A 55,768-nucleotide genomic window follows, 5' to 3' on the forward strand; every position below is an offset into this window, starting at 1 on the left:
CCTCCGAGCCGGAGTTGGCGTAATAAACCCGGCTCAGCCCCGGCATCTTGGAGATCAGCCGCTCGGCGAACTCCGCCCCGGCGACGGTGCCCGAGGCCCCGGCGAAGTAGCACATCTTCACCAGCTGGTCGCGCACGGCGTCGGCGATGCGCTCCCGTCCGTAGCCGACATTCACCGTCCAGACCCCGCCGGAGACGGCGTCGAGGTACTCGCGCCCGCGGATATCCCAGACCCGCATACCCTTGCCTTCGACGATGATCCTGGGATCGATCGTCTCGAAGGGCTTGTGCTGGATGAGGTGATGCCACACATGGGCCTTGTCCGCGGCGATCACCCCCTCGGGATCGTTGCTGCGCAGATCGTCCATGGCCCGCTCCTTTCTCGGCTGATGCTGCCCGAGAGATGGCAGATCGCCCGGCCCTGCGCATCCGTTTTGTTCGCTGTCCCGGGACGCGCCACGCGCACCGCCCGGAAAGGAGGCACGCATGGCCGAAGAGATCACCCTGCCGGATCCGGCAACCCGCCCTGAAGCGCCGAAGCTGGAGAACGTGACTCCCCAGCAGAAGATGCCGGGCCAGCACCTGAAGATGATCCACGATCACCAGCGCCGCAACATGGAGGTGCTGCGCCAGATCGTGCTCGCCGCCCGCGACGGCGGGCTGCCCGAGGGCGGCGCCGAGGTGGCGCTCGACAAGGTCGGCTGGGTGAAGAACCTGCGCCGCTTCGGCGCCCTCTGCGGCCAGCATTGCCAGATCGTGCACATGCACCATTCCATCGAGGATGCGCACATGTTCCCGGCGCTCTCCCAGAAGGCCGTCGCCTTCCGCGCCGTCGTCCAGCGCCTCGGGGAAGAGCATGACGCCGTCCACCACCTCCTCATGCAGCTGATCGACGAGCTCAACGCGCTCAACGCCAACCCCAGCCAGCAGAAGTTCGAGGCGGCGGTGGCCACCAATACCCGCCTCGAGGCCTTCCTGCTCTCCCACCTCGGCTACGAGGAGGACAGCATCGGCGACGCCCTCGGCGTCTTCAACATCGGCGTCTGACCCCCCTTGAGGGGGCGCCGCCAGAGCCCGCCGCGCCAGCCTCGCGCCCCCTCTCCCCTGGGCCGCCTGTTTCATCTGGCCCAAAATACCTCGGGGGTGTGGGGGCAGCGCCCCCACCGCACCTATAGCCACGCGCCGCAGGCGCTCCGCACTCCTCGCCCCGCATCCCCGCGCCTTCCCCTCCCTCGTCCCGGCGTCTAGGCTGCCCCGCATGCCGCTGATCCGCCTTCTCCTCTGCCTCTGTCTCCTCGCCGCTCCTCTCGCCGCGCAGGAAGTGGCGCCGACCGGCCCCATCGCCGCCGAGGCGGACGGCGCTTCGGACGCCGCCATCGCCGCCCGCATCCGCGACATCATCGGCGCGCTCGGCAATTACGCGGATGTCTCCGTCGATGTCTCCGGCGGCATCGTCACCTTCCGCGGCACCACCGACTCGCTGGCCGAGGCGGAGATGCTGAGCGACCTCGCCGCCCGGGTTGAGGGGGTGGTGGCGATCCGAAACGAGGCGGCGGAGACGGCGGATCTCGGGCGCAAGCTCGATCCCGCCTTCGAGCGGTTCCAGGCGCGGATGTGGCAGGTCTATACCGCGCTGCCGCTCATCCTGATCGCCGTCCTCGTCTTCGCGGTGATCGTCGGCCTCGGCACCCTGCTCAGCCGCCGCCGCCAGCCTTGGGAGCGTCTGGCGCCGAATGCCTTCATAGCCGATCTCTACCGGCAGGCGGTGCTGGTGGTCTTCATCATCGTCGCCATCGTGCTGGCGCTCGACGTGGCCGACGCCTCGGCGCTGCTCGGCACGATCCTCGGCGCCGCCGGCATCGTCGGCCTTGCCGTCGGCTTCGCGGTGCGGGATACGGTGGAGAACTACATCGCCTCCGTCATGCTCTCCATCCGCCAGCCCTTCCGGCCGAACGACATCATCGAGATCGGCGGCGACGAGGGGAAGGTGATCCGCCTGACCTCCCGCGCCACGATCATCCTCAGCTTCGACGGCAACCACATCCGCATCCCCAACGCGACCGTCTTCAAGAGCCGCATCGTCAACTACACGCAGAACGCCGAGCGGCGCTTCGTCTTCACCCTGACGGTGGACCCGTCGGTGGACCTGATGGACGTGACCGACCTCGCCGTGCAGACGGTGCAGGCGCTGCCCTTCGTGCTGCCCACGCCCGGCGCGCAGGCCTGGCTGGGGGAGGTGACGCCCTCCGGCATCCAGGTCACCACCGCCGGCTGGATCGACCAGCGCGAGACGTCGATCCTCAAGGCGCGGGGGGAGGCGATGCGGCAGGTGATGCTCGCCTTCACCGAAGGCGGCATCGCCATGCCGAACGATACCTACACGCTGCAGATCGCCGGCACCCCACCCTCCGTGCCCGAGCCGGAGGAGCAGGAGGAGAAGGAGGGCGCCGCGCCCGCCACCCCCGCCCGCCCGTCGGCCCCGGTGGAGGAGCCGGTGGCCCCGGTGACCCCCGATCAGGAGGGAGAACTCGACCGCATCGTCGATGCGGAGAGGGGGCGCCGGCAGGAGCAGGATCTCCTCAACCCCCATGCCCGGCAGGAGTGAAGCGCGGGCATTTTTCGCCGGTTTCGGCTCTTGCACCCTTTTCGAGCTTTGCGTAGAACCGCCATCGCTGATGGGGAGTGGCGCAATGGTAGCGCGCCGGTTTTTGGTACCGTAGGTTGCAGGTTCGAGTCCTGCCTCCCCAGCCAGCACTCCCCCATCCCTGATGCCTCGCCCCGCGGTCTCTGCCGGGGCCCTGCCGCCCGCCGCGATGCCGGGATCGGCTTGAAACCCGCACGGCTTCGCGTAAATCCCTCGGGCAGGAGGTGACGTGGGGCGCATACTGATCATCACGTACGGCTCGCGCGGCGACGTGGAGCCTTATGTCGCACTCGGCCTCGGGCTGAAGGCGTCCGGCCACCAGGTGGCGCTCGCGACGGCCGGGCGCTTCGCGGGCTGGGTGCGCTCCTTCGGGCTGGACTTCCACACGATCGACGATGCCTCGCTCGACCAGATCGACACGCCCGCGGGCAAGACGATGATCGAGGGCAACCGCGGCCTCATGGCGCGCGGCTGGGCCGCCTTCCGCCTCTCGCGCGGGGCGGGGGCGATGAACTCCGCGATGATGGACGATGCGCTGACGGCGGCCGAGGCGGTGCGCCCCGATGCCATCATCTACCACCCCAAGGGCATGGCCGGCGCCCATATCGCCGAGGCCTGGGGCATCCCGGCCTTCATGGTGACGCTGCAGCCGCTGATCATCCCCACCGCCGATTTCGCCGCCAGCCTCAACGTCGCGCCGCTGCCGGCGCTGAACCTGCTCAGCTACCGGCTCGTCGGCCTCTCCTACGCCATGTTCCGCCGCACCGTCGCGCGCTTCCGCGTCCGCCTCGGCCTGCCGCCGCTCGGCAGCACGGCGGAGATCCTGCGCCCCCGCGGCGCCGGCCTCATCCCCGTCATCCACCCGATCAGCCCCTCCGTGCTGCCGCGCCCGGCCGACTGGCCGCCGGAGGCGCTGCTGACCGGCTACTGGCGCCTGCCGGACGATGAGGCCTTCACCCCGTCGCCGGAGCTGGAGGCGTTTCTCAACGCCGGCCCGCCGCCCGTCTTCGTCGGCTTCGGCTCCATGCCCAGCTCCGATCCGGCGGCGCTCGCGCGGCTGGTGGCGCAGGCACTGGCCCAGGCCGGCCGCCGCGGCGTGGTGGCGCGCGGCTGGGCGGGGCTGGAGGTGGCGGCGTCGGACGATCTCATCGCCGTGCCACCATTGCCCTACCGCTGGCTCTTCCCGCGCATGGCGGCCATCGTGCACCATGGCGGCGCGGGCACAACGGCGGAGGCGCTGCATTCCGGCGCACCGCAGGCCATCGTGCCCTTCTTCGGCGACCAGCCCTTCTGGGGCGCGCGGACGGCGGCGCTGGGCGTCGGCGCCGCGCCGATCCCCCGCCGCCGCCTGACGGCCGAGACCCTCGCCGCCGCCATCGCCTCCGCCGACCAGCCGCAGATGCACCGCCGCGCCTCGGCGCTCGCCTCCCGGCTCGACCTCGAGGATGGCGTGGCCGAGGCGGTGCGCTACATCAACGGCCGCCTCGGCCGGCCGAATGCCGAGCGCTCCCGCAGCCTTCAGGCCGCCGGTCGCTGATCTGTCGATGATGGGGGAGGAGCGGCGACGGAGAGCCCCGCTCCCCGCCGCCCTTGCGAGGCCGCCCGGCAGGGCGGACAAGCGGGTCCGTCAGGCGTGGATCGGCCCGTCGCCGCAGGCCAGCGCCGCCTCGCGCACGGCTTCGGAGAAGGTCGGGTGCGCGTGGCAGGTGCGCGCCACGTCTTCCGCCGCCGCGCCAAACTCCATCGCCACGCAGATCTCGTGGATCAGGTCGCCCGCCGCCGGCCCGATCAGGTGGCAGCCGAGCACGCGGTCCGTCTCCTTGTCGGCGAGGATCTTCACGAAGCCCTCGGCGGCAAAGACCGCCTTGGCCCGCGCATTGCCCATGAAGGGGAACTTGCCGACCTTGTAGGCGCGGCCCTCCTCCTTCAGCTGCTCCTCGGTCTTGCCGACGGAGGCCACCTCGGGATGCGTGTAGACGACGCTCGGGATCACCTCGTAATTCACGTGCCCCGCCTGGCCCGCCAGACGCTCGGCGAGGGCCATGCCCTCGTCCTCGGCCTTGTGCGCCAGCATCAGCCCCTCGCGCACGTCGCCGATGGCGTAGACGCCGTCGACGTTGGTCTTGTAGTGCTCATCCGTCCAGACCTGGCCGCGCTCGGTCATCTTCACGCCCAGCTCTTCCAGCCCCAGCCCGCTCACGTACGGCCGCCGGCCGGTGGCCACGAGCACCACGTCGGCCTCGACCGTCGACTCGCTGTCGTCCTTGCGGCTCTTGTAGGTCACCGTCACGCCGGCATCGCCTGTCTCGGCGCTCTGCACGGCAGCGCCGATGTGGAAGCTCAGCCCCTGCTTGGCGAGCATCTTCTGGAAGTTGCGCGCAATCTCCCCGTCGAGCCCCGGGGTGATGTGGTCGAGGAACTCGATCACCGTCACCTCGCTGCCGAGCCGGGCATAGACGCTGCCCAGCTCCAGCCCGATGATCCCGGCGCCGATGACGGTCAGCCGCTTCGGGATCTCCTTCAGCTCCAGCGCGCCGGTGGAGGTGACGATGGTCTCCTCGTCGACCTCGACACCCTTCAGGCTCGCCGGCTCCGAGCCGGTGGCGATGACGATGTGCTTGGCCTCGTGAACCTCGTCGCCGACCTTGACCTTGCCGGCCTCGGGGATCGAGCCGTAGCCTTTCAGCCAGTCGATCTTGTTCTTCTTGAAGAGGAATTCCACGCCGCCGGTGTTCTGGCCGATGGTCTTCTCCTTGTAGGCCATCATCTTGGTGAAATCGACTTTGGTCTCGTTCTCCAGCCCCATCTCGGCGAAGTTCGCCTCCGCCTCGTGCAGCATGTGGCTGGCGTGGAGGAGCGCCTTCGACGGGATGCAGCCGACGTTCAGGCAGGTGCCGCCCAGCGTCTCCCGCCCTTCGACCACGGCGGTCTTGAGGCCGAGTTGCGCGCAGCGGATGGCCATGACATAGCCGCCCGGGCCGGCCCCGATGATGATGACGTCATAGGCGGACATATGAGTTCCTCCGGTTGGGTGAGGGGGCGCTCACAGGAGCGCCACGAGAACGAGGGCGAGCGTCGCGAAGAGGCCGATGGCCCAGACGACGCTCCGCCACGGATTGAGGTCGAGGGCGTAGATGGGGATGTAGGCTGCCCTTGCGGCGAGGAAAATCCAGCCGAGGATCGCCGTCAGCCCCATGCCGCTGTCGGAGAGGACTATGAGGACGATGGCCGCCGTGAAGAGCGCCAGCGCCTGGTAGCTATTGGTCAGCGCCCGGTTGAGCCGGTTGGTCATGGCCCCGGGCTTCGGCGCCTTTTCATCGTCCCGGCTGCCAGTGGCGCCGGCCCGGCCCACGTCCTTCCAGCCGACCCAGACAAGGGCCAGCCAGTTGATCGCCACGATGAAGCAGGCGAGGGCGAGGTTGATGAGGTCGGGGGTCATGGCTGGCTTATGGTTGAGCTGCACCTCCACCGTCCTTCGAATCCGCTAATTCCCATAATAATCTTCTTCTTCCTCGGGGTCGGAGGCACCAACGATCCGACCATCGATCACGGCTTCAAATAGCGCATCTATGTTTGGAAGCTGACCTTCCTCTCGTTGAAAGCTCCGAAGAACTTGTCCACTCGGGGTTGGGTCTTCTTCCGTGAAACTCTTAAACTTTTGCAGGAATTCGAGTTTCAGGGATGCGATCTCGATATCCCGTTGCTTGCGGTCAAGTTCGCGATCTTTTCTCTCAACCCAGAGCTTGATGATAAACTGTATTAGCTCCCGGAGCTCCCTAACAACTGCGGCAATACCTGCAAGGTCAGTGAAGCCTGGGGAGGAGTACTTAATCCGGATTACTTGCAGCGACGGCAGGCGCGGCATGTAGCCGAATGAATCGGCATATGCAAAGACACGGCCTCGATTTAGAACACGGACAAAGGGGTCCGAGTAATAGACCATGAGATAGTTGGCATAGAGGTCATCCAGCGTTCTGAATAACGCGGCAAAATCGGCCGCGCTCCAGTCACTGTCGATTTCCAATCGTAGTGCCACGTCCTCACAGATCCATCAGCAGCCGGCGCGGGTCTTCCAGCGCTTCTTTCACGCGCACGAGGAAGGTCACGGCGCCTTTGCCGTCGACGATGCGGTGATCGTAGCTGAGCGCGAGGTACATCATCGGGCGGGCGACGATCTGGCCGTTCACGACCATCGGCCGCTCCTGGATCTTGTGCATGCCGAGGATGCCCGATTGCGGCGGGTTGAGGATCGGCGAGGACATCAGCGAGCCGTAGACACCACCGTTGGAGATGGTGAACGAGCCGCCCTGCATGTCGGCCATGGAGAGCTTGCCGTCGCGCGCCTTCACGCCAAGGTCGCCGATCTCCTTCTCGATGTCGGCGAAGCCGCGCTGGTCGGCGTTGCGCACCACCGGCACGACGAGGCCGGTCGGCGTGCCGACGGCGACGCCCATGTGCACGTAGTTCTTGTAGACGACATCGGTGCCGTCGATCTCGGCGTTGACGTCCGGCACCTCTTTGAGGGCATGGCAGCAGGCCTTCACGAAGAAGGACATGAAGCCGAGCTTCACGCCGTGCTTCTTGAGGAACAGGTCCTTGTACTCGTTGCGGATGTCCATCACCGCGCCCATGTCCACCTCGTTGTAGGTGGTCAGCATGGCGGCGGTGTTCTGCGCCTCCTTCAGGCGGCGGGCGATGGTCTGCCGCAGGCGCGTCATCTTCACGCGCTCCTCGCGGGAGGCGTCGTCGGCGGAGACGGGGGCGCGCGGCGCCGGCTTCGGCGCATCGGCGGCGGCGGGCTTGCCCAGGGCGTTCAGCACGTCCTCCTTCATGATCCGCCCGTCCTTGCCGGATCCGGAGACGTCGTCCTTGGACAGGCCCTTCTCCTCCATCAGCTTCTTGGCGGAGGGGGCATCCTCGGTGTCGGTGCGCTCGCCCTTGCCCTCGTCAGAGGAAGCACCCGTGCGCTCCTCCTCGGTGGGCTGCTTCTCTTTCGGGGCCTCAGCCTTCGGCTCGTCGTCCTTCTTGGCGGCGGGCTTGGCGTCGCCCTCGGCGATCTTGGCGAGGAGGGCGTCGACGCCCACCGTCTCGCCCTCGTCCGCCACGATCTCTTCCAGCGTGCCGGCGGCGGGCGAGGGGACCTCGACGGTCACCTTGTCCGTCTCCAGCTCGCAGAGCATCTCGTCGGCGGCGACGGTGTCGCCCGCCTTCTTGAACCAGGTGGCGACGGTGGCTTCGGTGACGCTTTCTCCCAGGGTGGGGACGCGGACATCGGTGCTCATGGTGTTATCCTTCCAATCCGAGCGCGTCGTTCACGAGCGCCTGTTGTTGTGCCTTGTGCTGAGAGGCGAGGCCCGTCGCCGGCGAGGCGGCGGCGGCGCGGCCGACATAGCGCGGGCGGCCATGCTCGGCGCCGATGCGGCTCAGCACCCATTCGATATTGGGTTCGATGAAGCTCCAGGCGCCCTGGTTCTTGGGCTCCTCCTGGCACCAGATCATCTCCGCGCCCTTGAAGCGCTCCAGCTCCTTCACGGCCGAGATGGCGGGGAAGGGGTAGAACTGCTCGAAGCGCAGCAGGTAGACGTCGTCGATCCCGGCCTCGTCGCGCGCCTCGAGCAGGTCGTAATAGACCTTGCCGGAGCACATGACGACGCGGCGGATCTTCTCGTCCGCCACCAGCTTCGTCTCCGAATGGCCTTTCTCCGCATCGTCCCAGAGGACGCGGTGGAAGGAGGAGCCGGTGGTGAAGTCGGCCGCATCCGAGATCGCCATCTTGTGGCGAAGGAGCGACTTGGGCGTCATCAGGATCAGCGGCTTGCGGAACGTGCGGTGCAGCTGCCGGCGCAGGATGTGGAAGTAGTTGGCCGGCGTGGTGCAGTTGGCCACGATCCAGTTGTCGCCGCCGCACATGGTGAGGAAGCGCTCGAGCCGGGCGGAGGAGTGCTCCGGCCCCTGGCCCTCGTAGCCGTGGGGAAGCAGGCAGACGAGGCCCGACATCCGCAGCCACTTCGACTCGCCCGAGGAGACGAACTGGTCGAACATGATCTGCGCGCCGTTGGCGAAGTCGCCGAACTGCGCTTCCCAGAGCGTCAGCGCGTTGGGCTCGGCGAGGGAATAGCCGTACTCGAAGCCGAGCACCGCGTATTCCGACAGCATGGAGTCGATGGCCTCGTAGCGGCCCTGCCCCTCGCGGATGTTGTTGAGCGGGAAGTACCGCTCTTCCGTCTTCTGGTCGATGAAGGCGGAGTGGCGCTGGCTGAACGTGCCGCGGATGGAATCCTGCCCCGACAGGCGCACCGGGTACCCCTCCAGCAGGAGGGAACCGAAGGCCATCGCCTCGGCCGTCGCCCAGTCGAAGTTCTCGCCGCTCTCGAACATCTTGCCCTTGGCGTCGAGCAGGCGAGAGACGGTGCGGTGCAGCTGCCAGTCTTCGGGCGCCCGCGTCAGGGCGCGGCCGAGATCGGCCATCGTCTCTTCCGAGATGGCGGTGGTGCCGCGCTGGTACTGCTCCTCGTTCTCGCGATCGAGGTGCGACCAGCGGCCGTCCAGCCAGTCGGCCTTGTTGGGCTTGTAGGTCTTGCCGGCCTCGAACTCGTCCGAGAGCTTGGACTGGAAGGAGGCCTTCATGTCCTCGATCTCGCCCTCGGGGATCAGCCCGTCTTTCACCAGCCGGTCGGTGTAGAGCGTCAGCGTCGTCTTGTGCGTCTTGATGCGCTGGTACATCGCCGGGTTGGTGAACATGGGCTCATCGCCCTCGTTGTGACCGAACCTGCGGTAGCAGAAGATGTCGATGACGACGTCCTTGTGGAACTTCTGCCGGAACTCGGTGGCCACCTTGGCGGCATGCACCACGGCCTCCGGGTCATCGCCATTGACGTGGAAGATCGGCGCCTCGACCATCAGCGCGATGTCGGTCGGGTAGGGGCTCGACCGGCTGAAATGCGGCGCCGTGGTGAAGCCGATCTGGTTGTTCACGACGATATGGATCGTCCCACCCGTGCGGTGGCCCTTGAGGCCGGAGAGGCCGAAGCACTCCGCCACCACGCCCTGGCCGGCGAAGGCCGCGTCGCCGTGCAGCAGCACGGTGAGCACCTGCGTGCGGTCGGCGTCGTTCAGCTGGTCCTGCTTGGCACGCGCCTTGCCGAGCACCACGGGGTTCACCGCCTCGAGGTGGCTGGGGTTCGCCGTGAGCGACAGGTGCACCTTGTTGCCGTCGAACTCCCGGTCGGCGCTGGCGCCGAGGTGGTACTTCACGTCGCCGGAGCCGTCGACGTCCTCCGGCTTGAAGGAGCCGCCCTGGAACTCGTTGAAGATGGCCCGGTAGGGCTTCTGCATGACGTTGGCGAGCACCGAGAGGCGGCCGCGGTGCGGCATGCCGAAGACGATCTCCTTCACGCCGAGGTTGCCGCCCCGCTTGATGATCTGCTCCATCGCGGGGATCAGGCTCTCGCCGCCGTCGAGGCCGAAGCGCTTGGTGCCCGTGTACTTCACGTGCAGGAACTTCTCGAAGCCCTCGGCCTCCACCAGCTTGTTGAGGATCGCCTTGCGCCCCTCCTGGGTGAAGGCGATCTCCTTGCCGAGGCCCTCGATCCGCTCCTTCAGCCAGCCGGCTTCCTCGGGGTTCGAGATGTGCATGTATTGCAGCGCGAAGGTGCCGCAGTAGGTGCGGCGGACGAGGGCGAGGATCTCGTTCATCGTCGCGACTTCGAGGCCGAGGACGTTGTCGATGAAGATCGGCCTGTCCATGTCGGCATCGGTGAAGCCGTAGCTCTTGGGATCGAGCTCGTGATGCGTGTTGTCGCCGCGCATCCCCAGCGGGTCGAGATCGGCGACGAGGTGGCCGCGGATCCGGTAGGCGCGGATGAGCATGAGCGCGCGGAGGCTGTCGAGCACCGCGGCCCGCACCTGCGCCTCGTCGAGCGTGATGCCCTTCTCCGTCGCCTTCTCCTTGATCTTCTTGCCCGCCGCCTCGGCCTCCGCCGGCCACTGGCCGTCGAGCGCCGCCGTCAGCTCGCCCCCGGCGCTGACCGGCCAGTCGGCGCGCAGCCAGCTCGGGCCCGCCGCGGCGGCCCGCGCTTCCGGCCCCGTGTCGCCGAGGCTCTTGAAGAAGGCCCGCCAGCTTTCGTCCACCGCGTTGGGGTTTTCCGCGTAGCGGGCGTGGAGATGCTCCACGTAATCGGCGTTCGCCCCCTGCAGGAAGGAGGAGGCATGGAAGACGTCGTTGGGGCTCTGGTCGGTCATCTGAAGGACCTTTCGGGTTCGCAGGGGGCGGGCTGGGCGGCCCGGTCAGGGGTAGGATATAGCTCTTTATGCGACGTCTCCGGAGGGGCGGCGGTCACGTCCGGGCGAGGCGCCAGCGCCCCGGCCGCGGTGATATGCCGCCCCGCCGCCATCAGCCGAGCTCGATGGCCTTCAGCACGGCTTCGCCGAGCTGGGCGGGGCTGTCGGCGACGACGATGCCCGCGGATTTCATCGCTTCGATCTTGCTTTCGGCATCGCCCTTGCCGCCGGAGACGATGGCGCCGGCATGGCCCATGCGCCGGCCCGGAGGGGCGGTGCGCCCGGCGATGAAGCCGGCGGTGGGCTTCCAGCGGCCCTTCTTCTTCTGCTCGGCGAGGAACTCGGCGGCCTCTTCCTCGGCGGAGCCGCCGATCTCGCCGATCATGATGATCGACTGCGTCTCCGGATCGTTGAGGAACATGTCGAGCACGTCGATATGCTCCGTCCCCTTGATCGGGTCACCGCCGATGCCGACGGCGGTGGACTGGCCGAGGCCGCTGTCGGAGGTCTGCTTGACCGCCTCGTAGGTCAGCGTGCCGGAGCGGGAGACGACGCCGACGGAGCCGCGCTTGTGGATGTGGCCGGGCATGATGCCGATCTTGCAGGCGTCGGGGGTGATCACGCCCGGGCAGTTCGGCCCGATGAGCCGGGTCTTGCTGCCTTCCAGCGCCCGCTTGACGGCCATCATGTCGAGCACCGGGATGCCTTCCGTGATGCAGACGACCAGCGGGATCTCGGCATCCACCGCCTCGAGGATCGAGTCGGCGGCAAACGGCGGCGGCACGTAGATGACGGAGGCATTGGCGCCCGTCTTGGCGACCGCCTCGTGGACGGAGTTGAAGACCGGCAGGCCCAGATGATCCTGCCCGCCTTTGCCGGGCGTCACGCCGCCGACCATCTTCGTGCCATAGGCGATGGCCTGCTCCGAGTGGAACGTGCCCTGGCTGCCGGTGAAGCCCTGGCAGATCACCTTGGTGTTTTCGTCAATCAGTACGGCCATGGGGGAGGATCTCCGTTGGGCGATGTGTCTGTTGCGCGCCGTGTGGCGCGGGGCGGGCCGGGCGGGGAGGTGCCCGGAACAAGAGGTGGTGGTCAGGACGCATGGGCAGGCCTGCGCAGGGATTTCAGCCGGCGGATGATCCGCCGGGGCAGGGACGGGCGGCGCCGCGGCTCCGGGGCCGGCTCCGGCTCCGGCTCCGGTGCTGGCTGCTCTTCCGGCGGCGCGGCAACCATGGGCGGCTCCATCGGGGCGGGCTCCGGCGCCGCTTCGGGCTGGGGCTCGGGTTCTGCCGGCTCCGGCGGCGGCTCGGGCTTGCGCAGCAGCGTCTTGGAGCTCGGCTTGAGCGGCCCGTCGCTGAAGGCCTCGGCCAGCGCGACGGCGAGCTCCGTCATCTCCTCGACCGTGGCGGGCGTGCCCTCCCTCGGGGGAACGCGTCGGCGGGGGAAGAGCATCTCCCGCTCGGGGAAGAACTCCTGGCAGAGCATGGCGTTGCCATGGGCGTTCACCTGGCGGACGCGCTTCCAGTCCTCCTGGTTGAGCTGAAGCCGCCGCTTGCCGGCCGACCATGCACCGAGGAAGTCGACGAGCTCGAACGTGCGCTGGCTGATCCGCTCCTCGCCCCTGGCGGCGCGCGCGGCATTGTGGGCGCGCAGGAACTCCGCCGCGGCGGGGCAGAAGCTCTCGTTCATCCGCTTGGGCACGATGTAGGGCGCCGGGTCCACCCCGATCTGGGCGGCGAAATCGGTGACGAGATCGCCGCCGACCATCGCGTCGGGTTCCAGCAGGCGCACGTTCAGGCGCTCCTTGCCGACGGCCTCCATCCAGTCCCGCACGATGCGCCAGTAATTGCGCACCGGCTGCTCCTCGATGGATTCGGACAGTGTCGCCGTCATGCCGAAGCGCAGCCGCTGGGAGTAGCGGGAGACCACAAAATCCTCCTGCCGGCGGATGTAGATGATGTAGCTCACCTCGTCGAAGTGCCGCTTGAGGAAGGCATCCATCGCCCCGGCCAGCTCCGGGCTGGAGCGCATGCCGCCGATGTGCTCGCTGGAAATGACGACCGTCTCGGGCCGCTCCTCAGCCAGCCATGTGCCCAACGCGGTGCTGAAGCGCTCCACGAAGGCGGCCTGGGCCTCGACGTCCGGCACGTCGTAGACGCGCTGGATGACATCGTCGGGGATCGGCTTGCCGATGCCGGAGAAGGCGGCGAGGGCGTATTCGATCTGGCTGTAGCGGAGGGGCAGATCCTCCATCGGCACACGGCCGTAGGTGATGCCGGCGCCTTTCAGCGCCTCGGCATTCTCCATCATCCACGCCTGGATGGAGGTCGTGCCGGTCTTCGGCATCCCGATATGGACGATGGCCCTCATTGTCCGCCCCCGATGACCAGCGCGCGCAGGTAACTGCGGCCGTTCGTCTCCTCGTCGATCAGCTCGGCATAGACCTCACCGCCCGCCGCCGTGGCGGCCAAGAGCGCGAGGGCGGAGCGCGGGTGCTCCGCCGTGCCCATGACGAGCGAACAGCCGGGACGGCCGCGCACGTCGACCAGTTTCACGGTCAGATCGAGGCTCTGGTGATACCAGATGCCATCCGCCGGCTGGTAGACGAAGGGCCCGTCGGAGAGCAGTACCTCGGCGACGCGGAAGTCAGGCTGCGTCTCGACGCAGATGGTGTTGAAGAGACCCACCGTCTCCACCGCTCCGGCCGGCGCCAGCGCCGCCCGCGCATCCTCTCCCGCCGCGAGGGCGGGGGAGGCGGCGAGCGCGGCCATAAGCGCGACCGCAAGGCTCGTCTGCCCGCCGGGGAGGCGTCTGCCCTCCCGGCGCCCCTGCGGCCCGGTCTGCCCTTCGCGTCGCATTGCAGGTCCTTTAGCCCTTCACGGCCTTGACAATCTTCTCCGCACCGTCCTTCAGGTCGTCGGCGGCGATGACGTTGAGGCCGGAGTTGGCGATGATCTCCTTGCCCTTCTCGACGTTGGTGCCCTCGAGGCGGACGACGAGCGGCACTTCGAGGCCCACTTCCTTCACCGCGGCGATCACGCCTTCGGCGATGACGTCGCAGCGCATGATGCCGCCGAAGATGTTGACGAGGATGCCCTTCACGTTCTTGTCGGAGGTGATGATCTTGAAGGCTTCCGTCACCTTCTCCTTCGTGGCGCCGCCGCCGACATCGAGGAAGTTCGCGGGCTCGGCGCCGTAGAGCTTGATGATGTCCATCGTCGCCATGGCGAGGCCGGCGCCGTTGACCATGCAGCCTATCTCACCGTCGAGCGCGATGTAGTTCAGGTCGAACTTCGACGCAGCCAGCTCCTTGGGGTCCTCCTCCGTCTCGTCGCGGAGGGCGAGGATGTCGGCGTGGCGGTAGAGCGCGTTGCCGTCGAAGCCCATCTTGGCGTCGAGGCACTTCAGCTCGCCCTTGTCCGTGACGATCAGCGGGTTGATCTCCAGCATCTCCATGTCCTTCTCGCGGAAGAGACGGTAGAGCTGGCCCATCAGCTGCACGCATTGCTTGACCTGCGGGCCGGTGAGCCCGAGCGCATAGGCGATGCGGCGGCCGTGGAAGGGCTGGTAGCCCGTGGCCGGGTCGACGGAGAAGGAGAGGATCTTCTCGGGCGTCGATTCCGCGACCTCCTCGATGTCCATCCCGCCCTCGGTGGAGGCGACGAAGGAGATGCGGGAGGTGCCGCGATCGACGAGCAGGGCGAGGTAGAGCTCGCTCTCGATGCCCGAGCCGTCCTCGATGTAGATGCGGTTCACCTGCTTGCCGGCCGGGCCGGTCTGCTTGGTGACGAGAGTGCGGCCCAGCATGCGCTTGGCCTCCTCGGCGGCTTCCTCGACCGACTTGGCGAGGCGGACGCCGCCCTTCTCGCCGGCATCGGCCTCCTTGAAGGAGCCCTTGCCGCGGCCGCCGGCGTGGATCTGCGCCTTGACGACCCAGAGCGGCCCGTCGAGCTCGCCCGCGGCCGTCTTCGCCTCTTCGGCGCGCGTGACGGCGCGCCCTTCCGAGACGGGGGCGCCATAGGAGCGCAGGAGCGCCTTGGCCTGGTATTCGTGAATGTTCATGGGGCTGGTCCCTCCTGCGCGCGAATGCCGGCACCCGCCGGCGACCCCGGCAGGCGGTTGGTGCCCCTCAAAGCACAACGGCCCTGCCAAAAGAACCGCAAAGTGCGGCTGTTTGCGCAAAACCCGACATATGTGATCACACGTTTCCGGCGTGTGATCACAAGTTCACGAAAGGTGAAGCGTGGCAGGCGGTTCGGCCGCGACTCGCCGGCCTGTCGCGGGGCCGGGGCGCTTGTGGCGGGGCAGGGCGGCGGCTAGGCTGCCCTAGTCGCTGCGAGCAGGAGGGAGCATGGCAGGCGCCTATCGCTTTGTCATCCTCGACCCGCGCAAGGAGAAGCGGGCCTGGCTCGCGGCCCTGCTCGAACCGCTCGGCTCCTGCCGCTGGCTCGCCCCCGCGCCGATGTCCCCCCGCGCCTGGCCCGAGACGGAGGCGCGGGTGGAGGCGGCGCTGGCCGCCGCGATCCGCCAGCCGAAGGGCGCCGGTCGCGCCGCGAAGCGGCAGCTCCTGCGCTGGCAGTACAACGGCGCCCGCGCCCTCTTCGCCCGCGATCCGGAGGCCGTCGCCGTCTGCTGGAACGGCACCAACGGCACCCGCCGCGCCTTCTGCGACGGCGCCCGCGATGCCGGCGCCCGCGTGCTGCAGGCGGAGCTGGCGCCGCTGCCGGGGCGCCTCACGCTCGATCACCGCGGCATCAACGCCGGCAACTCGCTGCCCCGCGACATCGCCTTCTACCGCCGCTGGCTCTCCGACAGCGGCCGCGAGCCGGAGGCGTGGCGCGCCGTCGGCGCCGCCATCCGCCAGCGCGCCCCGGCGGCGCCCCCCGCCGCCGGCGAGGCGGCTCGGCCGATGACGGAGCCCTTCCTCTTCGTGCCCCTGCAGGTGCCCGGCGACAGCCAGCTGCGCATCTACGGCGGCGCCTTTCGCACCGTCGAGGCCTTCGTCTCGACGCTTGCCCGCGCCGCCACGTCCCTGCCGCCCGGCTGGCACCTGCGGCTGAAGGAGCATCCCTCCGGCCCCGCCGGCGTGGCGGAGATTCTCCGCCGCTTCCACAAGGCGCCTGTGGTGCTGGACAATGCGACCGACACCTTCGCGCAGGTCGCGGCGAGCCGGGGCGTGGTGACGGTCAACAGCTCCGTCGGGCTGGAGGCGATGTGGTTCGACAAGCCCGTCGCTGCCTGCGGGGAGACCTTCTGGGCGCTGGAGGGCGTCGCCACCCCCGCCCCCGACGAGGCCGCCCTGCGCGGCCTCTTCTCCGCCCCCGAGCGGCTGACGTTCGAGCCGGCGGCCCGCGCCGCCTTCCTCGGCTACATCGACGCCGTCTACTACCCGCGCCGCCCCACGGCGGAGACGCCGCCGGGGCCGGAGGACCTCGCGAAGGTCAGGGCGCAGATCGACGCTGCGCGCTCAGTCTGAGGCCGCAGCCGCCCGGGCTGCGATGGCCAGCATCAGCTCCGTCGCGCGGCCCATGTCCTGGATCGAGATCCATTCGAGCGGGCCGTGGATGTTCTGCATCCCCGTGAAGAGGTTGGGGCAGGGCACGCCCATCTCCGTCAGGCGCGAGCCGTCGGTGCCGCCGCGGATGGCGGAGAACTCCGGCTCGATCCCGATGTCGCGCGCTGCGTCGGCGGCGAGGTCGACCGGGGTCATGTCCTCCTCCAGCCAGTAGCGCATGTTGCGGTACTGCGGCGTGATCTCGCAGGTGACGACTGCCCTCGGCTCCCCCGCCTGGATCGCGGCGCAGGCCTTGCGGAGGATCTCGCCCTTCTGCTCCAGCCCGTCGCGCTCGAAGTCGCGCAGGATGAAGCGGATGCGCACCTCGGCGGCATCGCCCTCGATGTCGCCGGCCATGATGAAGCCCTGCTTGCCGTCGGTCCCCTCCGGCGTCATCTGCTGGGGTAGCGTCATCAGGAGCTTCGCGCCGAGCGTCAGCGCGTTGACCAGCTTGTCCTTCGACAGCCCGGGGTGGATGGAGACGCCGCGCAGCCGCACCGTGGCGGCATCGGCCGAGAAGGTCTCGTACTGGATCACCGGCGGCTGCTGGCCGTCGAAGGTATAGGCGAAATCGGCGCCTAGGTCCTTCGGCAGCTTCTCGTGCGCGCCGCGGCCGATCTCCTCATCCGGGGTGAAGGCGAGGCGCAGGCGCGGGCGGGGCGCGCCCGTCTCGATCAGGTGTCGCGCGGCGGCCATGACGATGGCGACGCCCGCCTTGTCGTCGGCCCCCAGCAGCGTCAGCCCCGAGGCGGTGACGATATCCTCCCCCACCTTCTCGGCGAGGTAGGGCGAGCTTTCCGGGCTGAGCACGAGGTCGGCGTCGTCGGGATAGGTGATCTCGCCGCCGTTGTAGCCTCGGATCACGCGGGGCTTCACGCCCTCGGCGCGGAACTGCGGCGCGGTGTCGACATGGGCGAGAAAGCCGATGGTCGGCCCCGGCGCCGTGCCGGGAATGGTGGCGAGGACGGTGCCGTAGTCCGTCAGCTCGATGTCCTCGGCGCCGATCTCCTTCAGCTCCTCGACGAGCAGGCGCGCCATGTCGAGCTGGATCTCGGTGGAGGGTTCGGAGGCACTGTCGACGTCGGACTGGCTGTCGATGGCGCAGTAGCGGACGAGCCGCTCCTCGAGTTCGGCGTTGAAGGACGGCATCGGGCGCTCCTCTGGCTGATGGTGGCCGAGAGGAAGCCGGATCACCGGGGGTGTCAACCGCATGAAAAAGCGCCCCGGCCGTGGGGCTCGGGGCGCTTCGGGGTGGTCCGACAGAGGGCGATCAGGCCAGCGTCGAATCGATCTCCTTGCAGGCATCGACGAGGCCCTTCACCGCGTCGACCGACTTGTCGAAGCCGGCCTGCTCCTCGCGGGAGAGCTTGATCTCGATGACCTTCTCGATGCCGCCGGCGCCGATCACGGTCGGCACGCCGACATACATGCCCTTCAGGCCGAAGGCGCCGTCGACGTAAGCCGCACAGGGCAGGACGCGCTTCTGGTCCTTCAGGTAGGCCTCGGCCATCTCGATGGCGGAGGTGGCGGGCGCGTAGAAGGCGGAGCCGGTCTTGAGCAGGCCCACGATCTCGGCGCCGCCGTCACGGGTGCGCTGGACGATGGCGTCGAGCTTCTCCTGCGTCGTCCAGCCCATCTCCACGAGGTCGGGCAGGGGGATGCCGCCGACGGTGGAGTAGCGGACGGAGGGGACCATCGTGTCGCCGTGGCCGCCGAGGACGAAGGCGGTGACGTCCTTCATGGAGACGCCGAACTCGAGGGACAGGAAGTGGCGGAAGCGGGCGGAGTCGAGCACGCCGGCCATGCCGCAGACCTTCTCGTGCGGCAGGCCCGAGAACTCGCGCAGAGCCCAGACCATCGCATCGAGCGGGTTGGTGATGCAGATGACGAAGGCGTCCGGCGCGTTGGCCTTGATGCCCTCGCCCACGGCCTTCATGACCTTGAGGTTGATGCCGAGCAGGTCGTCACGGCTCATGCCGGGCTTGCGGGGCACGCCGGCGGTGACGATGCACACGTCGGCGCCGGCGATGTCGGCATAGTCATTGGTGCCCTTGAGCGCCGCATCGAACCCCTCGGCGGGGCCGCTTTCGGCGAGGTCGAGCGCCTTGCCCTGCGGAATCCCCTCCGCGATGTCGAAGAGCACGACGTCGCCGAGCTCCTTGATCGCCGCCAGATGGGCGAGCGTACCGCCGATCTGTCCGGCGCCGATGAGGGCGATCTTCGGTCTGGCCATTGGGACTGTCCCTTGTTGTTAGGCGTCCCGCGTTGCGTAGCGCCGTGCTCCCCCCCGCGCAAGAGAGGCGCGGGGTGGTAGCGTTAGCGGAAGAGGGGAGGACGGGTGGATCGAGGGTGGAAACCCACCATTCGTGGACGTCGCTACGAGCCTGGCGTCGTGGCGCCCGGCTCGTAGCTGTGCCCCTGCCCGGACCGCGCCAAAGGCGCAGGGCGAGCGCCTGCCCGTCCCGGCGGGCTGGCGCTCTGGCTGGGCTTGGTGCCTCGCTCAGGGCGGGGAGGTAGTGGCACCATAAATCGCGCCGCTCAGCCATCGGAGCGCCACCCCACGTGCCGGCGCTCGCCCTGCGCCTGCAACCGGTGCGCGGTCGGGAGAGGGAAGGTGGGTTGGAAACCCACCCTACGGGGACATCGCTACGAACCTGGCGTCGTGGCGCCCGGCCCGTAGCTGTGCCCCCGCCCGGACCGCGCCAAAGGCGCAGGGCGAGCGCCGGCCCGTCCCGGCGGGCTGGCGCTCTGGCTGAGCTTGGCGCCTCGCTCAGGGCAGGGAGGGGTTTGGCTGGCATAAAGCGCACCAGCGGGGCCGTTGAGGCGCCACCCCACGGGCCGGCGCTCGCCCTGCGCCTGCAACCGTTGCGCGCTGGGGAGAGGGGGAGGTGGGTTGGAAACCCACCCTACGAGGGCCCGTCCAGAGCCGGTCCTCTGCTCCGCGCGCGCCACAGCAGCCGTCCCCGCCCTCACGCCGGCGCATCGGTTCCCGGCAGCGCCTCGGCCAGTGCTTCGTAGGCGACGCCGGCGGCGACGAGGCAGGTCGGGCCGCCCGGGCGCGTCATGGTGATCGTCCACGTCCCCGTCTCCTCGGAGGCGAAGACCTCCACCACCGCGTTGTCGTGGGCGAGCGCGATGGACTGGCGGCTCTCGCCGTAGCGCTCGGCGAGGCGCAGGACGACATCCTCGTGCGGGGCGCAGGTCGCGGCGAGCGCCGGTGCGGCGAGGGGCAGGGCGGCCAGCCCGAGGGCGGCGCAAAGGCGTAGGCTCATGGGGCATCCTTTCGTTCGGGCGCCGGCTGGCGCAGGTCGGGCCGGCCGCTTCGCCCCCCGCTTAGCTCGCGGGCCCTGCCATGTGCGGCCTTGTCGCAAAAAGACTGCCGCAGTCTTCCCAAATCGAGGTTAACGGCGCGCTCCCCGCTCCGGCCGCCCGCGCAACATTGCCCCCGCCGCCCGTCTGCGGCACCTCTGGGCGCAGAGGAGGACACGTCATGGACAGCCGCCCCTGGCGCTCGGCGCTCTACATTCCGGCCAGCCGCCCCCGCGCGATGGAGAAGGCGCGGGGCCTGCCCTGCGACGCCATCCTCTTCGACCTCGAGGACGCCGTCGCCCCCGCTGAGAAACCCTCCGCCCGCACCGCGCTGGCGCAGGCGCTCACCGCCGGAGGCTACGGCCCGCGCGCCCGGATCGTGCGCATCAACGCGCTCTCCACCGAGTGGGGGGCGGAAGACCTCTCCACCATCGCGCCCCTGTCTCCGGACGGCCTTCTCCTGCCCAAGGTGTCGGCGCCGGAGGAGCTCTCGGTGGTGGCGGAGCGGGCGCCCGGGATCCCGCTCTGGGCGATGATCGAATCGCCTGCCGGGGTGCTCAACGCGCCCGCCATCGCCGCCCACCCGGCGCTCGCCGGGCTGGTGCTCGGCACCAACGACCTCGCCGAGGCGCTGGGCGCCACCTCCCGCGCCGGCCTCGCCCATGCCCTGCAGGCGACGCTGCTCGCCGGGCGGGCGGCCGGGCGGGTGGTGCTCGACGGCGTCTGCAACGCCTTTCGCGACGAGACGCAGCTGCGCGCCGAATGCGCCGAGGGCCGGGCCTGGGGCTTCGACGGCAAGACGCTCATCCACCCCGCGCAAATCGCCGCCGCCAACGAGATCTTCGGCCCCTCGCCGGAGGAGCTGGCTCACGCCCGCGCGGTCATCGACGCCCATGCGGAGGCCGAGGCGGCCGGGCAGGGGGTGGCGGTGCTGGAGGGGCGGATCGTCGAATCCTTGCATGTCCGGGCCGCGCGCGTTCTTCTTGCGCGGGCGAACGCGATCGAGGAGCGGGGAACATGGGCTGGTTGATCCTTGGCGTTCTGTTGTGGAGCGGGGCGCACCTGATGCGCCGCCTCGCGCCGGGCCTGCGGGCGCGGCTGGGCGAGGGGCCGGGCAAGGGCGTCATCGCCCTCGCCTCGCTGATCGGCATCGTGCTGATGGTGATCGGCTACGGCGATGCCGCCTACGTGCCCGTCTACCAGCCGCCCGCCTTCCTGCGGCACCTCAACTGGCTGCTGATGCTGCTGGCGGTGATCCTCATCAACCTGCAGTTCTCGCGGGGGGTGTTGCGCACCAAGCTGCGCCACCCGATGCTGAACGCGGTGAAGACATGGGCCATCGCCCACCTGCTGGTGCGCGGCGACCTCGCCTCGATCATCCTCTTCGGCGGCCTCTTCGCCTGGGCGCTGGCCAACATGATCCTCATCAACCGCCAGCAGCCGGAGTGGACGCGCCCGCCCCGGGGGCCCTGGTGGGGCGACGCCATCTACGTGGTCATCTCCGTCGTGGTTTACGTCGTCGTCGTCTACATCCACGGCTGGCTCGGCCCGTCGCCCTTCGGAGGCATGTGAATGATCGCCTACAGGTTCCTCACGGAGGACGACACGTCCGCCTTTTGCCACAAGGTGACGGAGGCGCTCGCCAAGGGCTGGCAGCTGCACGGCCCGCCGACCTACGCCTTCGACCACGCCAACGGCACCATGCGCTGCGGGCAGGCGGTGACGAAGGAGGTCGAGGGCGAGTACGAGCCCGGCATGAAGCTGGGCAAGCTCTGATCCGCTGCGGTGCGCCGCCGGCCACCCGCGCCGATGTCCATATGGAAATCGCTTCCGGAAACCATATGGTTTCCGGCCCCGGCCGGCCGGGGGCGCGCGGCGACTCGGGGCGCCCGGCCGCCCTGCATCCCTGCGAGCGGTAACGAGAATTAACCCGTGATCACACGCCCGCGCCATGTGATCACAAGTGCCGCTTTTCCCGCCGATTTTGCTGCAGGTGCGTGACAAACCCGCCGGGATCGGTATGAACACCATCGTATGCCGGAGCGATAGGAGGAGCCGCATGGCCGACGTCAACCGGGGCAACCGTCCGCTCAGCCCGTTCATGTTCGGCCAGTACTACCGGCCGCAATGGACGTCGATGACCTCGATCGCCAACCGGATCACCGGCCTGTCGCTCATCGTCGCCGCTTTCCTCGTCGTCTGGTACCTCGCCGGCCTGTCCGTGGGCGGCCGCAGCTTCGAGGTCGCCAACGGCGTGATCACAAGCTGGTTCGGCGACATCGTCATGACTCTCTCCGTCTATGCCCTGTGGTACCACACGCTCGCCGGCGTGCGGCACCTGATCTGGGATACCGGCCGGATGCTCCGCGTCGACCAGGCGGAGACGGCCGGCAAGGTCATCGTCGCCGCCGCCGCCGTGCTCACCGTCATCACCGTCATCGTCTGCTGAGGTTCCCATGGCCTACATGACCGACCGCAAGCGTGCCAACGGCCTCGGCTCCGCCCATTCGGGGGCGCATCACCACTGGCAGATCATCGTCTCCTCCGTGGTGCTGCTGGTGCTGGTGCCGCTCTTCGTCTTCACCTTCGGGCGCGTCTACGGCGAGCCCTTCGAGGTGGCGCTGATCTACATGTCCCGCCCCTTCCCGGCGGTGGTGGCGGGGCTGACGATCCTCGTCGGCTTCTACCACTTCGCCATCGGCGCCCGCTCGGCGGTGGAGGATTACCTCGGCGGCTGGACGCGCAAGCTGGTGCTGATCGGCGTCAACTTCCTCTGCCTCGCGCTGGCGGGCTACGGGCTCTTCGCCATCGCCCGGCTCGCCCTCCTGCCGCTGCCGCCGATGTGACGCCGGCTCTCTGTGACGGCCGCCGACCCGAATTGATACCGAGGACCACCCCATGAGCTCCTACGAATATGAGACCCACGCCTATGACGTCGTCGTCGTCGGGGCCGGCGGCGCCGGGCTGAGGGCGACGCTGGGCATGGCGGAGCAGGGGCTCCGCACCGCCTGCATCACCAAGGTCTTCCCGACCCGCTCGCACACCGTCGCGGCGCAGGGCGGCATCGCCGCCTCGCTCGGCAACATGGGGCCGGATCACTGGCAATGGCACATGTACGACACGGTGAAGGGCTCCGACTGGCTCGGCGACACCGACGCCATGGAGTACCTCGCCCGCGAGGCTCCCAAGGCGGTCTATGAGCTGGAGCATTACGGCGTCCCCTTCAGCCGCACCGAGGAGGGCAAGATCTACCAGCGCCCCTTCGGGGGCCACACGACGGAGTTCGGCGAGGGCCCGCCGGTGCAGCGCACCTGCGCCGCGGCCGACCGCACGGGCCACGCCATCCTGCACACGCTCTACGGGCAGAGCCTGAAGCAGAAGGCCGAGTTCTACATCGAGTACTTCGCCATCGACCTCTTGATGAGCGAGGACGGGCAGTGCCAGGGCGTACTCGCGTGGAAGCTCGATGACGGCACGCTGCATGTCTTCAACGCCAAGATGGTGGTGCTGGCGACGGGCGGCTACGGCCGCGCCTATTTCTCCGCCACCTCCGCGCATACCTGCACGGGCGACGGCGGCGGCATGGTGGCCCGCGCCGGGCTGCCGCTGCAGGACATGGAGTTCGTGCAGTTCCACCCCACCGGCATCTACGGCGCCGGCTGCCTCATCACCGAGGGCGCCCGCGGCGAGGGCGGCTACCTGACGAACTCCGAAGGCGAGCGCTTCATGGAGCGCTATGCGCCCACCTACAAGGATCTCGCCTCGCGCGACGTCGTCAGCCGCTGCATGACGATGGAGATCCGTGAGGGCCGCGGTGTGGGCGCCGAGGGCGACCATATCCACCTCAACCTCAACCACCTCGACCCGGCGACGCTGGCCGAGCGCCTGCCCGGCATCTCGGAAAGCGCCAAGATCTTCGCCGGCGTCGATGTCACGAAGGAGCCGATCCCGGTGCTGCCGACGGTGCATTACAACATGGGCGGCATCCCGACGAATTACTGGGGCGAGGTGCTGAACCCGACCGAGGAGAACCCCGATGCCATCGCCCCCGGCCTGATGGCGGTGGGCGAGGCGGGCTGCGCCTCCGTCCACGGGGCCAACCGGCTCGGCTCCAACTCGCTGATCGACCTCGTCGTCTTCGGCCGCGCCGCCGCGATCCGCGCCGGTGGCATCGTCGACCCGACGACGCCGGCCCCCGTGGCGCCGAAGGCCTCTATCGACAAGGCGCTGGAGCGCTTCGACGGCCTCCGCCACGCCAAGGGCGGCACGCCCACCGCCGAGCTGCGGCTGGAGATGCAGAAGACCATGCAGCAGGACGCCGCCGTCTTCCGCACCGACAAGACGCTCGCCGAGGGCGTGGAGAAGATGAAGGCCGTCGCCGGCAAGATGGGCGACATCAGGGTCACCGACCGCTCCATGGTCTGGAACTCCGACCTGATGGAGACGCTGGAACTGGCGAACCTGATGCCCAACGCGCTGGCCACCATCGTCGCCGCCGAGGCCCGCAAGGAAAGCCGCGGCGCCCATGCGCACGAGGACTGGCCGGATCGCAACGACGAGGAATGGCGCAAGCACTCCCTCGCCGTGGTCGAGGGGAACGACGTGAAGCTCGCCTACCGGCCCGTCCACCTCGAGCCCCTCAGCGAAGAGGCCGAAGGCGGCATCGAGCTGAAGCGGATCGCCCCGAAGGCGCGGGTGTACTGATCGTGATGCGGGTGCGTGCGACAAGAGCGGCTAGACATGTGGGGACAGGCGCCATCCCGGCGCCCCGCCGCACCAGGAGTGTCCTCCCCGTGAGCCGCCTTGCCCTCGCCGCCCTCTGCGCCCTGCCGATCCTCGCCGCCTGCGGCCCCAGCCTGCCGCCCGACCCCGAAGAGGTCGCGCAGTATTGCGAGGCGCGCGCCCGCGCCGCGACGGGGCCGACGGGCGAGGCGCGCCTCGGCGTCAATTCCAACTCCGGCCCCTCCGTGGGCCTCTCCATCGGGCTCTCGAGCGACTACATCGCCGGGCGCGACCCCTTGGAGGTCTATAACGAATGCGTCTGGCAGCGCACCGGGGCCGCCCCGATCCGCCCGCCGCGCCTGTGAGAAAGAGGCAGCCATGGTTCAACTGACGCTCCCCAAGAACTCCCGCATGGTGACCGGCAAGACCTGGCCGAAGCCGGAGGGCGCGAGCAATGTCCGCAAGGTTCAGATCTACCGCTGGACGCCCGATGACGGGAAGAACCCGCGGCTCGACACCTATTTCGTCGACATGGACACCTGCGGTCCGATGGTTCTCGACCTGCTCATCAAGATCAAGAACGAGATCGACCCGACGCTGACCTTCCGCCGCTCCTGCCGGGAAGGGATCTGCGGCTCCTGCGCGATGAACATCGACGGGATCAACACGCTGGCCTGCACCTGGGGCCATGAGCAGATCAAGGGCACGATCCGCATCTATCCCCTGCCGCACATGCCGGTGGTGAAGGATCTCATCCCCGACCTCACGCACTTCTACGCCCAGCATGCCTCCATCATGCCGTGGCTGGAGACGAAGTCGAACGAGCCGGCGAAGGAGTGGAAGCAGTCCATCGAGGACCGCCGCAAGCTCGACGGGCTCTACGAGTGCATCATGTGCGCCTCCTGCTCCACCGCCTGCCCGAGCTACTGGTGGAACGGCGACCGCTACCTCGGCCCGGCCGCGCTGCTGCACGCCTACCGCTGGATCATCGACAGCCGCGACGAGGCGACGCCGGAGCGGCTGGACCAGCTGGAGGACCCCTTCAAGCTCTACCGCTGCCACACGATCATGAACTGCGCCAAGACCTGCCCCAAGGGCCTGAACCCCGCGAAAGCGATCCAGGAGATCAAGGGCATGATGCTCGACCGCGTGGTCTGACACGTCGGACGAGCGGGATGACCAGGGGCCGGTCCAAATGGGCCGGCCCTTTTTCGTGCGTGGCCGCTCTTGTGGCGGGCGGCGGGACAGGTGGCGGGGGCCGGGGGACGCCCCCCGGACCCCCGGCGGCGTTCGGCGCGCTGACCTGGCGGGCCGGAGGGAGGTGGAGAGGCGCGCGACGCGGAGAGGGCGGTGCGGGGAGGGGGCCGGGGAGGGGGGCTGTCTGCCCCCCGCTGCCGGAGGCAGCCCCCCGAGGATTTTTGGGGACCAAAGACAGGGGCGGGTCTGGAGGCCGGGCGCGGGTGGCCCGAGGGCGGGCTTGTCATTCCGCGGGGAAGGTCCCTTACTTCGCGCCAGCGGCGGGGCGAGGGAGCGATGGCATGGCGGAGACTTCGGGTGAGGCGGGGGCGATCCACGCGCGCGGGTTGAGGAAGACCTATGCCGGCCGCAAGGGGCAGGAGGTCGTGGCCGTGACGGGCGTGGACCTCGACGTCGCCCCGGGCGAGATCGTCGGCTTCCTCGGGCCCAACGGCGCCGGCAAGACGACGACGCTGAAGATGCTGGCCACCCTGCTCAAGCCCTCCGGCGGCACCGCCAATGTCTCCGGCTGCGATCTCGCGGCGGACCCGCTCGGCGTGCGCAAGCGCATCGGCTACGTCAGCCAGGCCGGCTCGACGCTGCCCGATGCGCCGCTGATGCTGGAGATCGAGAGCCAGGGGCGGCTCTATGGCCTCTCCACAAAGGAAGCGCGCCGGCGCGGGCTGGAGCTGATGGAGGCGCTGGATCTCGGCGGGCTGGAGAGGCGCAAGAGCCAGAACCTCTCCGGCGGGCAGCGGCGGCGGCTCGATATCGTCATGGGCCTGATCCACCGGCCGGAGCTTGTCTTCCTCGACGAGCCGACCACCGGGCTCGACCCGCAGGCGCGGGCGAACCTCTGGGAGCATATCCGCCGGCTGCGCGACGAGCTCGGCACGACGATCTTCCTCACCACGCATTACATGGACGAGGCCGACAGCCTCTCCGACCGGCTCTTGATCATCGACAAGGGCGAGATCGTCGGCGAGGGCACCGCCACCAAGCTGAAGGCGGAGCTGAAGGGCGACAGCCTGACGCTCACCTTCTCCGGCGGCGAGGCGGCCGAGACGGGGGAGGAAGTGGCCGCCGGGCTGGAGGGCGCGGCCAACGTGGTTCGGCAGGGGAACGTTCTGTTCCTCAACCTGCCCGACGGCGCTCGCGCCCTGCCGGGGCTGATCAAGCGCCTCTCCGATGCCGGGGCGGAGCCGATCGGCGCCGAGCTCTCCCGCCCGACGCTCGACGATGTCTTCCTGGCCCTGACCGGCCGTTCGCTGAGGGAATAGCCCGATGTTCTGGCGCGATACCTGGACGATCTTCCGCCGGCAGATGATCCTGTCGCTGCGCAACCCCGCCTGGGTGCTGATCGGGCTACTCCAGCCGATCATGTACCTGACGCTCTTCGGCCCGCTGCTGGAGCAGGTGGCCTCCGTCCCCGGCTTCCCGCCCGGCGATTCGTGGAAGATCTTCGTCCCCGGCCTGCTGGTGCAGCTCGGCATCTTCGGCGGCTTCTTCGTGGGCTTCGCCGTCATCGCCGAATGGCGGGCGGGCGTGGTGGACCGGATGCTGGTGAGCCCGGCGCCGCGCGGGGCGCTGATCCTCGGCCGGGTGCTGCGCGACGTCGTCTCGCTCACCGTCCAGGGCGCGGTGCTGATGGCGGCGGCGACGCTCTTCGGCCTCGCCGTGCCGCTCTACGTGATGGGGCTCGGCCTGCTGCTCGTCGCCCTCCTCGGCGGGGCCTTCTCGGCCTTCTCCTACGCCGCCGGGCTGGCGCTGAAGTCGGAGGACAGCTTCGCCCCCCTCATCAACATGTTCGCCCTTCCGGTGCTGCTGCTCTCGGGCATCCTGCTGCCCATGAGCCTCGCGCCGCGCTGGCTGCAGGTCCTCTCCGACATCAACCCGTTCAAGCACGTGGTGGACGGACTCAGGGCGGTCTTCCTCGGCGACATCCTGTCGATGACGGCGGCCTTCGGCTTCGGCCTCGCGTTGGCGCTGATGGTGCTGGGGCTCTGGGTCGGGGCGCGTGTCTTCTCCGGCCAGGTGAAGTAGGCCGGATCTCCTGACTGGCGGCGCCGCGCGGCACCTGCGCATCTCCTGCACGGGCGCCGCAGGCCGGCGCCGCGGCGTCCGTGGCATCCCGGGCGCGGCAAAGTGAGGAGACACACATGCTCAGATCCGCCGGGTGGCGCTTTTTCATCGTGGGGCTGCTGGCCCTCTTCATGTTCATCCCGCTCTTCCTCGTCGGCGCGGTGATCGACGACCGGGCGAGCTATTCCCGCCAGGCCATCGACGAGGTCGGCGCCGAATGGGGCGGCGAGCAGGTGCTGGCCGGCCCTCAGCTCGTCATCCCGGTCGAGGGCGTGACGACCCGCCCGGTCGACCCGGCCGCGAGCCCCTCGACCTCCGGCGTGCCGACGGCGGAGCGACTGGTGACGCAGAGGGAGCGGGTCCAGTCGATCCATGTCTTCCCGGATCGCTTCGAGATGCAGATCGACACCCGCTCGGAGGAACGGCAGCGGGGCATCTTCACCGTGCCCGTCTATTCCGCCTCGGCCGTCGGTTCGGCGAGCTTCGACCTCTCGGGCGTCGAGGCCCTGCTCGGCGAGATGGAGACGATCCTCTGGGACGAGGCGGAACTGCGCGTCGGCTTCTCCTCCAACCGGGCGCTCCGGGGGGAGACGGCGATCACCGCCGGCGGCGAGCCGCTGGTGCTCGAGCCATGGACGGGCAACGGCATCGTCGCGCGAGTGGGGGACCCTCGCCAGCTCGGCGAGATCGGGATGGAGATGGGCTTCAACGGCGCGGGCGCGCTCTTCGTGGCGCCGGTCGGGCTCACCAGCCACCTGCGCATCACGTCGGACTGGCCGCACCCGAGCTTCCAGGGCGCCTTCCTGCCCGATGCGCAGGAGGTGAGCGAGGAGGGCTTCACGGCGGAATGGACCATCCCGCATCTCGCCCGCCCGCTTCCCCATGCCAGCCGCGAGGACTGGCTCGGCACGGCGCGGGCCGAGGCGATGGGGCTGCGCTTCTTCCAGCCGAACGACTTCTACCAGAAGGCCTATCGCGCGGCGCGCTACGGCATCCTCTTCATCGCGCTGACCTTCCTCACGGTGCTGCTGGTCGAGGGGCGCTCCGGCAAACCGACGCATCCAGTGCAGTACATCCTGATCGGGCTGGCGCAGTCGATCTTCGTGCTGCTGATGGTCGCCTATGCCGAGCAGATCGGCTACGGGCCGGCCTACCTGCTCTCCTCCGTCGCCACGATCGGGCTGCTCACCTTCTTCGGCTTTGCGGGGCTGAAGCTGGGGCGGCGGACATGGGTGCTCACCGCGATGCTCGTGGTGCTCTACGCGCTGCTCTACCTGATCCTCGCCTCGGCGGATTACGCGCTGATCGCCGGCTCGACCCTCGCCTTCGCGGCGCTGGCGGGCACGATGGCGGCCACGCGGAACGAGGAGTGGTACGGGCCGGAGGGCACGGCGCGGCGCGGCTGGTTCCGGGTGGGGGCGCCCCCGCCGGCCTCCCTGCCGGCCGAAGCGCCCCCGGCTCCGCCCCCCGCGCCCCACACATAAAACGCCGAAGGCGGAAGACTGACGCGCGGGGGCTTTCGGGCCCCCGTTTGCGGCGGAGGGCTCAGCCCTCCGCGATCTGCCGGAAGGTCGTGGCGTTGGGGCAGAAGCCCATGCGCTCGGGCCCGGCCTCCTCCGCCAGCGCGCCGCGGCACTGGCCATGGGCGAAGCAGCCGGCGCAGGCGCGGGCGATCTCCGCCTGCTGTTCGGGGCGCAGGCTGTCGGCGCCGAAGACATGGGCCATCCGCTCCATCCGCACGATCTGCTCGTGGGGCATCCGGGCGAGGCCGGAAAGCTCGGCGCGGCTGACGCCCCACGCCGCGAGGTCCCCCTCGGGCAGGCTGGCGATTTCGCGGGCGCGGCGGGTCGCGGCGCCCTCCGGGATCAGGCGAGACAGGATGGACATGACGCTCCTCCGGTTGGGTCTGGTCGGGAGCATAGGCCGCCGGGGGCGGGCGGCGCCTTGATATGGGTCAAGGAGGGCGGAGGAGCGGTGCGTGCCGAGCACGCACCCTACGGGGGAGCTTTGCCCCGCCCGGTACGCGCCAAAGGCGCAGGGCGAGCGCCGGCCCGTCCCGGCGGGCTGGCGCTCCGGTGACGGCAGCGCTCAGCTCGGAGCGGGGAGGGGCTTGGCCGGCATAAAGCGCAAAGCGGCAATGTCAGAGCGCCACCCCACGGTCCGGCGCTCGCCCTGCGCCTGCGGGCGTGGTGCGGGGAGGCAAGCGGAGGAGCGGGGGTGAGGCCCGCCCCGAGCTCGCTAGATCAGGCGAAAGCGGCGGTGAGGGCGATCTCGACCATGTCGCCGAAGCTCTGCTCGCGATCCTTCGCCGGCAGCGCCTCGTGCGTCACGAGGTGATCGGAGACCGTCAGCACCGCCAGCGCCCGGGCGCCGTGGCGCAGGGCGAGGGTGTAGAGCTCCGCCGCCTCCATCTCCACCGCCAGCACGCCGTGGCGCTGAAGCTGCTCCGTCAGGTCGGCCCGCTCGTCGTAGAAGGTGTCGGAGGAATAGATGCCGCCGACATGCGGCGTCAGCCCCTTCTCCTCGGCCGCGGCGACCGCCGCCGCCAACAGCCGGTAGTCGGCCGACGGGGCGAAGCCCATCTCGCGGAAGATGGTGGAGGAGGGGGTGGAGGCAGCGCTCGCCGTCTGGGCGATGACGACGTCGCGCAGCTTCACCGCCTCCTGCATCGCGCCGCAGGAGCCGATGCGAATGAGTGTCTTCGCCCCGTACTCCCGCAGCAGCTCGTTGGCGTAGATCGAGAGCGACGGCATCCCCATGCCGGAACCCTGGATCGTCACCGGATGGCCGCGCCATGTGCCGGTGTAGCCGAGCATGCCCCGCACCTCGTTGATGAGGCGCGGCGCGTCGAGAAACGTCTGAGCCGCCCAGCGGGCCCGATACGGGTCTCCGGGCATCAGGACCGTTTCGGCAATGTCGCCGGGCGCCGCGCCGATATGCGTGCTCATCATGTATCCCCTTGTTGAGCCGCGCTTACCGGCGCGCCGTGATCAGCCCCGGTGCTTCATATCTCGTATTGCGCGATGTCGACGCCGTTTTCCTGCGCCTCCCGGATCCACGCGGGGCGGCGGCCCTTGCCCGTCCACGTCAGCGAGGGATCGGCGGGATTGCGGTATTTCGCCGGGGATTTGGAGCCGTTCTTCTTCGGTTTCGCGCCCGGGGCCGACGTCAGGTCGGAAAGCGAATAGCCATGCTCGGCCGCCGCCTGTTCCGCGGCCTTCAGCGCGGCTTTACGTTCGCGTTCAGCGAGGGTCGAAAGAGCCTTGTCGACATCCTTCTGCATCTTCTGCAGCTCGGTGCGGGATAGGCTGTTGAGATCGGTCGGCATGAGTGGTCTCCTTTCAAATGATTTCCAGCCTTTAGGCAATCCGCTGGCCGGAGGCAATAGAATGTAATTCCCAATTCGTCATGACGAGGCGCTGAGCGGCGGAACGCCGGGTCAAATATCCGTTTTCAGCCAAGCCGGTCGGTATCCGGAGGGCACCGCGTCAGGAGCGGGCCTCCATCAGCTTTGGCGTTATTTGTCGCAGGGGCCGGGATGTTTAGTAAACTCCCGTTTTTTCATGCACTTGTTTTTATTCGACATTCGGCGAGCGCCCGGAATGCCTCGCGGGTGAATTAATTTACTAACAATCCGTAAATAAAGCACTATCCCTTAAGTTGTGCCTCTGCTTGATGACCGAAGGTCAGATAATAACCCGTTGCCTCATTCTGCCGCGTCTGCGCCGTCGGCTATTCGTCGCGGGCCGCGGCGGGCAAATGTTCAGCCTGTGGCCAATTGTCGCGCCTCTGCCGCGTCACGTCCGCGTCGGTCCTTTACCCGGGGCGAGAATGATGCCAGCGTCCGCCAATGTTTCAGACGGTGGACGTTCCGATCTGGCTTCTTGCGCTGATCGTCGTCTTCGCGGCGGTCACCTTCGCGTCGCACTTCCTCTTTCCCTCCGTCCGCTGGTTCGTGCGGCGGCGGGCGGAGCGATTGGTGGCGCGGATGAACAAGCGGCTGGCGCGGCCGATCGAGCCATTCAAGCTCGCCCGCCGGCACGACATGATCCAGCGGCTGATCTACGATACCGAGGTCAACCGCGCCATTCATGACCATGCCCGCCGCAACCGCGTGCCGGAGAACGTCGCCTTCGAATTGGCCCGCCGCCACGCGCGGGAAATCGTGCCCCGCTTCTCCGCCACCGTCTATTTCTCATTCGGCATCCGCGTGGCGCGCTGGCTCTCCCATTCGCTCTACCGCGTGCGGATCGGCGCGCTGGATCGCGGCCGGTTCGACGTGATCGATCCCGGTGCCTCGGTCGTCTTCGTGATGAACCACCGCAGCAACATGGATTACGTGCTGGTGACATGGCTCGTCAGCCGCACCTCCACGCTCTCCTACGCCGTGGGCGAATGGGCGCGGGTCTGGCCGATGTCCGCTCTGGTGCGGGCGATGGGGGCCTACTTCATCCGCCGCAAGGACCGCTCGGCCCTCTACCGCCGGGTGCTGGCGCGCTACGTGCAGATGTCGGTCGAGGGCGGGGTGACGCAGGCGATCTTCCCCGAGGGCGGTCTCTCCCTCACCGGGCGCCTCGCGCCGCCGAAGCTGGGGCTTCTCAGCTACATCGCCGACGAGGCCCTGGAGCGGGACGTGATCTTCGTGCCCGTCGGCCTCAACTACGACCGGGTGCTGGAGGATCGCATCCTCATTGCGGCGGACCCGGCACATCGCGAGTTCCGCCCGCCCTTCGGCCACGTGGCCAAGAGCATCGCCCGCCACGTCTGGCTGCGGATGACACGCCAGTTCAAGAGCTTCGGCACCGCCTCCGTCGGCTTCGGCACGCCGCTCTCGCTGAAGGCGCATCGCGCCGCGGGCGGCAACGTCGAGGGGCTGGCGGAGGAGTTGATGGCCCGCATCGCCGCCGTCGTGCCGCCCCTGCCGGTGCCGCTCGTCTCCCGCGTGATGCTGGGGCAGGAGCGGGGGCTGGAGCGGGCGGCGCTGATCGAGGCGGTGGGGGCGGATATCGAGGCGCTCTCCGGCCTCGGCCAGGCGCTGCCCCGCCGCGATCCGCGCCAGCTGGTGGACGACGCGCTGGAGATCCTCGCCGAGCGGCGTCTGCTGGTGGAGGAGAGGGGCCTCTGGCGGATGAAGGACGGCGCTCGCCCCGTCCTCACCTATTACGCCGATTCCATTGCCCACCACTTCGCGCCGGAGCTGCAGCTCGACCCCGCGCCCATCGTCGACCCGGTGGACCCGGAGGCGGAGCCGGCCCCCGCGACCGAGGCAGACGTGGCGGAGGCCGCCGGCCCCCGCTCCTAGCTCTCCAGCCCCTGCGGCAGTGTCTTGCCCTCAGACCAGGCCAAGACGTTATCCAGCGCCATCTGGCCCATCATCTCCCGCACCTCCAGAGCGGCGGTGCCGAGGTGGGGGTAGAGCACCGCGTTCTCGAGCACGCGCAGCCGCTCCGGCACCTCGGGCTCATTGACGTAGACGTCGAGTCCCGCGGCGCGGATGGCGCCCCGCTCCAGCACGTCGATCAGCGCCGGCTCGTCCACGACGTTGCCGCGGGCGATGTTGATGAAGACGCCGCTCGGCTTCATCGCCGCCAGCGCGTCGGCGTCGATGATGTTTTTCGTCTCGGCCGTGACGGGGACGGTCACCACCACGATATCGGCCTCGCCCATCAGCTCGTGCAGCGTCTCGACCTGACGGGAGGGGACGTCGACCTCCTTCTTCGAGCGGTTGAAGTAGATCACCGGCATCGAGAAGCCGTAATGGCCCCGGTGCGCCACGGCCTGGCCGATCCGCCCCATGCCGACGATGCCTAGCGTCTTGCCGGTGACATGCGTGCCGAGCATGTCCATCGGGCCGAAGCCCTGCCACCGTCCGGCCCGCAGGATGCGCTCGCCTTCCGAGGCGCGGCGGCAGGCGGCCAGGATGAGCGACATCCCGATATCGGCCGTCGCATCCGTCACCACGCCGGGCGTGTTGGTGACCTGCACCCCCTTCGCCCGCGCTGCCGTCACGTCGATATGGTTGTAGCCGACGCCGACGTTGCTCAGCACGCCGCAGCGGAACTCGCCGGCCGCGTCGAAGGTGGCGGCGGAGAAATCGTCGCCGAGCGTGGGGACGATGGCGTCGTATTCCGCCAGCGCGGCGATGGCCTCCTCCCGGGTGAGGGGAATGGCCGAGGGGCGGATGGTGGCGTCGAAATGCTCCCGCGCGAAGGCGATATTGACGTCGGGGACGGGGCGGGTGATCAGCAGCTTCTTCAAAACAGGCGAACTCCGGGTGTGACGGGCGCATCGGGCCCGATGAGGACGACCTGCCCCTCGTCATCGGGGACGCCGAGGACCAGCACCTCCGACATGACAGGGCCGATCTGGCGGGGCGGGAAGTTGACGACGGCCAGCACCTGCCGGCCGACGAGCGCCTCCGGCTCGTAATGGGCGGTGATCTGGGCGGAGGATTTCTTCTCCCCCAGCTCCGGCCCGAAATCGACCCAGAGCTTGATTGCGGGCTTCCTCGCCTCGGGGAAGGGCTCTGCCCGGGTGATCCGGCCGACGCGGATATCGACCTTCATGAAGTCGTCGAAGGCGATCTCGGGCGCGGGGCCGACCTCAGCCATTGGCCAGCTCCTCGCTGCGCAGCTTGGCGGCGGCCATGGTGCCGGCGACAAGCTCCGGCAGGCCGGCCATCAGCACCTCCAGCCCCGCCTGCGTCGTCCCGTTGGGCGAGGTCACGTTGCGGCGCAGCTCGGAGGGCGCCTCGTCGGCAGACTCCGCCAGCTGCCCGGCGCCGGAGACGGTGGCCTTGGCGAGCTGCATGGCCATCTCGGGCGCGAGGCCGAGCACCTCGCCGGCGGCGGCCATGCACTCGATCAGGTGGAAGACGTAAGCGGGGCCGGAGCCGGAGAGGGCGGTGACGGCATCCATCTGCGCCTCCGCCTCCAGCCGCACGACCTGCCCGATGGCGGAGAGCAGCGTCTCGGAGGTGTCGAGATGCTCCGCCGTCGCGGCCTCGTTGCCGATCATCGCGGTGATGCCCCGGCCGATGGCGGCTGGCGTGTTGGGCATGGCGCGCACGATCGGCGTGCCGGGGCCGAAGGCCGCCTCGAAGGCGGAGATCGGCGTCCCGGCGGCGATGGAGATCACCAGCGTCTCGCCCCCGCCGAGCGCGGAGGCGGCGGGCAGCGCCTCCCCCATCATCTGCGGCTTGACGGCGATGAGGGCGACGGCCGGGTTCTCCGGCAGCGCCTCGTTGATGCGCACGCCCTGCGCCACCAGCCAGTCGGAGGGCTTGGGGTCCCGCACATGGACGCTGTCGGGCGGCAGGCCGGATTTCAGCCAGCCTTCCAGCATGGCCGAGCCCATCTTGCCGCAGCCGATGAGCACGAGCCCGCGCGACCCGATCTTGCCGATATCCATGATGCCCCCTCTTTGTTCGCGGGGGAGCCTAGGCGCGCCCGCGCCCCTGTTCAAGCAGAGGGGGCACGCACCCGGTCAGTCCAGCCGCCGCATCAGCAGGATCTCGTCGGTGAACTCCCCCTCCGGCCGCAGCGCGCGGGGGATAACGCCGATGCGCACGAAGCCGCGGCGGGTGTAGAAGTCATGGGCGCGGGGATTGGTCTCCGCCACGCTCAGCTCCAGCTGCAGGATGCCCATGGCGCGGGCCTCCTCCACCAGCGTGTCGAGCAGCATCGAGGCGGCGCCCTGTCCGCGCAGCGCCTCGCGCACGTAGACCTGCGTGATCGTGGCGCGGTGCGCCGCGTTGCTGCCCCTCTCGCGCGAGAGGCACATCAGCCCCTCCAGCCCGTGCGAGGTGTAAAGCCCGAAGATCACCGCCTTCTCCAACCGCTCGGCGAAGGCCGCGTGCGGGGCATTGGCCATGTCGGCGAAGGTGGTGCCGTAGGCCCCCGGGTGCTCGCGCAGCGATTCCAGCCGCACGTGGCGGTAGGCGATGACATCGGCGGGGCCGAGGCGGCGGACGGAGAGGCCGGCGGGGGCGGTATCAGGCATCGTCATGATCGGGGGTCATCGTCGGCGTCATGCTCGGGCGCCTTGCGCGAGGGGGCGAGGTAGGGGCGAGTGACGTCGCGCAGGTTCACCTCCAGATCCTCCGCCTCGATGGCGATGGCGGCATCGCCGGCGAGGGTGAGGATCAGCCGCCCGGCGCCATCCTCCCCCGGCTCCCATGCGAGGGAGAGCAGCGACAGCACGGTGCCCTCGGCGCGCGGCGGCAGGCCCTGGCTCTGCACGCGGAGCACATCGGCGATGACGAGCAGCGACCGCACCCGCTCGAACGGCCGCCGCCGCGCCTCGGCCTTCGTCGCATCCTCCCAGCGGAAGCGGTTGAGCAGCAGCGCGAAGCGGCGGGAGCTGCGGTCCCACCGCATCTCCGAAGCGGGCAGCACGGCATCCTGGCAGAGCGAGGAGATGACGGCGAGGTCCTCCGCGTCGCGGGCGATGAGGCGCAGGGGCGTCTCCGCCCCCTCCTCGAAACGCGCGTCCTCCAGAGGTCTGTCGCTATCAGGTCCGCTCATGTGATGGCTCTCTCCCCGGCGTGGCGCTCGTTGCAAGGCCCCAGATGGCGTCACGGGGCCGGCAGGGCAAGCCCCGCCGGGCGCAGACCCGGGCGCACCGGCCTGTCACCGCTCACGCGCCCGCCCGGTCATCGGCGCCTGTTCATCGACGGGCCTTACTGCCCGGCCACCCGCTCGATCTTCGCGCCGGCGCCGGAGAGCTTGGCCTCCAGCTCCTCGTAGCCGCGGTCGAGGTGATAGACGCGGTTCACCCGCGTTTCCCCCTCCGCCGCGAGGCCGGCGAGAATCAGCGAGACGGAGGCGCGCAGGTCGGTCGCCATGACCGGCGCCCCCTTCAGCCGCTCCACCCCGGTGACGGAGGCGGTGCCGCCGTGCACCTCGATCTTGGCGCCCATGCGCACCAGCTCGGGCGCGTGCATGAAGCGGTTCTCGAAGATCGTCTCCTCCAGCGTGGAGGTGCCGGCGGCGGTGCAGAGCATCGCCATCATCTGCGCCTGCAGGTCGGTGGGGAAGCCGGGGTAGGGGGCCGTGGAGACATCGACGGCATGGATGCGCCCGTTGGCGCGGCGCACCTTGATGCCCCGGTTGGTCTGCTCGACCACGACGCCGGCATCGTGCAGCTTCTCGGCGAAGGACTCGACAAGGTCGAGCCGGCCGCCGAGGCATTCCACCTCGCCGCCGGCGATGACGGGGGCGAGCATGTAGGTGCCCAGCTCGATGCGGTCGGTGACCACCTCGTGCGTGGCGCCGTGCAGGCGGTCGACGCCCTCGATGGTGATGGTCTCGCTGCCCTCGCCCTCGATCCGGGCGCCCATGGCGCGCAGGCACTTGGCGAGGTCGACGATCTCCGGCTCGCGGGCGGCATTCTCGATCACCGTGGTGCCGCGGGCGAGCGTCGCTGCCATCAGCATGTTCTCCGTCCCCCCGACGGAGGGGAACTTCAGCCTGTGCCGCGCGCCCTTCAGCCCGCCGCGGGCGATGGCGTGCAGGTAGCCGTCCTTCAGCTCGATCTCGGCGCCCATCGCCTCCAGCGCGGAGACGTGGATATCCATCGGCCGGGCGCCGATGGCGCAGCCGCCGGGGAGGGAGACGGTCGCCTGGTGCTCGCGGGCGAGCAGGGGGCCGAGGACGAGGTTGGAGGCGCGCATCTTGCGGACGATGTCGTAATCGGCGCGCGTCGAGGTGAGCTGGTGGCTCGACATGGCGATGACCTTGCCGCCCGCCAGCAGCGAGACCTCGGAGCCGAGCGAGCCCAGCAGGGCCGACATGGTGGCGATGTCACTGAGGCGCGGCGCGTTGGTCAGCGTCAGCGGTTCCTCGGAGAGGAGCGTGGCCGGCATCAGCGCCAGGCAGGCGTTCTTGGCCCCGGCGATGGGGATGTCGCCCGACAGCTCCGCGCCGCCGGTGACGATGATCGAGTCCATTCAGGGGTCCTCCTGCTCTGCCTCTTGGTCTGCCTCGGGGCGGGGCGGCTCATCCGCCGTCTCCGCCCGGGCGCGGGCCTGCGCCTTGCGCCGCGCGATGTTGGCCTTGAGGGCCGCCTTCTTCCGCGCGTCGCGGTCGCTCTTGTTCTGATCCGCGCTCATGAACCCCGATACTCCGGCCGGGGCCTCAGGTCCAGCATCCGGGCTGCCCCGGCGGCACTCCCCCGCCTGCCCGGGCTTTCATTTGGGCTCCTGCGCGCCGGGGCGCTGCCGGACGAGGCCGGCAGGGAGCGCCTGGTTGCGCCGCCTGAGCTGGCCCCGCTCGCCACAGGCGCTGCCCTCTCACGCCGGCCCGTGGGGTGGCGCTCCGCCCTGGCCGCGGTGCGCTTTATGCCAGCCAAGCCCCTCCCCGCGGCCCGCTGGGCACCAAGCCCAGCCACAGCGCCAGCCCGCCGGGACGGGCCGGCGCTCGCGCGGCGCCTGCGGCTTGATTCCGCGCGGGGGGAAGAGCGGCGGCGTGGGGGCATCGGACGACGTCCGCTCCCCGCCCGCTCCCAAGTCGAGAACGCCCTCCGAGGTCACCCGCAGATGCCCTCAGCCCTCTCTCCAGAAAATCCGCTTGCGTGGGCGCGCGCGGTTGCTAAAAGGGCGCGCACCACGGCGCTGCTGTAGCTCAGGGGTAGAGCACTCCCTTGGTAAGGGAGAGGTCGAGAGTTCGAATCTCTCCAGCAGCACCAGGATGTCCCTGACATCGCTCAATTCTGCGACCTGCGCCCGCCCGCAAGCGCTGCCGCGAGGGGCCGTGGCCAGGTTCGAGCGCCACCGCCTAATTCTTCAGCGGCCAGTCGCCGGGCGCCATCGGTGCGATGGAGACGGCGGAATAGGTCGAGTAGCCGTCGGTCTCGTCGTCCATCCACGCCAGCCAGCCGAAGCCGAAATCGCTCAGGTAGGTCACGCCCTCGATGTAATTGTCGTCACTCTGGTAGGCGGTCGTCACCTCCAGCGCATCGAAGCGGCACGCGCCAACGCTGATCGCCTCCTCGGGCCCGAAGACATAGCTCTGCGTCACGCTCACCGGCGCCTCATCGGGGTAGAGTAAATCCGGCCGCGCGTCCCACCGCCCGGCGGGCTCGGGCACCGGCAGCTCCGCCGCCGGCGCGCCGTAATCGTGGCGCGTGGCGTTGGGCAGGTCGATGAAATCGCCCCAGACCTCGGCATAGTCCGTCACGTAAAGGCCCTGCGCCATCTCCATCCAGTAGATGGGCTCGTCGTAATCCACGCCAATGGATTCCACCACGCCCGGCCCGGAGGCGCGGAACATCTCGACCAGCCCGTCGCTGTACTCGACGCGGATGCCGGTCTCCATATCGGCCGGCACGGGGCATTCGGCGAAGGCGGGCCCGGCAGTGATGAGGGCGAGGATGGTGAGGCGGGTCATGGGGCGCTCCTTGTCAGGTGATCGCACCCTGCCCGCCCCGCCCCCCCGGGGGCAACCGCCTGTCAGAAAAGGAAATACCGCTGCGCCATGGCCAGCTCCGTCGCCGGCTGGCAGGTCAGCAGCTCGCCGTCGGCGCGCACCTCGTAGGTCTCCGGGTTCACCTCCACCTTCGGCAGGAGGTCGTTGAGCTTGAGGTCCCGCTTGCCGATGCCGCGCGTGCCCTTCACCGGGACCAGCGCCTTGCGGCAGCCGATCCTCTCCTCCAGCCCCGCCTCCACGGCGGCGGCGGAGGTGAAGACGACTGACGTATTGCTCCGGTTCAGCCCGTAGGCGCCGAACATCGGGCGCATGTAGACGGGCTGCGGTGTGGGGATGGAGGCGTTGGGGTCGCCCATCTGCGCCGCCGCGATGGAGCCGCCGATCAGCACCATCTCCGCCTTCACGCCGAAGAAGGCGGGGTTCCAGAGCACCAGGTCGGCGCGCTTGCCGACCTCGATGGAGCCGGTCTCGTGCGCGATGCCATGCGCGATGGCGGGGTTGATCGTGTATTTCGCGACGTAGCGGCGGGCACGGATATTGTCGTTGGCGCCCTGCTCCTCGGCGAGCCGGCCGCGCTGCTTCTTCATCTTGTCCGCCGTCTGCCACGTGCGGATGATGACTTCGCCGACCCGCCCCATCGCCTGGCTGTCGCTGGCGATGATGCTGAAGGCGCCCATGTCGTGCAGGATATCCTCCGCCGCGATGGTCTCTCGCCGGATGCGGCTTTCGGCAAAGGCCACATCCTCGGGGATCGACTTGTCGAGATGGTGGCAGACCATGAGCATGTCGAGATGTTCCTCGATCGTGTTCACCGTAAAGGGCCGCGTGGGGTTGGTCGACGAGGGGATGACGTGCTCCTCCCCGCAGATCTTGATGATATCCGGCGCGTGGCCCCCGCCTGCCCCCTCGGTGTGAAAGGCGTGGATCGTGCGGCCTTTCATGGCCGCCACGGTGTTCTCGACGAAGCCGCTTTCGTTCAACGTGTCGGTGTGGATCATCACCTGCACGTCCATCTCGTCGGCGACGCCGAGGCAGCAGTCGATGGCCGCGGGGGTGGTGCCCCAATCCTCATGCAGCTTCAGCGCGCCGGCGCCGCCCTCGACCTGCTCGATCAGCGCGCCCGGCAGCGAAGCATTGCCCTTGCCGGAGAAGAGCAGGTTCATCGGGAAGGCCTCTGCGGCGCCGATCATCTGCGCCAGATGCCAGGGGCCGGGCGTGCAGGTGGTGGCCAGCGTGCCATGGGCCGGCCCGGTGCCGCCGCCGATCATCGTGGTCAGGCCCGAGGCGAGCGCGTCCTCGATCTGCTGGGGGCAGATGAAGTGGATGTGGCTGTCGATGCCGCCGGCGGTGAGGATGCGCCCCTCGGCGGCGATCGCCTCTGTCCCCGGGCCGACGATGATGTCGACGCCGGGCTGCGTGTCGGGGTTGCCGGCCTTGCCGATGCCGACGATGCGGCCGTCCTTCAGCCCCACGTCAGCCTTCACGATGCCCGTCCAGTCGAGGATCAGCGCGTTGGTGATGACCGTATCGACCGCCCCCTGCGCCCGCGTCGCCTGGGATTGCCCCATCCCGTCGCGGATGACCTTGCCACCGCCGAACTTCACCTCCTCGCCATAGCTCAGCGCGTTCTGCCCCGAGCCGCCGGAGATCGCGGCGCCGACGCGCTCGGCGATCAGGTCACGCTCGACCTCGATGATGAGGTCGGTATCGGCGAGGCGGAGGCGGTCGCCCACGGTGGGGCCGAACATGGCGGCGTAATCGGCGCGGGAGATGGTGGCGGGCATGGGCGTCTCTCTCAGGGCGTGAGGAAATTGGTAAGGTCCTGCGTGCGCGCCTCCGTCAGGCGCGTGTAGCAGGTGGATTCGACCATGGGCGCCATCGAGCCGCCCTCGTAGAGCGCCGCCTCGGCGGCGCAGGCGGCATCGCGGAACTCGATCCAGAGGCGCTGCGCGGCGAGGAGCTGCTCGTAGACGGCGCTGTCGGTGCCGAGCTGGCCGCGCACCTCGGCCCAGGTGTCGTTGAGCGTCGCGTCGGCCTCACGGTAGGTGGCGAGCGCGCAATGGTTCATGTCGGCCTGCGTGGTGCCGCCGTCGGAGCAGTCGACCTGCGCCGCGGCGGGCGCCGCGAGGAGAAGGAGGGCGAGGGGCGCGCCCAGCAGGGCGTGGCGGAGGGCGCTCATTTCTCGCCTCCGCTCAGTCGCTTGTAATTGGCCTTCGTCGCCACCCCGATGGGCGCCAGCGCCGCGGTGAAGACGGCGGCCGGGCTCGCCCCGGCGACGCCTGCCGCCGCGCCGGCGAACCAGGCGCGGGTGAAGGCATCGCCCTTCTCCTCCCACATGCGGGAGGATTCGTTGAGCGCGACGGGCCAGACGCCCATCATGCCCATGACGCGCATGGCCGCGACGCGCTGCGCCTCGGCGGCCATGGTCCAGAAGCGGAAGGAGGCGTCCATCGCCTCGGCCATGCTGCCGGCAGGATCTTCAGACATCTGCGCGCATCCTGTGGGGTGGGCGGGGGGAGGGGGATCGCTGTCTCACAGCGCCCCCATGACCTTCTGGTTGAAGCCATAGACCTTCCGGTCGCCGGAGAAGGGGATCAGCCGCACCTCGCGGCGCTGGCCGGGCTCGAAGCGCACGGCGGTGCCGGCGGCGATGTCGAGCCGGTGGCCATGGGCGGCGGCGCGGTCGAACTCCAGCGCCGGGTTCGTCTCGGCAAAGTGGAAATGGCTGCCCACCTGCACCGGGCGGTCGCCGGTATTGGCGACCTCCAGCGTCAGCGCCTCGCGGCTGGTGTTGAGGGTGATCTCCCCCTCCGCCGGCATCAGCTCTCCGGGGATCATGGCGTTCCTCCGCTCTTCTGCATTGCTTCGGCCACCGCCGCGTCGAAGGCCGCCTCCAGCGCCGGGGAAGCGCCCCGGCAGGCGGCGACGACGCGCTCGGCGCCTTCAAGGTACTCCGCCGCATCGCTGGGGGGCCAGGCCTCCGGCAAGCGGGAGATGTCGCGCACATTGGATGTCTGGTCGGCCAGCTTGATGCGCTTCACGCCCTCGGGCTCGCCGGGCAGGTGCGCCGCCTGCCGCGACTTGCGCTCGGGGCGGGGCAGATCCGCCCAGGCGGGATCGTCGGTGCAGCCTTCGACCAGTCGCGCCACCTCGGGCCCGTAGCCCTCCGCCAGCGCGTCGAGGGTGATGTCGCTGTCCTCCACCACGTCGTGCAGGACGGCCGCCGTCACCTCCTCGGCCGAACCGCCGGCCTCGGCGACCAGCATGGCGACCTCGAGCACGTGACCCACGTAGGGCACGTCGCCGCCCTTGCGCCGCTGCCCCACATGGGCGCGGGCGGCGAGATCGGCCGCGCGGGCGAAGACGGCGAGGTCGCTCACCGGATGGGCTCGTGCACGGTGACGAGCTTCGTGCCGTCCGGGAAGGTCGCCTCGACCTGCACCTCGTCGATCATCTCCGGCACGCCCTCCATGCATTGCTCGCGGGTGATGACCTGCGCGCCGGCCTCCATCATGTCGGCGACGGAGCGGCCGTCGCGGGCGCCCTCCACCACCGCGTCGGTGATGAGGGCAATCGCCTCGGGGTAGTTGAGCTTGACGCCGCGGGAGAGCCGCTTGCGGGCGACCTCTGCGGCCATGGCGACGAGGAGCTTGTCCTTCTCGCGCGGGGTGAGCTGCATCTATAGTCTCCAGACTTTCGGCAGGGCGGCGCCGGCGAGAAGGGCCAGCGCCGGCTCCAGATGGTGGCGCAGGCGGAAGCCATCCTCCGCCAGAAGCCGCGCGAAGAGAACCCCCTCGCGGACGAGGCTCGCCCCGCCCCGGGGGCCGAGCGCCTCGCGCAGGGGAGCGAGCTTGCCCTCCGCATGGGGCGCGACGAGAAGGAGGGAGGCCATGGCCCCCGCCCCGGCGCCGAGGGCGGGGGAGGCGAGGGTGGCGGCGGCATCCGGGCCGAAGCGGAGCGCGTCGGCGAAGACGAGCCGGCCGCAGAGGCGGACGTCCCACGCATCGCGGAAGGTCGCGCGGGCGAGGGCCTCGCCCATCTCGCGGCGGCCGAAGATGACCGGCTCGGCGATCAGCGCCTCGGCGCCCTCCTCCATCTCGAGAATCAGCCGGCGCTCCAGCGCCGCGCCCTCGAAGAGGATCGTCTCCTGCGGCAGCCAGTGCAGCTTGGCCCCGGCGCCCATGCGCACCTGCACCTCGCTGCGCGCCACGCCCTCCGCCGCGCGGTAGGCGCGTTCGGCAGCCTGCGTGGTGAGCGTCAGCGCGGCGCCGGGGCCGACCTCGGCGCTCACGCGCATCCGGTCACCGCCCGTCAGCCCGCCGGAGGTATTGAGCAGCACCGCCTGCATTGGCCCCGGTCGCGGCTGCGGGAAGAGCAGTTTCAGCGCCCCCTCCTGCCGCAGCCCGACAAGTCGCGTGGCGGCGCCGCGCCGCGCCACGGCGAGCGTCACCGCGCCCTGTGCGCGGGGCTGGCCGGAGGAGGCCTCGGCGAGGGCCGGACGTGTGGCGGACATCTCCATCGCCGCCATCCTTCCGCCCGGGGCCGCAAAAAGCCAGCGTGGCGGCGGGGCAGGTGCCGCGGGAGCAGGCGGCGCGTACCCGGGCCGCCCAAAAACCGGGCAGCAAAAAGGGCGCCCCGGCGGAGCGCCCCTGAAGACGAGGGAAGAGCGGGCGAGCGGGGCCTCGCGCCCCGAGGCCCGGGCTTACCGGCCCTTCTTCTCGCCGAGCGTCAGCGGTTTCGCCGCGCCGGAATTCGCCGTGGCCAGAACCTTCGGCTTTTCCTGCTTCGGCTTCTTCGCTTCCTTGTTTCCGTGCTTGTTGTTGCCTTTTCCCATCACGACCTCGCATGCTGCAAATCCGGTCCGGCGACATGCCGGACGGGCCGTTCCTCAGGGAAGCTCAGGGTTGCCTGATGACGACAGGGCGATGACTTCGATGAGTCTCGCGGATGCGCCCCGTGGGGGCGCCGCGTGACCTTGACGTAAGCCTCGGAGAGGCACCCCGCAAGCGTCATGACGTGGGTGCCCGCGAAAAGCGCGCGGATCGGCAAAGATGCAGGAGGAGGAGGGGGCGCGGTCCCGCTCGTTGGCTCCGGCATATCGCGCCGCCGGCCTGCAGACGCAGGGCGAGCGCCGGCCCGTGGGGTGGCGCTCCGACAGGTCCGCTCCTCGATTTATGGTGGCACTGCCTCCCCGCTCGGCACTCAGCGCCAACGGCACCTGAGCGCCAGCCCGCGGGAGGGGCCGGCGCTCGCCCTGCGCCTTTGGCGCGTTCCGGGGCGGGGGAAGAAGCGGAGGCCGCTCTCCAAGGCGCGCGGGACGGCGAACGGTGGCACCCCCCACCGGCCCGCACCTCCGGTCAGTTCGGATTGTCCATCCGCACGGTCACTCTCAGCTGCCCGCGCACCGGCTCGCTGAAGATGGCGCGGACGAGCTCCTGCGTCGCGCCGTGCTGCGGGTCGATTCGCGGGAAGTCGAAGTTCGTCTGGCCCGTGCCGGTCTCGATCTCTCCCACCGGGGCCACCGCCTCCACCGTCCGCGAGCGGCCGCCGAAGGGCAGGTTCGGGCGCGGGTCGATGATCCACTGGTTGGACGGGGAGGCCTGGTCGTGCACCACCGTCAGCGGGTTGCGCACCTCTTCGTCGATGGCGTTGAAGACGTTGCCGTAGAAGGTGACGTTGCGCATCCGCCCGAAGTCGAGATCGGCGAAGGTCGTGTCCACCTCCTCCACCCGCTCGCAGCTGCCGCCGACGATGCGGAAGACGTTGGAGATCACCGACAGCCCGTGGACGAAGTGCCCCGGCCCGTAGGGCTTGATGCGGATGAAGCGGAACCACGGCGCCACCGAGGAGGCGGTGAAGTTGTTGCCCGTGATCGTCAGCCCGCCGAAGCTGTACTGGCTGGCGAAGGCCGGCGACTCGTCATGCTCGTTCGTCCACTCGATGATGTTGTTGTCGATGTAGTTGCCGGTGATGATCGAGCGCACGTTCGGCCGCGTCAGCACCAGCCCGCCGACGCGCACGCCGTTCGCCGCATCGTCGCCGAGGAACCAGTGGTTGCCGACGATGGTGGAGCCGGTGCCGGCGAGGATCGCGAACTGCTTGAAGCGCGTGCAGCGATTGTCGCGGATCTTCACGTCGTTGGCGTTAGCGTTGAAGCCGATGGTCGTGCGCTGCTCCACCGGCACGTCCTGCTCGTTGGAGATGAACTGGCAGCGGTCGATCATCAGCCCCTGGCAGGCCCGCCCGATGGAGGTGAGGCCGCGGCTCTTCGGCTGGTTGAAGAAGCAATCCTTCACGTGGAAGATGATGCCGGTCTTCGCCATCATGATGGCGCTGGCCTGCCCCCGGCAGAGGAAGTCGATCTCCGACAGGATCATCTGGCTGAGCTCGTCGTAGCCGGAGAAATCCAGCATGTACTGGAACCGCCGGAAGGTGTAGTTCTGCGTGCCTTCCGCATCGTAGAGCGGCTGGCTCAGCTCCAGCCGCTGCTGGCCGACGTTGACGTTGCGCACGTAGACCTCGCGGCCCACACCGCCCCCGGTGACGAGGCTGCCGACGGGGATGGCGGCGATGTTGGCGACACCCGTGAGCTGCGTCGGGTTCGAGGCCGAGTAGGTGGCCTGCGAGGTGACGACGGTGTCGTTCCACACATCGGAATCGGCCGGCTCGAACTGGCCGTTGCGGATCACCCGGCGCGTCTTGAAGGAGGTCTTCGTCGGCTCCAGCGCCTGCATGTCGAGCGGGCCGGTCAGCGCGATGCGCCGACCGCAGAGGTCGAGGCTCTCGTGGTCGGAGTAGTTGATCAGCGCCTGGTAGGCCTTCTTGAAGGCCAGCTCCTCGTCGGCGAAGGCATCGAGATAGGTCTCGTAGTCGAAGTTGCGCTGCAGGATGAAATGCGGGCCGATCGGCTGCACCACGGTGCCCTCGAAACGCACCTGGTTCTGGAAGGTGACGTCGCCGGTCAGCCGGTAGGTCCCGGCGGAGACGAGCACCTCGCGGCCCTGTGCGGCGGAATCGGCCGCCTCGAAGGCGGCGGTGTCATCGGAGACGCCATCGCCCTTGGCGCCGTAATCGCGCACGTCGACGAGGCCGAGGAGGTCGCGCAGGAAGTAGGAGGTGACATCGCGGATCTCGATGTCGTCCACCCGCACCACGCCGCCGTTGGGGCCGGTCAGATCGATCCCGATGTGCCCGTAGATCGCGCCGGTCCACACCATGTCGACGCCGTTGCGATCCCCCGTGCCGATGATGGCGGTGATCGTGACGACCTCGCCATAGGTGGTCAGCTGCTTGGAGGGGCCCGTCTCGGTCACTCCGTTCAGGTGGCTGCCGCCCGGGCCGCTCGCCCAGCCGGCGACGCGCACGGCCGGCAGCGCGCCGGACATTGCCTTCACTCGGGCCGTCACCTCGAGGTAGCAGCCGGGCAGGATCGTCGTCTCGCCCATGTAGCGGACCTTCTGCGTGCCGGAGGTCTTGTTGACCTCAAGGCAGCCGGAGAAGTCCTGATCGGCCGGCACGAAGGCGCCGCCGCCGGTGGCATAGGTGGCCGAGCCCGGCGTGCCGTCGCCCCGCGACCAGACGTCGAGCCCCGCGGCAAAGGGCGGCGGCATGAGTTGAAGCCCTTCGGTGATCGCCGTGTTCATGTCGCTCGTCCTTTCCCGTGCACCCCGTGCCCCGGGCGCGCGCCGGAGCTCTGGGCGGCAGGGCTACCGGGGCGAGGTGAACGGGGCCGAAGGGCACCGCGCGGGCGGGGCGGGGGACGGGCAACGGGCAGGCGGGTAGGGGGCCGCTGCCTTGGCCGGCGAGGGCGTCCAAGGGCGGTCGTTGGCCGTGGGGGCGGTGCCGGTCGTGCCGGGCTGAAGCCCGGCCGCCACCTCTCCCCCGGTAGGGCTTCAGGCCGGCGTTGTCGGTTGCACCCTGCCTCAGGAGCCGGCCGCGGACCCTCATGGTGTCCGTCGGCCACGGCGCGCAGGCGCGCGGGGCAGGCGCCCGCCACGCAATTTTCCTTGCAATGTGCCCGCTGCCGCGCAATGAACGCGCCCATGAGCACCGCCGCGATCTCTCTGCGCCGCCGAATCCGGGCCTGAACCGCAGGCCCCGGCGCGGCTGTCCGCGCGCTCTTCCTCCCCCCTGATTGACCATCCGCCCGGCTTCGGCCACCAAAGGGCTTCCTTTATCTGGAAAGGACTTTCCCATGATCCCCGCGATCCTGCCCACCTATAACCGCGCGCCCCTCGCCTTCGAGCGGGGCGAGGGCTCCTGGCTCGTCGCGGAGGACGGGCAGCGATATCTCGATCTCGCCGCGGGGATCGCCGTCAACGCGCTCGGGCACGCCCACCCGAAGCTGGTGCAGGTGCTGGCCGAGCAGGGCGCGAAGCTCTGGCATGTCTCCAACATCTACCGGGTGCCCCAGCAGGAGGCGCTGGCGGCGCTGCTGGTGGAGCACAGCTTCGCCGACACGGTGTTCTTCACCAACTCCGGCACCGAGGCCTGCGAGCTGGCGGTGAAGATGGCGCGCAAGCATTTCTCGGCCAGCGCGCCGGAGCGCACGCGCATCCTCGCCTTCAACGGCGCCTTCCACGGCCGCTCCTCGGCGGCCATCGCCGCCTCCGGCAGCGAGAAGATGGTGAAGGGCTTCGGGCCGCTTCTGCCCGGCTTCGCGCAATTCGAGTTCGGCGGCGAGGAGGTGTTCGAGGCGCTGAAGGCCCCCGATGTCGCCGCGGTGATGGTCGAGCCCATCCAGGGCGAGGGCGGCATCCGCGCGGCAGAGGATGGCTGGCTCAAGCGCCTGCGCGGGGCATGCGACGAGGCCGGTGTGCTCCTGATCCTCGACGAGGTGCAATGCGGCATGGGCCGGACGGGCCGGCTCTTCGCGCATGAATGGGCGGGCATCACGCCCGACATCATGATGGTCGCCAAGGGCATCGGCGGCGGCTTCCCCCTCGGCGCCGTGCTGGCGACGGAAGGGGCGGCCAAGGAGATGACGGCCGGCTCCCATGGCTCCACCTACGGCGGCAACCCGCTCGGCTGCGCCATCGGCACCGCGGTGACGGAGATCATCACGGGGCCGGGCTTCCTCGACGAGGTGAACCGCAAGGCGTCTCTGCTGCGCCAGTCCCTCGAGGGGCTGGTCGCGGCGCACCCGGAGGTCTTCGAGGAGGTACGCGGCAGCGGGCTGATGCTCGGCCTCAAGTGCAAGGCGGCGAACACCGATATCGTGCAGGCCGGCTACGGCGCCCACGTGCTGACGGTGGCGGCGGCAGACAACGTGCTGCGCCTCCTGCCGGCGCTCACCATTTCCGACGACGAGATCGCCGAGGCGGTGACGCGGCTGGAGACGGCTGCCAGAACGGTGGAGGCGGCGCAATGAGCCACTTTCTCGACATCAACAAAACCGACGCCGCCGAGCTGAGGGGCATCATCGACAGCGCCCGTGCCATGAAGGATGCCCGGGGCGGCCGCCCCAAGGGCAGCCCGGACGACGAGCAGCCGCTCGCCGGGCAGATGGTGGCGCTGATCTTCGAGAAGCCCTCGACCCGCACGCGGGTGAGCTTCGACATCGGCGTGCGCCAGATGGGCGGGCAGACGATGGTCCTCTCCGGCTCGGAGATGCAGCTCGGCCATGGCGAGACCATCGCCGACACGGCGCGCGTCCTCTCCCGCTACGTCGATCTCATCATGATCCGCACCTTCGAGGAGCAGACGCTGCTCGACATGGCCGAATACGCCTCGGTGCCGGTGATCAACGGGCTGACCAACCGCAGCCACCCCTGCCAGATCATGGCCGACGTGATGACCTACGAGGAGCATCGCGGCCCCATCGCCGGCAAGAAGGTGGTCTGGTCGGGCGACGGCAACAACGTCTTCGCCAGCTTCGCCCATGCCGCGGGGCAGTTCGGCTTCGATCTCACCTTCACCGGCCCGCCGACGCTGGACCCCGAGCAGGTGTTCATCGACGAGGCCTGCGCCAAGGGCGCCCGCGTCACCATCGAGCGCGACCCGGTGAAGGCCGTGACCGGAGCCGACCTCGTGGTGACCGACACCTGGGTCTCGATGCACGACCCGCAGAGCGCGCGCGAGCGCCGCCACAACCAGCTGCGCCCCTACCAGGTGAACGAGGCGCTGATGGCGCATGCCAAGGAAGATGCGCTCTTCATGCACTGCCTGCCCGCCCACCGCGACGACGAGGCCACCTCCGCCGTCATGGACGGGCCGCACTCGGTGATCTTCGACGAGGCGGAGAACCGGCTGCACGCGCAGAAGGCCGTGATGCGCTGGTGCCTCGGGGTGTGACGGCCGGGAAAATGAGCGCCTGCGGCGCACGCCTCTGGTTGCGTTGAGGGGGCTGTCTGCCCCCTCAAACTCCCCCGAGAGGTATTCTGAAAGGGCGAGAGCTGGAGGAGGCGCGAGGTTCGCTCGGGAGTGGGCGAGCGCGGGGCTTTGCGCTGGCCCGCGGAGGAAGGGAGGGGCTGGCGGTTGCGCCGGCCCCTCTCTCTTTGCGCGCCCCTAGTAATCCAGCTCGTAGAAGAGGCCGAGGCGGGACTCGCCCTCGGAGGTCACGCTGCCGCGGACAGTGACGTTGTCGGTCACGTCGAGGTTCAGCGTCACCTCCGACTCGTCGCCGAGCGTGACGTCGGCATAGACGTTCTCGCTGAGGTAGCGGCCGGCGCGGACGGCGGTGTTGCCCTCCTCGTCCGTCTGCACGTCGAGATCGTCGAGGCCGAGGCCCTGCCGCAGCCGGCCGAGTACACCGACGCCGCCGCGCCCCGCCAGCGTCGAGACGGCGGAGGCGAGCTGCACGGCCTGCAGGGGTGAGATGTCGGAGATGGAGGTGCCGAAGAGCAGCTGCGAGAGCACCTCGTCCTCCGGCAGGCTGGGCTCGGAGGAGAAGGTGACCTCCGGCTCCATCGCCGGTCCCTCGACGGTGATGATCACCACCGTGCCGTTGGGCGCCTCCGTGCGGGCGACGAGGCGGAGGTAGGGATCGAAGTTGCCCTGCAGCGTGACCGAGCCCTCGTCGAGCTCGAAGCGCTGGCCGAGGAGGTCGAGCCGGCCGCGGATAAGGTTGAACGCCCCGGTGGGGATGATGTTGGCCGTGGTGCCGGTGATCTGCAGCTGCCCGCCAAGCTCGGCATCGAGGCCCCGGCCGCGCACGAAGATGCGGCCCGGGGCGTTCAGCGTCAGGTCGAGCGCATAGGCGACGCCCGGCCCCTCGGTGCCGCCATCGGCGCCCACCTCCTCTCCCGCGATGGTCAGCTCGGCGCGGTTCAGCGTCGTGCGGACGGCGGGGGAGGGCTCGATGTGGTAGACGGTCGGCAGGTCGCCGAGCGGGCCGATGGGGGAGGAGGGCACGCGGATCTCCGCCTCCCGCAGGTTGGCCTCGCCGGAGATGCGGGCGCCGCCGGTCAGCGGGCCGTCGATGGCGATGGCGGCATCGACGGTGGCCTCGTAGAGCGCCGGGTCCCGCAGGATGAGCCCGTCGGCATTGGCGCGGAGCGCGGCGTTGAAGCCGTCCGTCAGGCCGACGGAGCCGGTGACGGAGAGGGTGCCGCCCGAGGAGATGCCGCCCGAGAGCGCCACGTCCGCGGTGCCGCCGCCGAGCGTGACGGTGCCGGAGAGCCCCTCGATGGCCAGCGTGAAGGTGGGCAGCGAAAGGCGCGCATCGGCGAGCGAGACGGTGCCGGAAAGGGCCGAGAGGGACGGGCCGGTCAGGCTGAGATCGAAGCTCGCCGTGCCGTCGAGCCGCCGCGGCTCGAGGAAGCCGTTGACGAGGCCGAGCGGCAGCTGGCCGGTGGCGCCGATGTCTAGCGCGCCGCCCGGCCCGTAGCTGCCGGAGACGCGGGCGCCGAGGCCGCCGGGGCCATCGAGATCGGCGCTGAGCTGCCACGCCCCGCCGTTGAGGCTGGCGGTGCCGTCGGCGCGCAGCGGGCCGGAGAAGCCGGGCGCGATGAGGCCGATATCGGCGAGGCGGGCCGTGAAGTCCGCCTGCCCGCCATCCTCCGGCCGGGCCAGCGCGCCGCCGGCCTGCAGGTTGGGGAAGTCGAGCGAGAAGGCATCGGAGGAGAGGCTGCCGTCCTCGGCACGCTGGATGTCGAGGTAGATCGTCCCCCGCCCGGCGAGCAGGCGGTTCGCGATGTCGTTGCCGACGCCGAGGTTCTGCGTCGTCGCCCGGATCTCCTGCCCGAAGGCCAGTGCCATGGGCCGCAGCGTGCCCTCCGCCGTGCCCGAGAGGCCGCCGGAGAGCGGCACGCCCACCGGCCCGGCGAGGGCGGAGAGCTGCGGCGCCTCGATGGTGGCGGAGGTCTCCAGCAGCCAGTCCTCCTCCACCTCCGACCAGGGGCCGGTGGCGGTGAGGGAGATGCTGTTGGGGCCGGTAGTGGCCGTCAGCGCGGCGTCCAGCGCGCGGTCGGCGGCGAGCGTCACGTCGAGGCTGGCGTCGATGGGCTGGCCGAGGCCGGAAACTAGCGCGCCCGGCTGCAGGATCGTCGTGTCCAGATCCGCCCAAAGCGCCCCGTCCGCCGCCCGCTCGGCGCGGCCGGTGAGGGTGATGGCGGGGGTGGCGATGGAGAGATCCTCGGCCGCCAGCAGCCCGTCGTCGCTGACGAGTGTGGCGGAGAGGCTGCCGGTGCCGGCGAGAAGGGCATCGACCTGCGGCACGCCGATGGCGATGTCCTCGGTGGTGCCGGTGACGTCTATCTCCAGCCGCGCGCCGCCGGCGGGGATGGTCCCGTTGGCCTGCAGGTCCACCGAGCCGTCCAGCGGCAGGCCGGCGAGCTCGGAGAATGGGGCGAGGTCGGGGATGGTGGCGCTGGCGTCGAGCGTCAGCGGTGCGGAGGCGTCATCGCGCAGCACCGTGACCTCGGCGCTGAGGCCGTTCGGGGCGGAGACGCTGGCGGCGACGTCGACCGCGCCGCCGTCCACCATGGCCCGGCCGGTGGCGGTGAGGCGGCCGTCATAGCCGGGGGCGATGAGGCCGAGATTGGCGACGGAGGCGTCGAAGGTCGCCTGCAGCGTCTCGCCCGCGAGCGTGCCGGAAGTCTCCACCGACAGCTGCGGGGTGCGGGCGGAGATGCCCTCGAAGGTCAGCCCCTCGGCGGTGCTGGCGACGCGGCCGGAGAGTCGGCCCTCGCCGTCGAGCAGCGGCTGGATCGCCTCGATGCCGACGGCGAGGTCCTGCGTGGTGCCGTCGATGGTGAGGTCGTAGCTGGCGAAGTCCGCCGAGGTCGTACCGGTGACGGAGAGCGCGACGGAGCCGCCCAGTTCCCGGCCGGCGAGGTCGGAGAAGGGGGCGAGGTCGGGGATGGCGAGGTCGGCGTCGACGTCGACGGGGGCGCCGTCGCCTTCGCTCTGCAGGCTGACGTCGATGTCCAGCCCGTCCGGGGCGGCGACGGTGGCGGTGATGTCCACCGCGTCACCGGCGATCACGGCCCGGCCGCTGGCGGAAGCGGGGCCGTCGTAGCCGGGGGCGACGAGGCCGAGATCGGTGACGGAGGCCTCGAAGGTCGCGTCTACGTCCGATCCGTCGAGCGTGCCGGAGGCGGCGAGGGAGAGCTGCGGCGTCTGAGCCGAGATGCCGTCGAAGCTGAGGGCGCCGTCCTCGCCGATGACCCGGCCGCTGATGGCGCCGGAGCCGGCGAGCAGGGGCTCGATGGCCTCGATGCCGACGGCGAGGTCCTGCGTGGTGCCGTCCAACGCCAGGTCGTAGGAGGTGTAGTCCCGCGAGGCGGTGCCGGTGACGGAGAGATCGACGGAGCCGCCGAGGTCACGCCCCGCAAGCTCGGAGAAGGGCGCGAGGTCGGGGACCGTCAGCTCGGCATCGATGGAGAGGGGGGCGTCGGCCCCTGGGCTCTGCACCGCGATGTCGGCGCCGAGGCCCTGCGGCGCGGCGATGGTGGCGGTGAGGTCGATGGCCTCGCCGGAGATCGAGGCACGGCCGCTGGCAGAGGCCGGGCCGTCATAGCCGGGGGCGATGAGGCCGAGATTGGTGAGCGAGGCGTCGAAGGTGGCGTCGATGGTCTCGCCGGCGAGGGTGCCGGAGGCCGCCAGCGACAGCTGGGGCGTCTCGGCGGAGACGTCCTCGAAGGTGATCGTGCCATCCGCGCCGGTGACCTGGGCGGAGATCTCGCCGGTGCCGGCGAGGAGCGTGTCGGCGGCGTCGATGCCGAGGGCGAGGTCCTGCGTCGTGCCGTCGATGGCGAGGTCGTAGCGCGAGAGGTCCCGCGATGCGGTGCCGGTGACGGAGAGCTCCGCCGAGCCGGAGAGGGGCCGGCCCGCGAGTTCGGAGAAGGGGGCGAGGTCGGGCACCGCCAGCTCGGCATTGACTTCGAGCGGGGCGCCGTTGCCGGGGCCCTGCACGGAGATGTCGGCGCCGAGGCCGCCGGGGGCGGAGATGGTGGCGGTGACGTCCACCGCGTCGCCCTCGATCAGCGCCCGGCCGGTGGCCGTGGCGGGGCCGTCGTAGCCGGGGGCGACGAGGCCGAGATCGGTGAGCGAGGCGTCGAACGTCGCCTGAAGGTCCTGCCCTTCGAGGCTGCCGGAGGTCTGCAGCGAGAGCTGCGGTGTCTCGGCCGAGACGTTCTCGAAGGTGATCGCGTCCTCGATGCCGCTGACCGAGGCGCTAATGCGGCCGGTGCCGGCGAGGAGCGCATCGGCGGCGTCGACGCCGACGGCGAGGTCCTGCGTCGAGCCGTCCACCTGCACGTCGAAGCGGGAGAAATCCTCCGACGCGGTGCCGGTGATCTCCAGATTGGCGGCGCCGCCGAGGTCGCGCCCGGCGAGGCTGGAGAAGGGGGCGAGGTCGCCCACGTCGGCGGTGACGGTGCCCGACCAGCCCTCCTGCGGGCTGAGCACGACGTCAACGTCCGCCATCAGCTGGTCGGCGGCGAGCGTGGCGTCGATGGTGGCGCCGCTGGCGGCGCCCCAACGGGCGGTGCCGTTGAAGGTGCCGGGGCCCGTCAGGTCCGGGACGACGCGGGAGAGCTGCGGCAGGGTGAGCGAGAAATCGGCGGTGGCCTGCGCGGAGGAGACGTTGGCGTCGGCGACGAGCGTCAGCCCGTCGGTGCGCACCTCCAGCGCCTCGATCCGCGTGCCCTCGGCGTCGCGCGCGGCGGTGAGGGAGAGGCGACCGTCGCCGGCGAGCAGGCCGTCGAGCTCGTCGATGCCGAAGCCGAGATCGGTCGTCTCGCCTTCGATCGTCACGCGGCCGGCGCGGTCGAGCAGGGCGATGTCGGCGCCGATGGCGACATTGGCGGCGCCGGTGAGGTCGGTGCCTGCCAGCTCGGCGAAACGGGAGAGGTCGCCCGCCGTCAGGTCGAAGTCCAGCCGGCTCTGCAGCCGCTCGCTGGCGGTGTCGACCGTGGCGCTGCCGGCGATCTCCAGCCCCGGGCCCTCGAGCGTGAGCTGCGAGATTTCCAGCGGCCCCTCGGCCGGCTGGGCGACGGTGATCTGGCCGGAGATGTCGGTGCCGACAGCCTCCAGCAGCGCCTCGTCGGAGAAGTCGAGGCCGGTGGCGTTGTAGGCGAGATCGGCGGTGAACGTCTCCGCATCGGGGGAGATGGTGCCGGTGCCCTCGAGGCGCAGCGCCCCCACCTCGACGTCGCCCTGCACGTATTCGTCGGCGGTGAAGGTGAGGGTGAAGCCGTCATCCTCCGCCTGGTCGTAATCGAGCGCGATCTCGGCCGAGCGGGCGGAGATGTTGCCGCCGCCGAAAGGCAGCACGAGGAGGTTGCCCGTCCCGGTGCCGAAGGTGCCGTCCAGCTCCAGCCGGACGGGCCAGCCGTCGGGCTGCAATTCGCCGCTGGCGGCGAGCTGCAGCGTCTCCGCCTGCGCCTCCAGCCGGTCGAGGATCAGTGCGCCGTCTGCCTCGCGGCGGCCCTGGAAGGCGATGCGGCTGCTGTCGCCGAAGAACGGCTCGTAATCGGCCGGCAGCAGCGGCGTCACGTCGCCGGAGATGTCGGCGCGGACCTGGCTGGCGCCGTCGACGGTGACGAGGCCGAAGGTGCCGGTGACGCGCTCGGTGCCGTCGGTGGCCAGCGCCAGCTCGGCGCTGAAATCGTCGATGGGGCCGGAGCCGGCCAGCTCCAGCGACAGCGCCGGCTCGCCGGGAATGTCGAGGAGGCTGGCGACGATGCCGCCCGGGCCTTCCCGCAGCGCCACGTCGAGGTCGAGCATCCGGCTCTCGTTGGAGTAGGAGCCGGCGATGACGAAGCCGCCCTCGGCGTCGAGCCGGTCTGCCTCGATCCGCGCCTCCAGCGCGCCGTCGTCGAAGCTCAGCCCGCCGTCGAGCGAGAAGGAGGACCGCTGGCCGAGGATCGCCTCGCCCAGCACGACGGTGTCGACCTGAAGCTGCTCGACCTCCACCGCGACGGGCAGGTCGGGCAGGCGGAAGGGTTTTGCCTCCGGGCTCGGGGCGCTGGTCGAGGGCTCGGGGGTGCGGACGAAGCGGATCGACTCGGCGCTCATCTCGCCGATCTCGATGCGCCGCTGGAACAGCGCGGAGCGGTTCCAGTCCAGCACC

General features: G+C 69.9%; 52 protein-coding genes and 2 tRNA genes (2 of these 54 only partly in view). 20 read left to right on the top strand and 34 right to left on the bottom strand.

Annotation, left to right across the window (positions count from 1 at the left end; translation table 11 throughout):
- Positions 1-367, bottom strand: the start of a protein-coding gene (locus GY170_RS03010; RefSeq protein WP_163889840.1) for an aminotransferase family protein. It extends 1,013 nt beyond the left edge of the window; the window shows 367 of its 1,380 coding nt (coding positions 1-367); its start codon is at positions 365-367; the stop codon falls past the left edge of the window.
- 118 nt (positions 368-485) lie between these two features.
- Here GY170_RS03010 and GY170_RS03015 point away from each other — a divergent pair, with 118 nt between their 5' ends.
- From GY170_RS03015 to GY170_RS03030, 4 genes are all read left to right on the top strand, one after another.
- Entirely contained in the window at positions 486-1,046 is a 561-nt protein-coding gene (locus GY170_RS03015) for a hemerythrin domain-containing protein (RefSeq protein WP_163889842.1), read from the top strand.
- A gap of 211 nt (positions 1,047-1,257) precedes the next feature.
- Positions 1,258-2,604, top strand: coding sequence for a mechanosensitive ion channel domain-containing protein (locus tag GY170_RS03020; protein WP_163889844.1), 1,347 nt, complete (start codon positions 1,258-1,260; stop codon positions 2,602-2,604).
- Positions 2,605-2,675: 71 nt separating this feature from the next.
- A tRNA-Gln gene (locus GY170_RS03025) sits at positions 2,676-2,750 on the top strand.
- 122 nt (positions 2,751-2,872) lie between these two features.
- Positions 2,873-4,180 carry a glycosyltransferase gene (locus tag GY170_RS03030; protein WP_163889845.1) on the top strand — a complete coding sequence of 436 codons (1,308 nt, stop codon included), beginning with the start codon at positions 2,873-2,875 and terminating at the stop codon, positions 4,178-4,180.
- A gap of 90 nt (positions 4,181-4,270) precedes the next feature.
- Here GY170_RS03030 and lpdA read toward each other — a convergent pair whose 3' ends face one another.
- The 9 genes from lpdA to sucC form a co-directional block, all read right to left on the bottom strand.
- Positions 4,271-5,656 carry a dihydrolipoyl dehydrogenase gene (lpdA, locus tag GY170_RS03035; RefSeq protein ID WP_163889847.1) on the bottom strand — a complete coding sequence of 462 codons (1,386 nt, stop codon included), beginning with the start codon at positions 5,654-5,656 and terminating at the stop codon, positions 4,271-4,273.
- Between the two features lie 30 nt (positions 5,657-5,686).
- A complete protein-coding gene (locus GY170_RS03040) occupies positions 5,687-6,082 on the bottom strand; it encodes an MAPEG family protein (protein WP_163889848.1) in 396 nt (131 codons plus the stop codon).
- A gap of 45 nt (positions 6,083-6,127) precedes the next feature.
- Entirely contained in the window at positions 6,128-6,679 is a 552-nt protein-coding gene (locus GY170_RS03045; protein WP_163889849.1) for a hypothetical protein, read from the bottom strand.
- 4 nt (positions 6,680-6,683) lie between these two features.
- Complete coding sequence (odhB, locus tag GY170_RS03050) at positions 6,684-7,925, bottom strand: 2-oxoglutarate dehydrogenase complex dihydrolipoyllysine-residue succinyltransferase (protein ID WP_163889850.1); 1,242 nt, start codon at positions 7,923-7,925, stop codon at positions 6,684-6,686.
- Positions 7,926-7,929: 4 nt separating this feature from the next.
- Positions 7,930-10,884 (bottom strand): 2-oxoglutarate dehydrogenase E1 component, encoded by a 2,955-nt coding sequence (locus GY170_RS03055; protein WP_163889851.1) that lies wholly within the window; start codon positions 10,882-10,884, stop codon positions 7,930-7,932.
- A 151-nt stretch (positions 10,885-11,035) separates the two neighbouring features.
- Positions 11,036-11,923: a succinate--CoA ligase subunit alpha gene (sucD, locus tag GY170_RS03060; RefSeq protein WP_163889852.1), complete on the bottom strand. Its 888-nt coding sequence runs from the start codon at positions 11,921-11,923 to the stop codon at positions 11,036-11,038.
- Positions 11,924-12,015: 92 nt separating this feature from the next.
- Positions 12,016-13,293 carry a hypothetical protein gene (locus GY170_RS03065; protein WP_163889853.1) on the bottom strand — a complete coding sequence of 426 codons (1,278 nt, stop codon included), beginning with the start codon at positions 13,291-13,293 and terminating at the stop codon, positions 12,016-12,018.
- The gene (locus GY170_RS03070) at positions 13,290-13,694 is read right to left on the bottom strand and encodes a hypothetical protein (RefSeq protein WP_163889854.1); all 405 of its coding nucleotides are present in this window, start codon (positions 13,692-13,694) and stop codon (positions 13,290-13,292) included. Before GY170_RS03070 ends, GY170_RS03065 begins: the two co-directional genes overlap by 4 nt.
- Before the next feature lie 97 nt (positions 13,695-13,791).
- Complete coding sequence (sucC, locus tag GY170_RS03075; protein WP_163889855.1) at positions 13,792-14,985, bottom strand: ADP-forming succinate--CoA ligase subunit beta; 1,194 nt, start codon at positions 14,983-14,985, stop codon at positions 13,792-13,794.
- Between the two features lie 289 nt (positions 14,986-15,274).
- Between sucC and GY170_RS03080 the strand changes: the two genes are divergently transcribed.
- Positions 15,275-16,399: a capsular polysaccharide export protein, LipB/KpsS family gene (locus GY170_RS03080; protein ID WP_163889856.1), complete on the top strand. Its 1,125-nt coding sequence runs from the start codon at positions 15,275-15,277 to the stop codon at positions 16,397-16,399.
- Here the strand turns inward: GY170_RS03080 and pepT are convergent.
- The 3 genes from pepT to GY170_RS03095 form a co-directional block, all read right to left on the bottom strand.
- On the bottom strand, positions 16,391-17,626 hold the full coding sequence (gene pepT / locus GY170_RS03085; protein WP_163889857.1) for a peptidase T: 1,236 nt from the start codon (positions 17,624-17,626) through the stop codon (positions 16,391-16,393). The genes GY170_RS03080 and pepT overlap by 9 nt on opposite strands.
- 121 nt (positions 17,627-17,747) lie before the next feature.
- Positions 17,748-18,710 carry a malate dehydrogenase gene (gene mdh, locus GY170_RS03090; protein ID WP_163889859.1) on the bottom strand — a complete coding sequence of 321 codons (963 nt, stop codon included), beginning with the start codon at positions 18,708-18,710 and terminating at the stop codon, positions 17,748-17,750.
- A gap of 736 nt (positions 18,711-19,446) precedes the next feature.
- Entirely contained in the window at positions 19,447-19,749 is a 303-nt protein-coding gene (locus GY170_RS03095; protein WP_163889861.1) for a hypothetical protein, read from the bottom strand.
- 218 nt (positions 19,750-19,967) lie between these two features.
- On the opposite strand from GY170_RS03095, the gene GY170_RS03100 reads away from it, so the two are divergent.
- From GY170_RS03100 to creD, 11 genes are all read left to right on the top strand, one after another.
- A complete protein-coding gene (locus GY170_RS03100; RefSeq protein ID WP_163889863.1) occupies positions 19,968-20,816 on the top strand; it encodes an HpcH/HpaI aldolase/citrate lyase family protein in 849 nt (282 codons plus the stop codon).
- On the top strand, positions 20,804-21,358 hold the full coding sequence (locus GY170_RS03105) for an NnrU family protein (protein ID WP_163889865.1): 555 nt from the start codon (positions 20,804-20,806) through the stop codon (positions 21,356-21,358). The genes GY170_RS03100 and GY170_RS03105 overlap by 13 nt, the downstream gene beginning before the upstream one ends.
- Entirely contained in the window at positions 21,359-21,562 is a 204-nt protein-coding gene (locus tag GY170_RS03110) for a DUF1737 domain-containing protein (RefSeq protein WP_163889867.1), read from the top strand.
- 283 nt (positions 21,563-21,845) lie between these two features.
- On the top strand, positions 21,846-22,235 hold the full coding sequence (gene sdhC, locus GY170_RS03115) for a succinate dehydrogenase, cytochrome b556 subunit (RefSeq protein WP_163889869.1): 390 nt from the start codon (positions 21,846-21,848) through the stop codon (positions 22,233-22,235).
- 7 nt (positions 22,236-22,242) lie between these two features.
- The gene (sdhD, locus tag GY170_RS03120) at positions 22,243-22,632 is read left to right on the top strand and encodes a succinate dehydrogenase, hydrophobic membrane anchor protein (RefSeq protein ID WP_163889871.1); all 390 of its coding nucleotides are present in this window, start codon (positions 22,243-22,245) and stop codon (positions 22,630-22,632) included.
- A gap of 52 nt (positions 22,633-22,684) precedes the next feature.
- Positions 22,685-24,490 carry a succinate dehydrogenase flavoprotein subunit gene (sdhA, locus tag GY170_RS03125; protein WP_163889873.1) on the top strand — a complete coding sequence of 602 codons (1,806 nt, stop codon included), beginning with the start codon at positions 22,685-22,687 and terminating at the stop codon, positions 24,488-24,490.
- Between the two features lie 89 nt (positions 24,491-24,579).
- Positions 24,580-24,873 (top strand): hypothetical protein, encoded by a 294-nt coding sequence (locus tag GY170_RS03130; protein ID WP_163889875.1) that lies wholly within the window; start codon positions 24,580-24,582, stop codon positions 24,871-24,873.
- A 13-nt stretch (positions 24,874-24,886) separates the two neighbouring features.
- Entirely contained in the window at positions 24,887-25,666 is a 780-nt protein-coding gene (locus GY170_RS03135; RefSeq protein WP_163889877.1) for a succinate dehydrogenase iron-sulfur subunit, read from the top strand.
- Between the two features lie 380 nt (positions 25,667-26,046).
- Positions 26,047-27,024, top strand: a complete 978-nt coding sequence (locus tag GY170_RS03140; protein ID WP_163889879.1) for an ATP-binding cassette domain-containing protein — start codon at positions 26,047-26,049, stop codon at positions 27,022-27,024.
- Between the two features lie 4 nt (positions 27,025-27,028).
- Complete coding sequence (locus tag GY170_RS03145; RefSeq protein ID WP_163889881.1) at positions 27,029-27,787, top strand: ABC transporter permease; 759 nt, start codon at positions 27,029-27,031, stop codon at positions 27,785-27,787.
- A 116-nt stretch (positions 27,788-27,903) separates the two neighbouring features.
- Complete coding sequence (gene creD, locus GY170_RS03150; protein ID WP_163889883.1) at positions 27,904-29,310, top strand: cell envelope integrity protein CreD; 1,407 nt, start codon at positions 27,904-27,906, stop codon at positions 29,308-29,310.
- A 61-nt stretch (positions 29,311-29,371) separates the two neighbouring features.
- Here the strand turns inward: creD and GY170_RS03155 are convergent, their stop codons facing one another.
- The 3 genes from GY170_RS03155 to GY170_RS03165 form a co-directional block, all read right to left on the bottom strand.
- Complete coding sequence (locus GY170_RS03155) at positions 29,372-29,713, bottom strand: DUF6455 family protein (protein WP_163889885.1); 342 nt, start codon at positions 29,711-29,713, stop codon at positions 29,372-29,374.
- Positions 29,714-30,069: 356 nt separating this feature from the next.
- A complete protein-coding gene (gene deoD / locus GY170_RS03160) occupies positions 30,070-30,774 on the bottom strand; it encodes a purine-nucleoside phosphorylase (RefSeq protein ID WP_163889886.1) in 705 nt (234 codons plus the stop codon).
- A gap of 56 nt (positions 30,775-30,830) precedes the next feature.
- The gene (locus GY170_RS03165; protein WP_163889888.1) at positions 30,831-31,154 is read right to left on the bottom strand and encodes an H-NS histone family protein; all 324 of its coding nucleotides are present in this window, start codon (positions 31,152-31,154) and stop codon (positions 30,831-30,833) included.
- Positions 31,155-31,676: 522 nt separating this feature from the next.
- Here GY170_RS03165 and GY170_RS03170 point away from each other — a divergent pair.
- On the top strand, positions 31,677-33,128 hold the full coding sequence (locus GY170_RS03170; protein WP_163889890.1) for a 1-acyl-sn-glycerol-3-phosphate acyltransferase: 1,452 nt from the start codon (positions 31,677-31,679) through the stop codon (positions 33,126-33,128).
- Here the strand turns inward: GY170_RS03170 and GY170_RS03175 are convergent.
- The 7 genes from GY170_RS03175 to GY170_RS03205 form a co-directional block, all read right to left on the bottom strand.
- Positions 33,125-34,084, bottom strand: a complete 960-nt coding sequence (locus GY170_RS03175) for a 2-hydroxyacid dehydrogenase (RefSeq protein ID WP_163889892.1) — start codon at positions 34,082-34,084, stop codon at positions 33,125-33,127. The two genes, GY170_RS03170 and GY170_RS03175, sit on opposite strands and share 4 nt — an antisense overlap.
- Positions 34,081-34,437, bottom strand: a complete 357-nt coding sequence (locus GY170_RS03180) for a tRNA-binding protein (RefSeq protein ID WP_163889894.1) — start codon at positions 34,435-34,437, stop codon at positions 34,081-34,083. Before GY170_RS03180 ends, GY170_RS03175 begins: the two co-directional genes overlap by 4 nt.
- Complete coding sequence (proC, locus tag GY170_RS03185; RefSeq protein WP_163889896.1) at positions 34,430-35,236, bottom strand: pyrroline-5-carboxylate reductase; 807 nt, start codon at positions 35,234-35,236, stop codon at positions 34,430-34,432. Before proC ends, GY170_RS03180 begins: the two co-directional genes overlap by 8 nt.
- Before the next feature lie 75 nt (positions 35,237-35,311).
- Complete coding sequence (locus GY170_RS03190; protein WP_163889898.1) at positions 35,312-35,833, bottom strand: GNAT family N-acetyltransferase; 522 nt, start codon at positions 35,831-35,833, stop codon at positions 35,312-35,314.
- Positions 35,830-36,351 (bottom strand): DUF2948 family protein, encoded by a 522-nt coding sequence (locus GY170_RS03195; RefSeq protein WP_163889900.1) that lies wholly within the window; start codon positions 36,349-36,351, stop codon positions 35,830-35,832. Before GY170_RS03195 ends, GY170_RS03190 begins: the two co-directional genes overlap by 4 nt.
- Positions 36,352-36,506: 155 nt before the next feature.
- The gene (murA, locus tag GY170_RS03200) at positions 36,507-37,775 is read right to left on the bottom strand and encodes a UDP-N-acetylglucosamine 1-carboxyvinyltransferase (protein ID WP_163889902.1); all 1,269 of its coding nucleotides are present in this window, start codon (positions 37,773-37,775) and stop codon (positions 36,507-36,509) included.
- Positions 37,776-37,937 (bottom strand): hypothetical protein, encoded by a 162-nt coding sequence (locus tag GY170_RS03205; protein ID WP_167803284.1) that lies wholly within the window; start codon positions 37,935-37,937, stop codon positions 37,776-37,778.
- Positions 37,938-38,437: 500 nt separating this feature from the next.
- On the opposite strand from GY170_RS03205, the gene GY170_RS03210 reads away from it, so the two are divergent.
- Positions 38,438-38,512: transfer RNA gene (locus GY170_RS03210), tRNA-Thr, on the top strand.
- 89 nt (positions 38,513-38,601) lie between these two features.
- Here GY170_RS03210 and GY170_RS03215 read toward each other — a convergent pair.
- From GY170_RS03215 to GY170_RS03255, 10 genes are all read right to left on the bottom strand, one after another.
- Positions 38,602-39,213: a hypothetical protein gene (locus tag GY170_RS03215; RefSeq protein ID WP_163889904.1), complete on the bottom strand. Its 612-nt coding sequence runs from the start codon at positions 39,211-39,213 to the stop codon at positions 38,602-38,604.
- Positions 39,214-39,275: 62 nt separating this feature from the next.
- On the bottom strand, positions 39,276-41,036 hold the full coding sequence (ureC, locus tag GY170_RS03220) for an urease subunit alpha (protein ID WP_163889906.1): 1,761 nt from the start codon (positions 41,034-41,036) through the stop codon (positions 39,276-39,278).
- A gap of 11 nt (positions 41,037-41,047) precedes the next feature.
- On the bottom strand, positions 41,048-41,431 hold the full coding sequence (locus GY170_RS03225; RefSeq protein WP_163889908.1) for a lysozyme inhibitor LprI family protein: 384 nt from the start codon (positions 41,429-41,431) through the stop codon (positions 41,048-41,050).
- Complete coding sequence (locus GY170_RS03230) at positions 41,428-41,739, bottom strand: antifreeze protein (protein ID WP_163889910.1); 312 nt, start codon at positions 41,737-41,739, stop codon at positions 41,428-41,430. The genes GY170_RS03225 and GY170_RS03230 overlap by 4 nt, the downstream gene beginning before the upstream one ends.
- Positions 41,740-41,784: 45 nt before the next feature.
- Positions 41,785-42,090: an urease subunit beta gene (locus tag GY170_RS03235; RefSeq protein WP_163889912.1), complete on the bottom strand. Its 306-nt coding sequence runs from the start codon at positions 42,088-42,090 to the stop codon at positions 41,785-41,787.
- Positions 42,087-42,632, bottom strand: a complete 546-nt coding sequence (locus tag GY170_RS03240) for an HD domain-containing protein (protein WP_235937781.1) — start codon at positions 42,630-42,632, stop codon at positions 42,087-42,089. The genes GY170_RS03235 and GY170_RS03240 overlap by 4 nt, the downstream gene beginning before the upstream one ends.
- Positions 42,629-42,931 (bottom strand): urease subunit gamma, encoded by a 303-nt coding sequence (locus GY170_RS03245; RefSeq protein ID WP_163889916.1) that lies wholly within the window; start codon positions 42,929-42,931, stop codon positions 42,629-42,631. Before GY170_RS03245 ends, GY170_RS03240 begins: the two co-directional genes overlap by 4 nt.
- Positions 42,932-43,771, bottom strand: coding sequence for an urease accessory protein UreD (locus GY170_RS03250; RefSeq protein ID WP_235923994.1), 840 nt, complete (start codon positions 43,769-43,771; stop codon positions 42,932-42,934).
- Between the two features lie 183 nt (positions 43,772-43,954).
- Positions 43,955-44,086, bottom strand: a complete 132-nt coding sequence (locus tag GY170_RS18585) for a hypothetical protein (RefSeq protein WP_268895029.1) — start codon at positions 44,084-44,086, stop codon at positions 43,955-43,957.
- A 523-nt stretch (positions 44,087-44,609) separates the two neighbouring features.
- Positions 44,610-46,895: a glycosyl hydrolase family 28-related protein gene (locus GY170_RS03255; protein WP_163889917.1), complete on the bottom strand. Its 2,286-nt coding sequence runs from the start codon at positions 46,893-46,895 to the stop codon at positions 44,610-44,612.
- Positions 46,896-47,446: 551 nt separating this feature from the next.
- Here GY170_RS03255 and GY170_RS03260 point away from each other — a divergent pair.
- Positions 47,447-48,622 carry an aspartate aminotransferase family protein gene (locus GY170_RS03260; protein WP_163889919.1) on the top strand — a complete coding sequence of 392 codons (1,176 nt, stop codon included), beginning with the start codon at positions 47,447-47,449 and terminating at the stop codon, positions 48,620-48,622.
- On the top strand, positions 48,619-49,545 hold the full coding sequence (gene argF, locus GY170_RS03265) for an ornithine carbamoyltransferase (protein ID WP_163889921.1): 927 nt from the start codon (positions 48,619-48,621) through the stop codon (positions 49,543-49,545). Before GY170_RS03260 ends, argF begins: the two co-directional genes overlap by 4 nt.
- A 213-nt stretch (positions 49,546-49,758) precedes the next feature.
- On the opposite strand, the gene GY170_RS03270 is transcribed toward argF, so the two are convergent.
- Positions 49,759-55,768, bottom strand: the 3' portion of a protein-coding gene (locus GY170_RS03270) for a translocation/assembly module TamB domain-containing protein (protein WP_163889923.1). The gene runs 281 nt beyond the window's last position; the window shows 6,010 of its 6,291 coding nt (coding positions 282-6,291); the start codon falls outside the window, past its right edge — the gene reads right to left on this strand; it ends in the stop codon at positions 49,759-49,761.

This window comes from Pseudoroseicyclus tamaricis, assembly GCF_012070395.1.
GTDB lineage: Bacteria > Pseudomonadota > Alphaproteobacteria > Rhodobacterales > Rhodobacteraceae > Pseudoroseicyclus_A > Pseudoroseicyclus_A tamaricis.

Coding starts and splice junctions, on each gene's coding strand:
- GY170_RS03015 (WP_163889842.1), top strand. CDS start 486: ATGGCCGAAGAGATCACCCTGCCGGATCCGGCAACCCGCCCTGAAGCG.
- GY170_RS03020 (WP_163889844.1), top strand. CDS start 1,258: ATGCCGCTGATCCGCCTTCTCCTCTGCCTCTGTCTCCTCGCCGCTCCT.
- lpdA (WP_163889847.1), bottom strand. CDS start 5,656: ATGTCCGCCTATGACGTCATCATCATCGGGGCCGGCCCGGGCGGCTAT.
- GY170_RS03040 (WP_163889848.1), bottom strand. CDS start 6,082: ATGACCCCCGACCTCATCAACCTCGCCCTCGCCTGCTTCATCGTGGCG.
- odhB (WP_163889850.1), bottom strand. CDS start 7,925: ATGAGCACCGATGTCCGCGTCCCCACCCTGGGAGAAAGCGTCACCGAA.
- GY170_RS03055 (WP_163889851.1), bottom strand. CDS start 10,884: ATGACCGACCAGAGCCCCAACGACGTCTTCCATGCCTCCTCCTTCCTG.
- sucD (WP_163889852.1), bottom strand. CDS start 11,923: ATGGCCGTACTGATTGACGAAAACACCAAGGTGATCTGCCAGGGCTTC.
- GY170_RS03065 (WP_163889853.1), bottom strand. CDS start 13,293: ATGAGGGCCATCGTCCATATCGGGATGCCGAAGACCGGCACGACCTCC.
- GY170_RS03070 (WP_163889854.1), bottom strand. CDS start 13,694: ATGGCCGCGCTCGCCGCCTCCCCCGCCCTCGCGGCGGGAGAGGATGCG.
- sucC (WP_163889855.1), bottom strand. CDS start 14,985: ATGAACATTCACGAATACCAGGCCAAGGCGCTCCTGCGCTCCTATGGC.
- GY170_RS03080 (WP_163889856.1), top strand. CDS start 15,275: ATGGCAGGCGCCTATCGCTTTGTCATCCTCGACCCGCGCAAGGAGAAG.
- pepT (WP_163889857.1), bottom strand. CDS start 17,626: ATGCCGTCCTTCAACGCCGAACTCGAGGAGCGGCTCGTCCGCTACTGC.
- mdh (WP_163889859.1), bottom strand. CDS start 18,710: ATGGCCAGACCGAAGATCGCCCTCATCGGCGCCGGACAGATCGGCGGT.
- GY170_RS03095 (WP_163889861.1), bottom strand. CDS start 19,749: ATGAGCCTACGCCTTTGCGCCGCCCTCGGGCTGGCCGCCCTGCCCCTC.
- GY170_RS03100 (WP_163889863.1), top strand. CDS start 19,968: ATGGACAGCCGCCCCTGGCGCTCGGCGCTCTACATTCCGGCCAGCCGC.
- GY170_RS03105 (WP_163889865.1), top strand. CDS start 20,804: ATGGGCTGGTTGATCCTTGGCGTTCTGTTGTGGAGCGGGGCGCACCTG.
- GY170_RS03110 (WP_163889867.1), top strand. CDS start 21,359: ATGATCGCCTACAGGTTCCTCACGGAGGACGACACGTCCGCCTTTTGC.
- sdhC (WP_163889869.1), top strand. CDS start 21,846: ATGGCCGACGTCAACCGGGGCAACCGTCCGCTCAGCCCGTTCATGTTC.
- sdhD (WP_163889871.1), top strand. CDS start 22,243: ATGGCCTACATGACCGACCGCAAGCGTGCCAACGGCCTCGGCTCCGCC.
- sdhA (WP_163889873.1), top strand. CDS start 22,685: ATGAGCTCCTACGAATATGAGACCCACGCCTATGACGTCGTCGTCGTC.
- GY170_RS03135 (WP_163889877.1), top strand. CDS start 24,887: ATGGTTCAACTGACGCTCCCCAAGAACTCCCGCATGGTGACCGGCAAG.
- GY170_RS03140 (WP_163889879.1), top strand. CDS start 26,047: ATGGCGGAGACTTCGGGTGAGGCGGGGGCGATCCACGCGCGCGGGTTG.
- GY170_RS03145 (WP_163889881.1), top strand. CDS start 27,029: ATGTTCTGGCGCGATACCTGGACGATCTTCCGCCGGCAGATGATCCTG.
- creD (WP_163889883.1), top strand. CDS start 27,904: ATGCTCAGATCCGCCGGGTGGCGCTTTTTCATCGTGGGGCTGCTGGCC.
- GY170_RS03155 (WP_163889885.1), bottom strand. CDS start 29,713: ATGTCCATCCTGTCTCGCCTGATCCCGGAGGGCGCCGCGACCCGCCGC.
- deoD (WP_163889886.1), bottom strand. CDS start 30,774: ATGAGCACGCATATCGGCGCGGCGCCCGGCGACATTGCCGAAACGGTC.
- GY170_RS03165 (WP_163889888.1), bottom strand. CDS start 31,154: ATGCCGACCGATCTCAACAGCCTATCCCGCACCGAGCTGCAGAAGATG.
- GY170_RS03170 (WP_163889890.1), top strand. CDS start 31,677: ATGTTTCAGACGGTGGACGTTCCGATCTGGCTTCTTGCGCTGATCGTC.
- GY170_RS03180 (WP_163889894.1), bottom strand. CDS start 34,437: ATGGCTGAGGTCGGCCCCGCGCCCGAGATCGCCTTCGACGACTTCATG.
- proC (WP_163889896.1), bottom strand. CDS start 35,236: ATGGATATCGGCAAGATCGGGTCGCGCGGGCTCGTGCTCATCGGCTGC.
- GY170_RS03190 (WP_163889898.1), bottom strand. CDS start 35,833: ATGACGATGCCTGATACCGCCCCCGCCGGCCTCTCCGTCCGCCGCCTC.
- GY170_RS03195 (WP_163889900.1), bottom strand. CDS start 36,351: ATGAGCGGACCTGATAGCGACAGACCTCTGGAGGACGCGCGTTTCGAG.
- murA (WP_163889902.1), bottom strand. CDS start 37,775: ATGGACTCGATCATCGTCACCGGCGGCGCGGAGCTGTCGGGCGACATC.
- GY170_RS03205 (WP_167803284.1), bottom strand. CDS start 37,937: ATGAGCGCGGATCAGAACAAGAGCGACCGCGACGCGCGGAAGAAGGCG.
- GY170_RS03215 (WP_163889904.1), bottom strand. CDS start 39,213: ATGACCCGCCTCACCATCCTCGCCCTCATCACTGCCGGGCCCGCCTTC.
- ureC (WP_163889906.1), bottom strand. CDS start 41,036: ATGCCCGCCACCATCTCCCGCGCCGATTACGCCGCCATGTTCGGCCCC.
- GY170_RS03225 (WP_163889908.1), bottom strand. CDS start 41,431: ATGAGCGCCCTCCGCCACGCCCTGCTGGGCGCGCCCCTCGCCCTCCTT.
- GY170_RS03230 (WP_163889910.1), bottom strand. CDS start 41,739: ATGTCTGAAGATCCTGCCGGCAGCATGGCCGAGGCGATGGACGCCTCC.
- GY170_RS03235 (WP_163889912.1), bottom strand. CDS start 42,090: ATGATCCCCGGAGAGCTGATGCCGGCGGAGGGGGAGATCACCCTCAAC.
- GY170_RS03245 (WP_163889916.1), bottom strand. CDS start 42,931: ATGCAGCTCACCCCGCGCGAGAAGGACAAGCTCCTCGTCGCCATGGCC.
- GY170_RS03250 (WP_235923994.1), bottom strand. CDS start 43,771: ATGGAGATGTCCGCCACACGTCCGGCCCTCGCCGAGGCCTCCTCCGGC.
- GY170_RS18585 (WP_268895029.1), bottom strand. CDS start 44,086: ATGGGAAAAGGCAACAACAAGCACGGAAACAAGGAAGCGAAGAAGCCG.
- GY170_RS03255 (WP_163889917.1), bottom strand. CDS start 46,895: ATGAACACGGCGATCACCGAAGGGCTTCAACTCATGCCGCCGCCCTTT.
- GY170_RS03260 (WP_163889919.1), top strand. CDS start 47,447: ATGATCCCCGCGATCCTGCCCACCTATAACCGCGCGCCCCTCGCCTTC.
- argF (WP_163889921.1), top strand. CDS start 48,619: ATGAGCCACTTTCTCGACATCAACAAAACCGACGCCGCCGAGCTGAGG.